The sequence below is a fragment of the Bradyrhizobium sp. SZCCT0231 genome (assembly GCF_018130245.1).
Lineage (GTDB): Bacteria > Pseudomonadota > Alphaproteobacteria > Rhizobiales > Xanthobacteraceae > Bradyrhizobium > Bradyrhizobium japonicum_F.
The window spans coordinates 1-57671 of sequence record NZ_JAFCKP010000026.1; the positions used below are offsets into that span (position 1 = coordinate 1).

General features: G+C 64.2%; 49 protein-coding genes and 1 pseudogene. 23 read left to right on the top strand and 27 right to left on the bottom strand.

Features of this window, described 5'->3' with window-relative positions:
- Positions 1–166: 166 nt before the first annotated feature.
- Positions 167–1792: a glycosyltransferase family 39 protein gene (locus JQ566_RS32410; protein ID WP_212379970.1), complete on the bottom strand. Its 1626-nt coding sequence runs from the start codon at positions 1790–1792 to the stop codon at positions 167–169.
- Between the two features lie 114 nt (positions 1793–1906).
- Between JQ566_RS32410 and lepA the strand changes: the two genes are divergently transcribed.
- From lepA to JQ566_RS32440, 6 genes are all read left to right on the top strand, one after another.
- On the top strand, positions 1907–3718 hold the full coding sequence (gene lepA, locus JQ566_RS32415; protein ID WP_212379971.1) for a translation elongation factor 4: 1812 nt from the start codon (positions 1907–1909) through the stop codon (positions 3716–3718).
- A 312-nt stretch (positions 3719–4030) separates the two neighbouring features.
- Positions 4031–4273, top strand: coding sequence for a hypothetical protein (locus tag JQ566_RS32420; RefSeq protein WP_212379972.1), 243 nt, complete (start codon positions 4031–4033; stop codon positions 4271–4273).
- 7 nt (positions 4274–4280) lie between these two features.
- A complete protein-coding gene (locus tag JQ566_RS32425; protein WP_212379974.1) occupies positions 4281–4751 on the top strand; it encodes a hypothetical protein in 471 nt (156 codons plus the stop codon).
- A 320-nt stretch (positions 4752–5071) separates the two neighbouring features.
- A complete protein-coding gene (locus JQ566_RS32430) occupies positions 5072–5572 on the top strand; it encodes a GrpB family protein (RefSeq protein ID WP_212379977.1) in 501 nt (166 codons plus the stop codon).
- Positions 5573–5709: 137 nt separating this feature from the next.
- Positions 5710–6174, top strand: coding sequence for a GNAT family N-acetyltransferase (locus JQ566_RS32435; protein WP_212379979.1), 465 nt, complete (start codon positions 5710–5712; stop codon positions 6172–6174).
- A gap of 121 nt (positions 6175–6295) precedes the next feature.
- Positions 6296–6757, top strand: coding sequence for a GNAT family N-acetyltransferase (locus tag JQ566_RS32440; RefSeq protein WP_212379981.1), 462 nt, complete (start codon positions 6296–6298; stop codon positions 6755–6757).
- A 169-nt stretch (positions 6758–6926) separates the two neighbouring features.
- Here the strand turns inward: JQ566_RS32440 and JQ566_RS32445 are convergent, their stop codons facing one another.
- The 7 genes from JQ566_RS32445 to JQ566_RS32475 all read right to left on the bottom strand — a co-directional run bounded on the left by JQ566_RS32445 (position 6927) and on the right by JQ566_RS32475 (position 17466).
- Positions 6927–8165, bottom strand: a complete 1239-nt coding sequence (locus JQ566_RS32445) for an efflux RND transporter periplasmic adaptor subunit (RefSeq protein ID WP_212379983.1) — start codon at positions 8163–8165, stop codon at positions 6927–6929.
- 2 nt (positions 8166–8167) lie between these two features.
- Positions 8168–10531 (bottom strand): ABC transporter permease, encoded by a 2364-nt coding sequence (locus JQ566_RS32450; protein ID WP_212379986.1) that lies wholly within the window; start codon positions 10529–10531, stop codon positions 8168–8170.
- A gap of 5 nt (positions 10532–10536) precedes the next feature.
- Positions 10537–11244, bottom strand: coding sequence for an ABC transporter ATP-binding protein (locus JQ566_RS32455; RefSeq protein ID WP_212379988.1), 708 nt, complete (start codon positions 11242–11244; stop codon positions 10537–10539).
- Between the two features lie 47 nt (positions 11245–11291).
- A complete protein-coding gene (locus JQ566_RS32460; protein WP_212379991.1) occupies positions 11292–11966 on the bottom strand; it encodes a methyltransferase family protein in 675 nt (224 codons plus the stop codon).
- A complete protein-coding gene (locus JQ566_RS32465; RefSeq protein WP_212379993.1) occupies positions 11966–12220 on the bottom strand; it encodes a DUF2933 domain-containing protein in 255 nt (84 codons plus the stop codon). The genes JQ566_RS32460 and JQ566_RS32465 overlap by 1 nt, the downstream gene beginning before the upstream one ends.
- Positions 12221–13763: 1543 nt before the next feature.
- Positions 13764–14897, bottom strand: a complete 1134-nt coding sequence (locus JQ566_RS32470; RefSeq protein ID WP_349643374.1) for an OpgC family protein — start codon at positions 14895–14897, stop codon at positions 13764–13766.
- 403 nt (positions 14898–15300) lie between these two features.
- Entirely contained in the window at positions 15301–17466 is a 2166-nt protein-coding gene (locus JQ566_RS32475; protein ID WP_212379995.1) for a putative bifunctional diguanylate cyclase/phosphodiesterase, read from the bottom strand.
- Between the two features lie 447 nt (positions 17467–17913).
- On the opposite strand from JQ566_RS32475, the gene mepA reads away from it, so the two are divergent.
- Positions 17914–18858: a penicillin-insensitive murein endopeptidase gene (gene mepA / locus JQ566_RS32480; protein WP_212379997.1), complete on the top strand. Its 945-nt coding sequence runs from the start codon at positions 17914–17916 to the stop codon at positions 18856–18858.
- 227 nt (positions 18859–19085) lie between these two features.
- Here mepA and JQ566_RS32485 read toward each other — a convergent pair whose 3' ends face one another.
- Positions 19086–20099: a helix-turn-helix domain-containing protein gene (locus JQ566_RS32485; protein ID WP_212379999.1), complete on the bottom strand. Its 1014-nt coding sequence runs from the start codon at positions 20097–20099 to the stop codon at positions 19086–19088.
- A 496-nt stretch (positions 20100–20595) separates the two neighbouring features.
- Here JQ566_RS32485 and JQ566_RS32490 point away from each other — a divergent pair, with 496 nt between their 5' ends.
- The 4 genes from JQ566_RS32490 to modC all read left to right on the top strand — a co-directional run bounded on the left by JQ566_RS32490 (position 20596) and on the right by modC (position 25127).
- Complete coding sequence (locus JQ566_RS32490) at positions 20596–22389, top strand: autotransporter domain-containing protein (RefSeq protein WP_212380001.1); 1794 nt, start codon at positions 20596–20598, stop codon at positions 22387–22389.
- 564 nt (positions 22390–22953) lie between these two features.
- Positions 22954–23739, top strand: a complete 786-nt coding sequence (gene modA / locus JQ566_RS32495) for a molybdate ABC transporter substrate-binding protein (RefSeq protein WP_212380003.1) — start codon at positions 22954–22956, stop codon at positions 23737–23739.
- 27 nt (positions 23740–23766) lie between these two features.
- Positions 23767–24462, top strand: a complete 696-nt coding sequence (gene modB, locus JQ566_RS32500) for a molybdate ABC transporter permease subunit (RefSeq protein WP_212380006.1) — start codon at positions 23767–23769, stop codon at positions 24460–24462.
- A 2-nt stretch (positions 24463–24464) separates the two neighbouring features.
- Positions 24465–25127: a molybdenum ABC transporter ATP-binding protein gene (modC, locus tag JQ566_RS32505; RefSeq protein WP_212380008.1), complete on the top strand. Its 663-nt coding sequence runs from the start codon at positions 24465–24467 to the stop codon at positions 25125–25127.
- Positions 25128–25275: 148 nt separating this feature from the next.
- On the opposite strand, the gene JQ566_RS32510 is transcribed toward modC, so the two are convergent.
- Together JQ566_RS32510 and JQ566_RS32515 are read right to left on the bottom strand one after the other, a co-directional pair.
- The gene (locus tag JQ566_RS32510; RefSeq protein ID WP_249139943.1) at positions 25276–25509 is read right to left on the bottom strand and encodes a PepSY domain-containing protein; all 234 of its coding nucleotides are present in this window, start codon (positions 25507–25509) and stop codon (positions 25276–25278) included.
- Positions 25510–25583: 74 nt separating this feature from the next.
- The gene (locus tag JQ566_RS32515) at positions 25584–27377 is read right to left on the bottom strand and encodes a potassium/proton antiporter (protein WP_212380010.1); all 1794 of its coding nucleotides are present in this window, start codon (positions 27375–27377) and stop codon (positions 25584–25586) included.
- A 209-nt stretch (positions 27378–27586) separates the two neighbouring features.
- Here JQ566_RS32515 and JQ566_RS32520 point away from each other — a divergent pair, with 209 nt between their 5' ends.
- Together JQ566_RS32520 and map are read left to right on the top strand one after the other, a co-directional pair.
- Positions 27587–28903 carry a mechanosensitive ion channel family protein gene (locus tag JQ566_RS32520; protein ID WP_212380012.1) on the top strand — a complete coding sequence of 439 codons (1317 nt, stop codon included), beginning with the start codon at positions 27587–27589 and terminating at the stop codon, positions 28901–28903.
- 185 nt (positions 28904–29088) lie between these two features.
- A complete protein-coding gene (gene map / locus JQ566_RS32525) occupies positions 29089–29910 on the top strand; it encodes a type I methionyl aminopeptidase (protein WP_212380014.1) in 822 nt (273 codons plus the stop codon).
- Between the two features lie 10 nt (positions 29911–29920).
- Here the strand turns inward: map and JQ566_RS32530 are convergent, their stop codons facing one another.
- Positions 29921–30517 (bottom strand): bifunctional transcriptional activator/DNA repair enzyme AdaA, encoded by a 597-nt coding sequence (locus tag JQ566_RS32530; protein ID WP_212380016.1) that lies wholly within the window; start codon positions 30515–30517, stop codon positions 29921–29923.
- Between the two features lie 131 nt (positions 30518–30648).
- Between JQ566_RS32530 and JQ566_RS32535 the strand changes: the two genes are divergently transcribed.
- Both JQ566_RS32535 and radC read left to right on the top strand, forming a co-directional pair.
- Entirely contained in the window at positions 30649–31569 is a 921-nt protein-coding gene (locus JQ566_RS32535; protein WP_212380019.1) for a DMT family transporter, read from the top strand.
- A 55-nt stretch (positions 31570–31624) separates the two neighbouring features.
- Positions 31625–32338 (top strand): RadC family protein, encoded by a 714-nt coding sequence (gene radC, locus JQ566_RS32540; RefSeq protein WP_212380020.1) that lies wholly within the window; start codon positions 31625–31627, stop codon positions 32336–32338.
- Between the two features lie 47 nt (positions 32339–32385).
- Here radC and JQ566_RS32545 read toward each other — a convergent pair whose 3' ends face one another.
- On the bottom strand, positions 32386–33684 hold the full coding sequence (locus JQ566_RS32545) for a hypothetical protein (RefSeq protein WP_212380023.1): 1299 nt from the start codon (positions 33682–33684) through the stop codon (positions 32386–32388).
- A 173-nt stretch (positions 33685–33857) separates the two neighbouring features.
- On the opposite strand from JQ566_RS32545, the gene JQ566_RS32550 reads away from it, so the two are divergent.
- A complete protein-coding gene (locus JQ566_RS32550) occupies positions 33858–34052 on the top strand; it encodes a hypothetical protein (RefSeq protein WP_212380078.1) in 195 nt (64 codons plus the stop codon).
- 10 nt (positions 34053–34062) lie between these two features.
- On the opposite strand, the gene JQ566_RS32555 is transcribed toward JQ566_RS32550, so the two are convergent.
- Positions 34063–34767, bottom strand: a complete 705-nt coding sequence (locus JQ566_RS32555; RefSeq protein WP_212380026.1) for a tetratricopeptide repeat protein — start codon at positions 34765–34767, stop codon at positions 34063–34065.
- Positions 34768–34885: 118 nt separating this feature from the next.
- Complete coding sequence (locus JQ566_RS32560) at positions 34886–35260, bottom strand: hypothetical protein (RefSeq protein WP_212380028.1); 375 nt, start codon at positions 35258–35260, stop codon at positions 34886–34888.
- Between the two features lie 256 nt (positions 35261–35516).
- On the opposite strand from JQ566_RS32560, the gene JQ566_RS32565 reads away from it, so the two are divergent.
- Positions 35517–36911 carry a peptidoglycan-binding protein gene (locus tag JQ566_RS32565; protein WP_212380030.1) on the top strand — a complete coding sequence of 465 codons (1395 nt, stop codon included), beginning with the start codon at positions 35517–35519 and terminating at the stop codon, positions 36909–36911.
- 143 nt (positions 36912–37054) lie between these two features.
- Here JQ566_RS32565 and JQ566_RS32570 read toward each other — a convergent pair whose 3' ends face one another.
- The 5 genes from JQ566_RS32570 to JQ566_RS32590 are packed head-to-tail and all read right to left on the bottom strand — an operon-like array spanning position 37055 to position 41422.
- Positions 37055–37777: an AprI/Inh family metalloprotease inhibitor gene (locus JQ566_RS32570; protein ID WP_212380032.1), complete on the bottom strand. Its 723-nt coding sequence runs from the start codon at positions 37775–37777 to the stop codon at positions 37055–37057.
- Complete coding sequence (locus JQ566_RS32575; RefSeq protein ID WP_212380034.1) at positions 37774–38766, bottom strand: 2-hydroxyacid dehydrogenase; 993 nt, start codon at positions 38764–38766, stop codon at positions 37774–37776. Before JQ566_RS32575 ends, JQ566_RS32570 begins: the two co-directional genes overlap by 4 nt.
- Positions 38766–39584 carry an ABC transporter permease gene (locus JQ566_RS32580; RefSeq protein ID WP_212380036.1) on the bottom strand — a complete coding sequence of 273 codons (819 nt, stop codon included), beginning with the start codon at positions 39582–39584 and terminating at the stop codon, positions 38766–38768. The genes JQ566_RS32575 and JQ566_RS32580 overlap by 1 nt, the downstream gene beginning before the upstream one ends.
- Entirely contained in the window at positions 39581–40396 is an 816-nt protein-coding gene (locus JQ566_RS32585; RefSeq protein ID WP_212380038.1) for an ABC transporter ATP-binding protein, read from the bottom strand. Before JQ566_RS32585 ends, JQ566_RS32580 begins: the two co-directional genes overlap by 4 nt.
- Before the next feature lie 3 nt (positions 40397–40399).
- Positions 40400–41422, bottom strand: coding sequence for an ABC transporter substrate-binding protein (locus tag JQ566_RS32590; protein WP_212380040.1), 1023 nt, complete (start codon positions 41420–41422; stop codon positions 40400–40402).
- A gap of 138 nt (positions 41423–41560) precedes the next feature.
- Between JQ566_RS32590 and JQ566_RS32595 the strand changes: the two genes are divergently transcribed.
- From JQ566_RS32595 to JQ566_RS32605, 3 genes are all read left to right on the top strand, one after another.
- A complete protein-coding gene (locus JQ566_RS32595; RefSeq protein WP_212380042.1) occupies positions 41561–42367 on the top strand; it encodes a creatininase family protein in 807 nt (268 codons plus the stop codon).
- A gap of 140 nt (positions 42368–42507) precedes the next feature.
- Complete coding sequence (locus JQ566_RS32600) at positions 42508–42771, top strand: hypothetical protein (protein ID WP_212380044.1); 264 nt, start codon at positions 42508–42510, stop codon at positions 42769–42771.
- A gap of 440 nt (positions 42772–43211) precedes the next feature.
- Positions 43212–45161, top strand: a complete 1950-nt coding sequence (locus tag JQ566_RS32605; RefSeq protein WP_249139945.1) for a carbohydrate porin — start codon at positions 43212–43214, stop codon at positions 45159–45161.
- A gap of 9 nt (positions 45162–45170) precedes the next feature.
- On the opposite strand, the gene JQ566_RS32610 is transcribed toward JQ566_RS32605, so the two are convergent.
- Together JQ566_RS32610 and JQ566_RS32615 are read right to left on the bottom strand one after the other, a co-directional pair.
- Positions 45171–45902, bottom strand: coding sequence for a sulfite exporter TauE/SafE family protein (locus JQ566_RS32610; RefSeq protein ID WP_212380048.1), 732 nt, complete (start codon positions 45900–45902; stop codon positions 45171–45173).
- 116 nt (positions 45903–46018) lie between these two features.
- Positions 46019–48094 (bottom strand): methyl-accepting chemotaxis protein, encoded by a 2076-nt coding sequence (locus JQ566_RS32615; RefSeq protein ID WP_212380051.1) that lies wholly within the window; start codon positions 48092–48094, stop codon positions 46019–46021.
- Positions 48095–48339: 245 nt separating this feature from the next.
- On the opposite strand from JQ566_RS32615, the gene JQ566_RS32620 reads away from it, so the two are divergent.
- The gene (locus JQ566_RS32620) at positions 48340–49635 is read left to right on the top strand and encodes a hemolysin family protein (protein WP_212380053.1); all 1296 of its coding nucleotides are present in this window, start codon (positions 48340–48342) and stop codon (positions 49633–49635) included.
- Positions 49636–49910: 275 nt separating this feature from the next.
- On the opposite strand, the pseudogene JQ566_RS32625 reads toward JQ566_RS32620, so the two are convergent.
- The 3 genes and pseudogenes from JQ566_RS32625 to JQ566_RS32635 form a co-directional block, all read right to left on the bottom strand.
- Positions 49911–50063: pseudogene (locus JQ566_RS32625) on the bottom strand (PilZ domain-containing protein); the annotation flags it as partial.
- Between the two features lie 21 nt (positions 50064–50084).
- Positions 50085–51788, bottom strand: a complete 1704-nt coding sequence (locus JQ566_RS32630) for an FMN-binding glutamate synthase family protein (RefSeq protein ID WP_212380055.1) — start codon at positions 51786–51788, stop codon at positions 50085–50087.
- Between the two features lie 383 nt (positions 51789–52171).
- The gene (locus JQ566_RS32635) at positions 52172–52945 is read right to left on the bottom strand and encodes a ferredoxin--NADP reductase (RefSeq protein ID WP_212380057.1); all 774 of its coding nucleotides are present in this window, start codon (positions 52943–52945) and stop codon (positions 52172–52174) included.
- A 373-nt stretch (positions 52946–53318) separates the two neighbouring features.
- Here JQ566_RS32635 and JQ566_RS32640 point away from each other — a divergent pair, with 373 nt between their 5' ends.
- A complete protein-coding gene (locus JQ566_RS32640; protein WP_212380059.1) occupies positions 53319–54131 on the top strand; it encodes an ATP-grasp domain-containing protein in 813 nt (270 codons plus the stop codon).
- 62 nt (positions 54132–54193) lie between these two features.
- On the opposite strand, the gene JQ566_RS32645 is transcribed toward JQ566_RS32640, so the two are convergent.
- Together JQ566_RS32645 and JQ566_RS32650 are read right to left on the bottom strand one after the other, a co-directional pair.
- Complete coding sequence (locus JQ566_RS32645; protein WP_212380061.1) at positions 54194–55126, bottom strand: amino acid ABC transporter substrate-binding protein; 933 nt, start codon at positions 55124–55126, stop codon at positions 54194–54196.
- 9 nt (positions 55127–55135) lie between these two features.
- Positions 55136–56434: a dicarboxylate/amino acid:cation symporter gene (locus JQ566_RS32650; protein WP_212380063.1), complete on the bottom strand. Its 1299-nt coding sequence runs from the start codon at positions 56432–56434 to the stop codon at positions 55136–55138.
- Positions 56435–56645: 211 nt separating this feature from the next.
- Here JQ566_RS32650 and JQ566_RS32655 point away from each other — a divergent pair, with 211 nt between their 5' ends.
- On the top strand, positions 56646–57647 hold the full coding sequence (locus JQ566_RS32655; RefSeq protein ID WP_212380065.1) for an NADP-dependent oxidoreductase: 1002 nt from the start codon (positions 56646–56648) through the stop codon (positions 57645–57647).
- The last annotated feature ends 24 nt before the right edge of the window (positions 57648–57671 follow it).

Sequence of the window (57671 nt, forward strand, 5' to 3'; positions counted from 1 at the left end):
CTGCTCCCGGCGGATCGGCCCGGACGGCCAGTCTACATCCAAAGGCCGCCACGACCCCCACAAGGGTACAGGGTGGGCAAAGCAAAGCGTGCCCACCACATCTCATGATTATTGAAAGTTCGTGGGCACGGCGCTTCGCGCCTTTGCCCACCCTACGGCAGCTCGGTCACTTCCCCGGCGGCGCGATGTAGACGTTCCAGCTCATCGACGGACCGGCCTTGCCGTGGGTGAAACGGCGCGTCGTCATCACGATGCGCTCGGCATTCGGCGCGGTCTCCGACACCCATTTCTCGAGCTTCGGCAGCCGTTCGTCGGTCGCATCGAACACGCCGATGAAGCCGTATCTCTTGACGTCATCGAGCGAGGTCAGCCCGGAAGCCCAGGCTTCGTTCGGCGTGAACGGGCTGGGGTGATCGGAACTGTAGAATACCATCGGCTGAATCGTTTCCATCGTCCCGACGACGACGGTCCAGCGCGAGGCAAAGCGCATGTGCCACTCCTGCGTCAGTTTGCGCGCCAGCTCCGAGCGCGCGCCATAGGTCGCGGTGTTGCCGGCATTGGCCGCCATCTCGCGCGCGGCGATGAGGGGCGAGGCGGCAAGGGTCGCGGCGCTGAGCACGAGCCAGATCGCGGCGATGTTGAACAGCGCAGCGCTCTGCACCCGCAACGCCGGGATCGCGACCAGCGCGAGCGGGACCAGGAAGAACAGCGAGATGCCCCAATCGGTCTTCATGTAGACGCTGAAGGCGAGCGCGCCGAGCGGCGGCCCGAATGCGACGATGACCTGGATAATCCAGACGTTGAGCGCCTGCGAAACATCGACGCCCGCATTGGCGCCGCGCGCCCAGGCGCGCGTGACGATGCGCGAGGGCGCGCGCAGCAGCAATTTGACCCAAGGCGGCACCAGCGCCATGGCCAGCGCCGCGAGCGCCACCGGCAATGCCAGCAGCGCGAAATTATGCAGCCCATAGCCGGCGACGAGCTGGTGCACCTGGCTCTTGTCCTGAAGGCTGTAGGTGTCGCCGGCATAGGTCAGCGGCACGAAATGCGCATCCGCTAGCCAGACGATGTGCGGGATCATCGCCGCGACCATCGTCGCGATCGCGACCCACGGCGCCGGCGACGACAGGAACCGCAGCCGGTCGGGATGGATCAGCGCGGCAAGGCCGATGGCGCCGATCATGGTCAGCACCCAATATTTGGTCATCAACGCCAGCGCGCCGGCAAGCCCGAGCAGGATTCCGGATTGCCAGCTCCGCTTCTCGAAGGCGTTGAGATAAGCGAGCACGAGCAGCGGCAGCGTGACGAGCTGGAGCAGGTCCGGATTGTACTTGAAGCCCTTGAAATTGAAGATCGGGTAGAGTGCGATCATCACCGCGACCAGGAACGCGCGCCGCGCGTCGACCACGCGCAGGGCCACCAGCCAGCAGATCACCATGCCGACGCTCACTGTCGCCATCGCCAGGGCATAGGTCGCCCAGTCCGCCGCCGGGAACACCTTGAACCAAAGGCCGGCCACCCAGCCCGACAGCGGCGGGTGCTTGCCGTAGCCCCAGAGGAATTTCTGGCCCCAGCCATAGGCTTCTGCGACGTCCATGTGAACGTCCTGCGCCGCCTTGAGATTGATCAGGATGAAGGTCCAGAGCACCGCGTGCAGGATGGCGAGCTGGATCACCAGCCACAGGCGCGCCTCGGGGCGGACCGCGCAGGCAACCAGCCAGGCCCGGAAGCGGTTGTAGCTCAAGCGGGTCTTCGCCCGCGGTCTGGCGGATGGGATCGAAGTCGTGGACATGGGCCGTTGCGTAGCGCGTTTTGGGCGATCGTGGAATCAGCTTGGCGTGAAGAAAGGCCCTGAAAATACAGCAATATGGTTGCCGCACGGGGATGTGAGTGGTATCCCGCGCCCATGACGACCGTCCCCATTTCCAACATCCGCAACTTCTCCATCGTCGCCCATATCGACCATGGCAAATCGACGCTGGCCGACCGCCTGATCCAGATGACCGGCGGCCTCTCCGACCGCGAGATGGCGGGCAAGGAGCAGGTGCTCGATTCCATGGACATCGAGCGCGAGCGCGGCATCACCATCAAGGCGCAGACGGTGCGCCTTTCGTACCGCGCCAAGGACGGCAAGGATTACATCTTCAACCTGATGGACACGCCCGGCCATGTCGACTTCGCCTACGAAGTCTCGCGGTCGCTGGCGGCCTGCGAGGGTTCCCTGCTGGTGGTCGACGCCAGCCAGGGCGTCGAGGCGCAGACGCTCGCCAACGTCTACCAGGCACTCGACAACAATCACGAGATCGTCCCGGTCCTGAACAAGGTCGACCTGCCCGCGGCCGAGCCCGAGAAGGTCAAGCAGCAGATCGAGGACGTCATCGGCATCGACGCTTCGGACGCGGTGATGATCTCGGCCAAGACCGGCCTCGGCGTTCCCGACGTGCTGGAAGCCATCGTCACCCGCCTGCCGCCGCCGAAGGGCGATCGCGACGCGACCTTGAAGGCGCTGCTGGTCGACAGCTGGTATGACGTCTATCTCGGCGTCGTCGTGCTGGTGCGCATCGTCGACGGCGTCATGAAGAAGGGCCAGCGCGTGCGCATGATGGGCACCGGCGCGGCCTACGACGTCGAGCGCGTCGGCTTCTTCACGCCGAAGATGCAGCAGGTCGAGGAGCTCGGCCCCGGCGAGATCGGCTTCATCACCGCCGCGATCAAGGAAGTCGCCGACACCCGCGTCGGTGACACCATCACCGACGACAGGAAGCCGGTCACCGAAATGCTGCCGGGCTTCAAGCCGGCGATCCCCGTGGTGTTCTGCGGCCTGTTCCCGGTCGATGCCGACGACTTCGAGACGCTGCGCGCCGCGATGGGCAAGCTGCGCCTGAACGACGCCAGCTTCTCCTTCGAGATGGAGACCTCGGCCGCACTCGGCTTCGGCTTCCGCTGCGGCTTCCTCGGCCTCTTGCATCTCGAGATCATCCAGGAGCGGCTGTCGCGCGAGTTCGATCTCAATTTGATCGCGACCGCGCCGAGCGTCATCTACAAGATGAAGCTGACCGACGGCACCGAGATCGAGATCCACAATCCCGTCGACATGCCCGACGTGGTCAAGATCGCCGAGATCCAGGAGCCCTGGATCGAGGCTACGATCATGACGCCCGACGAATATCTCGGCAGCGTCCTAAAACTGTGCCAGGACCGCCGCGGCTCGCAGAAGGAGCTCACCTATGTCGGCTCCCGTGCCATGGTGAAATACGACCTGCCGCTCAACGAGGTCGTGTTCGACTTCTACGACCGCCTGAAGTCGGTCTCCAAGGGCTACGCCTCGTTCGACTATCATCTCACCGACTACAAGCCGGCCGACCTCGTCAAGATGCAGATCCTGGTCAATGCCGAGCCGGTCGATGCGCTCTCGATGCTGGTGCACCGCACCCGCGCCGAAGGCCGCGGCCGCGCCATGGTCGAGAAGATGAAGGAGCTGATCCCGCCGCACATGTTCCAGATCCCGATCCAGGCGGCGATCGGCGGCAAGGTGATCGCCCGCGAGACGGTGCGCGCGCTGCGCAAGGACGTCACCGCAAAATGCTACGGCGGCGACATCACCCGTAAACGAAAACTTCTGGAGAAGCAGAAGGAAGGCAAGAAGAAGATGCGGCAGTTCGGCAAGGTCGACATCCCGCAGGAGGCTTTTATTGCCGCGCTGAAGGTGGATAGCTGAGGCGGGACGCGGGACGGGCCGGCCCCTCTCCGTGGCCGGCAAACAGCCGGTCTCCGGCCAGCAAATAAAAAAGCGCGAAAACAACCCCATGCACAGTAGCCGCCCCCTTGGCGGCACTACGTTTTTTTGATTTTACGAAATACGCTTGCTCCGTCGGGCAAAACAGGGGCAGAATGCCATCGTCGCAACGCGCGTCACCCGCAGGGCCTTGGCGGCCGTCAACCATAACAAGATTGGCGGCACCTTTAATGCGGCTGCAAGGCGGTTTATATAATCGGACGGATCCAGCCGCCCTTCCACCGGAAACCTGTCATGGCCGACATCACGGTACATCTGGACGATGAGCTTTACGACAAGGCTTCGCGCGTTGCCCGAATGGACAATGTGAGCGTGAAAGAACTTGTCGAGGAGGTCATGCGCCGCCACCTGGACTACGTCGAGGTGGTGCAGGATTTTTCGAAGATGCCACCGCTCTCGCTGGAGAACTATGAGCTTCATCGCGATCCCGACGAAAGCGATGAAGACTACGCATTCAGGCGCTCCCTTTTTCAGTGAGACCTGAATGGCCCCGCCTTTCCGACACGGCGACATGGTCTGGAGTTACTTCCCTTTTGCCGAGACTCCCGATCTGCCCGCGCGGACACGGCATGCGGCGATCATCATCGGCGCTTTTTCTGCAATCGACGCCAGCAAGATGCTGGGTCATCCCGCGCCTGCGTGCGGGGCCGCGGTCGCCGTTTATACCTCATCGCAGGTCAGGAAATTCGGCGACAACCTACCGATCGGAATTGTTCAGGTCCCATTGGACAGGGCGCGCCAGAACAAGAACAACTCCGCGTTCTTCATCGATACGCGTGTCCGGGCGTATCTTCCAATCCACAAGGATTACTTTCCCGACCTGGATGCGGCCGATCATGGCCTGATCGCATCCATAGATCCGGGATTGTTCAGGCGCATCATGCAGGAGTTTGCACGGGTAAACGAGCGGGCGAGAGAGCAAATCGTGACCGTAGGACCGCTGCGGCCCCGCTGAAGTGGGATAGCTGATCTCTCCCCTCATTCAGCCCGTAGGATGGGTTGAGCTCTTGCGAAGCCCATCGCCGGACGAGCGGCGCAGCATCCGGCAATCCTTGTTAGCTCGATCCGACTGTGGGGATAAAGTTTGATGGGTTTCGCTTCGCTCTACCCATCCTACGAGCTCTCGCATCGCCGCCGCCCGTGTACAACCCAACCTGCGGCCGCGGGAATGCCGCAGCCTTCTCATTTCGTGCGCGGTGCGCCGGCCCGGCCTCGGCGTAGCCCTACCCATCTCACGAACTAGGCGGAGCCCGTGTTTCGGCCTAATGTTTAGACGTGCCGCTCACAAGCCCTATCAAACCCTATGATCCGACCTGGCCGCAGCAATACGCGGCGGAAGAGGCGCGGTTGAAGCCCATTTTCAGTTCCGCGTTGATCGGCATTCATCACGTTGGAAGCACCGCTGTGCCCGAATTGGCGGCGAAGGCTGAAATTGACGTGCTTGCCGTGGTTCGGTCGGACAGCGGGCTGGAAGATTGGAGCCGTTCACTAGCGACCCTCGGCTATCGCCGTGGCGGCGACCTTTCCGCAGGCCACCATTTCTTCAAGCGGGACGTCAACGGCGCCCGAACGCACAAGCTTCATGTGTGCCTTGATGGTCATGGACAGATTGCGCGGATGCTGAAATTTCGGGATCACCTGCGTCAGCATGCCGGTGATCGCTCAAGATATCAGGATTTGAAGCTGAGGCTCGAGCGCGAGAATAGCTCGGGTATTCGGCAGTACCTGATCGCCAAAGATCCGTTCATCCAGGACATTCTCGCCAAACTTGATTGATTGCTCACCTGCTGGTGGTGCAGCATCTCGCAATTCTGGTTAGGTCGATCCTATTGTTAGGATGGTTTCGCTTCCGCTCTACCCATCCTACGGGCTTGATTGATTGCTCACCTTCCGGCCGCCGGGCGAACCGCGTCATGACGATCATTTCCCTTGAACGGACCGCCGACACTCTTCCCGCAGATTTTCCCGAGCTGGAGGCCGACGCCAAGGCAGATGGACACGCGCACATGACCCGTCTGGTTGCGGAATTCGCACAGGATCGAGCCATGTTTCATGCGATATTCACGTGCCGCCTGGATCGCAGATTGGTGGGCATCGGAGCGATCACCAACGAGCCAGCACCGGCGTCGGTACCTATACCCATGTGGCGGATGCGGCGGCTTTACGTGCACCAAGACTACAGGAGACGCAAAGTCGCCGGGGCCATCGCGAACGCCTTGCTGCGAGAAGCTGCGGGGATGGTCTCCACTGTCACTGTCCACGCAGGAAATGCTGGCGCTGCGCGGTTTTGGGAAGCGATGGGATTCACGCGGGTAGACGGCCAACCTTGGTCTCACGAAGCACGTCTGCCGATCCTTGGGCCTGCCGGCGGCTCGTGAGCGGCTCTGCCAAGCCCTTGCCTTGACGGCCGGATGCACTTTCTGACGCCGATCATATTGGTGTACCATTGCCCCTTGTGATCAGATCGTTCTGGGTTCGCGAGAGACCAAATGAGGTGTCATGGAAAGCAGCATCCGGCCCGCGCTCGACGATGACGCCGCGGCCATCAGCGCGGTCATCTTGCGTGCGCTGCGCGAGACGAATGCGAAGGACTATACGGCGGAGATCATCGCACGGATCGAGCGCAGCTTCGGCCCGGACGCCGTGCGCCGGCTGATCGGGCAACGCACCGTTTTCGTCGCCACCATTGGCGGCCGCCTCGTTGGAACGGCAAGCCTCGACGGCAGCGTCATCCGCACCGTCTTCGTTTCTCCCGACGTTCAGGCCCGCGGGATCGGCAAGCTGCTGATGGCCGAGATCGAGCGCACAGCGCGCGAGCGAAACATCCCGTCCTTGACAGTCCCTTCGTCGGTCACCGCGGAGACCTTCTATGCGCGGCTAGGGTTCAATGCCGTGCGCGACAGCTATTATGGCGACGAACGCACGATCATCATGGAGCGATTGCTCAGTGAGCGGTCCTAGCCCGTAGGATGGGTTGAGCTCCTGCGAAACCCACCGCTGGACGGCACCGCATCCGGCAATCCTTGTTCGCTCGATCCGATTGTGAGGATAAAGCTTGATGGGTTTCGCTTCCGCCTTCGCTCTTCGAGCTACGGTGGACAAGTCGCTCTACCCATCCTACGAGCTACGCCTACTCCACGCCCCGCTGCGCGATGCTGCCCCCGTCGGCGATCCGGTCGCTCGGGTGCAGCACGACGCGGTCGCCGGCGGCAAGGCCTGAGAGAACTTCGGCCGTGCGGTTGTTGCGGTGGCCGATCTGGACGAGGGTCGTCTTGGCGCGGCCGTTGTCGTCGGTGAAGACGGCCCACCGGTCGGCTTTCCGGAACAAGGCGCTCACCGGCACGGTCAAGGCGTCCGGGGCGCTCCAGGTGGTGACGTGGACGATGACGCGGTAGTCGTGTCCGAGCGGGGCCCACGCCTCCGGCGGGTCGGTGAAATCGATGGTGACGCGGACGCGCTGCTCCTCGATGCCGAGCGCGGAGACTTTCAGGAAGCCGGCCGGGTCCACGCGGACCACCTTGCCCCCGATGGACGGTCCGCCCCAGCCATCGATCCGCACCGGCGCGCCGACCTTGATCTGGACGGCGTCGGTCGAGAGCAGGTCGGCGACGACCTCGAGATCGAGCGGGTTGCCGATGTCGACCAGCGGCGTTCCGGGCAGGACTGTCGTCTCGCTGTCCTGGATGATCTTCAGCACCCGCCCGCTTGCAGGCGCCCGCACGCGGATGCAGCACGTCGGCTCCGCCGACGGCGCGGCATTGGCCGGATCCATCAGCCGCGCCGCAAGACTTGTGCGCACCGCGCGACGCATCTCGACCTGGGCCTTGGCGCTCGCCAGGGCGGCCTCGTTGGTGACGACGTCGAATTTCGCCTTGTCGAAGGCTTGGGCCGAAATGGACTGGGTCCGCAGCAAGGTCTGCGCCCGCTGGAACTCGGTCCTGGAAAAATCAAGCGCAGCTTCGATCCGCTTCACCTCGGCTTCCTGCTGCTGAATGGCGGCATCCGCGGCCAGGACCTCGGCCTGGAGCTGGTCGCGCGAGCGCACGTCGATGAAGCCCGGCAGCGTCGGCTGCATCAGCGCGACGACGGTTTGGTTCGCAACAACCTCGTCGCCGACATGGAGCGAGGGCCCCTGCTCGCCGAGTGGATGCGAAATCCTGAGGACCTTTCCTGCGATGGGCGCCGAGACGGTGTAGACGTGGCGGACGCGGGTTTTGCCGTCGTCATCCGCCGTGATTTCGATCGGTCCCTTTGCCACGGTCGCGAGATCGACCAGAACGGGGCGCGGCCAGGCGAACCAGACCAGCCCGCCTGCGATCGCGGCCAGAAGCGCGGCGCCGATGATACGTTTGGTCCAGTTGGCGGGCATGGCTAATCTCGCGTCTTGAGGACCGCGACGAGGTCCAGCTTGTCGATGCGTTCGCGGATGACAGCGGCAGAGGCGATGGCCGCGAGCACCACGACGGAGGTCGCGATGACATAGGTGGAATGCTCGACGACGAGGCGGATGCGCATCAATTCGCCGGCCAGATTCGTCTTCATCACCCATGCCAGCCCATAGCCCATCAGCCAGCCGGGCGGCTGGGCGATCGCGGTGAGGATGGCGAGCTCAACGAGGAGGATGCGCAGCACCTCGCCACGCGTGAAGCCGAGCACGCGCAGGCTCGCCAGTTCGCGCGCCCGTTCGGACAGCGAGATGCGGGCGTTGTTGTAGACCACGCCGAACGCGATCACGGCGGCGAGGCCGGTGTAGATGCTCGCCATCGTGGTGACGAGCAATGCGACCGTCTTGCGGAAGTTCGCCAGCGAGACGCGCTGCAGCGCCACGCCGCCGACCGTCGGCATCGACTTCACCGCCGCGTAGAAATCCTCCGTCCGGTTGCCGTCGAGGCTGAGGTTCACGCTGTTCACGACCGGCGCCTCGCGCATCAGCTTGCGCAGCGCCTCGATATCCATCATTCCCCTGATGCCGAAATAATCCTCGACCGTGGCCACGACCGGGATCGTCACGGTGCGACGGGCGCCCTCCAGCAGATCGAGCTCGACGGTGTCGCCGGGCCGGACGTGAAGGATATGGGCGAGCATGCCGGAGATCGCGAGGCCCGTTTGCGGCAGCGCGACCGGCCGGAGGTCAGCGTCGATGATGCGCCTGAGATCGGCGTCAGTGGGCCGGCCGCTGATGGCGATCCGCCGTTCGATGTTGCCACGGCGAATGCGGACGGGCACCTCGCGGAACGGCTCTGCGGCGAGAACGCCCGGAAGCCGGCTCACCTGCTCCACCACGTTCGCGATCCGCTTCTCGGCGAAGCCGATGGTCGCGTCCTGCCGGTCGGCCAGGAAATAGGTGACGTCGATCAGATGCTCCATCGAGTCCCGCGTGAACAGCGAAACGACCAGGATCGCCGTGGCGAGCGCCATGCCGAGCGCCGTGAACGCGGCGCGGACGGGGTGCCGCGCGATGTTGCGGATCATCATGAGCGTCGGCTGCGATACGAACTGATCGAGCTGGATGCTTGCCGGCAGCAGCCGCCGATAGACCGGCGGGGCTGGCGGCTGCATAGCGACAGCCGGCGGCAGCCTCACCACCTCGCGCAGCGCCCGCAGCGCGCCGATGGCGGCGGCCACAGCGCTGAGTGCGCCCGCGGTGACGTACAGATCCGGGGCCTTCGCGAACACCAGGAACGGGAAGTGGAAGAAGTCGCCGAACAGCGCCGTGACGCGCAATCCGAGCCAGGTGCCGGCAATGCCGCCCAGGACGATTCCGATCACCACGATCAGGGCGACGAACTTCAGATAGTGCAGCATGACGCTGCCATTGGCATAGCCCAGCGCCTTGAACAGGCCGATCTGCTCCCGCTCCAGTGCGACCATCCGGGTCAAGGTGAGATTGACCAGGAACGCGGCCACCAGCAGAAAGATCGGCGGCAGCGTGCGGCTCATGTTGTTGAGCATGTCGAGCTCATGATCGAGCCAGGCGTGCGAGGTCTGATCCTTCCGCCCGTGAGCCGCCTGACCGCCATACGGATCGAGCAAGGCGTCGAGCCGCGCGATCACCTCGCGCTCCGACGCGCCCGGCTGCAGCTTGATCGACACCGCCGAGAAGGCGCCGTCGAGATCGTAGACGCCGGCGAGCGCCTTCTCCGACATCCAGACGATGGCGTAGCGGCGATCATCCGGCATCAGGTCGCCCGGACCGACGGTGAAGACGAACTCGGGTGACAGCGCCGTGCCGACGATGACGAGCTCGCGCTTCCTGCCGTTCAGGATGGCCGAGAACCGCGCCCCTTCCGAGAAGCCGTGAGCGCGGGCGAACGGCTCGTTGACGACGACCTCTTCGGAACGCCCGGGCTCCGGAACGCGCCCGGACCGCATATAGAGCCGATTGAGATGCGGCTCGCCGTTGTCGGGCAGCGAAACGAAGTGCGCGCTGGCAGGCGCGGAGAAGCCGGGAATGTCGAGCAGCGCGGGCTTGGCGATGCGGGTGTCGACGGCGGCGACGCCGGCGATCTCGCCGATCCTGCCGGCGAGCGCCTTGGGGGCGCGCTTGGCCTGCGCAAACACATCGCCGAAGCCGTAACGCTCATAATACGCGATCCGGGTCTCCTCCAGCGATCGATGCGAGCCGACCGCGAGCACCAGCGTCGCAACCCCGCCGCCGACGACCAGCGCGACGGCAAGGACCTGCGCCCAGAGCCGCCTGACGTCGCGAAACAGCTTGATGTCGAGCGCCCTCATGGTCGTCACCAGGCGAGCGCGGCGGCTTCCCGCCGGGTCTCGTTGATCTGAATCCGGGAAATCCGCCCGTCGGCGAAGAACAGCACCCTGTCGGCGACCTCCCGGATGCTGGCATTGTGGGTGATGATGAGCGTGGTGGTTCCGAGCTGCCGGTTGACGCCGAGCAGCGCCTCGATGACGCGGATGCCGGTCTTCGAGTCCAGCGCACCGGTCGGCTCGTCGCAGAGCAGCACCGCGGGACGCTTTGCGATGGCGCGGGCGATGGCGACGCGCTGCTGCTCGCCGCCCGAGAGCTGGGCGGGAAAGTGATGCATGCGCTCCTCGAGCCCCACCAGCGCGAGTGCGTCGGCGGGCCGCATCGGGCTTCTGGCGACCTCGGTGACCAGCGCGACGTTTTCATACGCGGTGAGGCTCGGCACCAGATTGTAGAACTGGAAGACGAAGCCGACATGGTCGCGGCGATACTTCGTCAGCTCGCGGTCCTGAAGGTCCGTCAGGTCGAGATCGCGGAAATACAGCTTGCCGCTGCTCGGCCGGTCGAGACCGCCCATGATGTTGAGCAACGTCGTCTTGCCGCTGCCGGAGGGGCCGAGCAGCACGACCACTTCCTTCTCGGCGATGTCGAGGTCGACCTCGTTGAGGGCATGCACCATCACCTCGCCTGAGACGTAGGTCTTGGTCAGGCCCTTGGCGGTGAAGACAGGCCGGCTCATCACGTTCCTTTCGAGCCGGACCGCCCGAGGGCACATGCTGCGCGAAGTCAGCCGTGCCGATAATCGCGGGGCGCGTCCCGGCCCAGCAATCGGCCGGGACGAGGAATGAACGCCGGGACTTCCGCTGCGTACTTCGCGTAGGCCTCACCGAACTCCGCCCTGGCGTCCCGTTCCTCGTCACGAGCGAGCTTGACATACATGACCGTCAGCACCGGAAACATCGCCAGCGTGAGGATGGTCGGCCACTGCAACAAGAAGCCGAACATGACCAGGACGAAGCCGACATATTGCGGATGCCGAACGTAGCTGTAGGGGCCGGAGGTCGCGAGACTGCGGGTCTGCTGCGCGTCGAACAGCACCCTCCAGGCGGCCGCGATCAGAAGGAACCCTGCACCGATAAAGATGAAGCTCAGGACGTGGAACGGTCCGGCGTGCGGATTGGTCTTCCAACCGAACATCATCTCGAGCAGGTGGCCGGCGTCGTGCGAGAACCAGTCGACGTTCGGGTAGCGCGACTGCAGCCAGCCCGAAAGGAAATAGATGGTGAGCGGGAAGCCGTACATCTCGACGAACAGCGCCACCAGGAAGGCGCTGAAGGCGCCGAAGGAGCGCCAGTCGCGGGAGGTCTGCGGCTTGAAGAAGCTGTAGGCAAACAGGATGAACACCGCCGAGTTGACGATGACGAGGCTCCACAGGCCGTAGGCGGGCGCGGCGTCGTGCATCACGCACTCCTTTGATCGTCGGTCCGGCCGTCGCCGTGACGATGGCCATGTCCGCCATGCATGAAGAGGTGCATGAGTGGACAGGCAAGGAGCGGCAGCCAGACCAGGAGACCCAGCATGTGGGCCCGGTGTTCGGTGAACAGCAGCGCGCCGGCGATGACCAGAAATCCGATCAGGACCAGGCCAGCCTTGGCCTTTGTGGAGGTGCGCCCTTGCGGGCGCTGTCGATACCCGGAATGGTCTTGCACCGTCATGTCGCACTCCTACGGCCCTTGAGAGGCTAGCGGTGCGGTTGCCATCATTGTTGATTCACATCAAAGCCCCCACGCAAGCCCTCACGTGCCTTGCATCAGCGTGGAGCGCATCGCCCCTGCACGGGGCTATCGCGTTTGAGGGGCTTTTCCCCGCGGCCATCCTTCGAGACGCCCGCTTTAGGCGGGCTCCTCAGGATGAGGACGGAGTGCGTGGCTGCAGTTTCGCACTGACGCTGATTAGCCTCTCCTGAGGAGGCGCGTCAGCGCCGTCTCGAAGGACGAGGCGCGCGCGCAGCTCGTAGGATGGGTTGAGCTCTTGCGAAACCCATCGCCCAAGCGGGCGGGACGCAGGGTCGCGTTCTTGCCAGCTCTAATTCTTAAAGATGAAGCTTGATGGGTTTCGCTTCCGCCTTCGCTCTTCGAGCTACGGCGGACAAGTCGCTCGACCCATCCTACAAGTTGGATTGCACCGGCTGTGCTCGAAACGCGATCTAAAGCCGTAGCGGAGGCGAGTCGCGCTTCGAAAGGTGAAAATTAGTTTTGCTTCATAATCGTAATGACTCCGACGCAAAAAAAGAAAATAGGGTGATATCAACAAAATGAAATCAACAAAAATAATGGGAGGAGTAAATGGATACTGCGGGTCGCCTGCGCGCGATGGCGGTGTTGTGCCGTCAGACAGCTGCGCTTCATCCTGATCGAAGCTGGAAACTGCTCGCCGAAGCCGAGTATTGGGAGCATTTGGCCAATGATGCGCCGCTCGATGATTTCGAGCGTTGCCCGGTTCCCTCATCGCCCGATCGAGAGGCTGGTATCACGAAACCGACCGCGGCCCTCGCGGGGTGAGTGCAAAAAAACAGTTTGTTAGCTTCCGTGTGCCTAACCTGAAGGGTGCCGCCCGCCGCCGATTGCGGCACATTGGAATGGGAATGCCGGCCCCGGCTGTTACCCCATCCTGCGGCTGGGGCCGTTTTGAACTTTCACAGCATCGTTCAAACCCGGTCCACAACCATGCTTAGAGGCATCGCCATAGCGCTATTCGGAATGGGCATCTTGTCTCAATTCGATCGAGCGCTCTCCCATGGTCGCAATACTGAGGCTGCGCTCAGTCTCATGCGGGAGATCGGACGAGGCTTCGGGCTGTAGGGTCCCGCCCGCGCGCCTCGTCGATCAGGCAGCGCCCTGCCCGGCGGCTACTTCTTCAACAATATTCCCTTCGTTCGGGCCATTCGCCTGACTGATCCGGCGTGACGGCCCAATTCGGCGGCTATCTTCGATGCTCCAACGCCCCGCCGGGCCAGCGTGACCAGCCGTCGAACTTCCTGCTCGGCCCATTGCTTTGGCTTCGGTGTCTTCATGGTGCGGCCCCACGACCTGCACCACTTAACGACTGCGGACGGCGTTCAGCACTTGGGAAATTTACGGGTGGCGCGCCCGGGTCGATATCCGACAGGCCCCGGACATGGACCGAACTCCCGGCTTCGGATGGCGAGCGGCCAACCTCCACCGACATCGATCGCCCCCTTGCGCATTCACGTTCAAATTACAACGGCCGGAGATCGGGAAACACGCCGCGATCGATTGCGGCGAGCGACATCGCCAGGGCGCTCATCAGGCCGAGCCCTACGAAAGTGAGCAGCGTCTGCGCTGCCAGGCTGCTCCAGCCCATGCTGAGCAGCGCATGCGCTGCAAAGGACAGCAAGACACTGGCGCAATAGATCGCGAGCGAATATTCGCCGCATCGTATCAGCGGCCACAGTGCTCTGGCTTTCAGGATACTGGCATTGCTTGGAAGAAGGCGCCAACAGAGCAGCGCGAGCGCGGCAAAATGCAACAATCGCAAGATGTCGAGATTGGTCTTGTCGACCGGGTAGATCAGCTGCGACAGCCATCCCGGCACGTAGTCTTCGATGGCGTGGATCTGCCAGCCCAAGGTGATCACGAACGAGAACAGCACGTAGCCCGCCGCGAGAACAGCAAGAGCCCGGGAATTGAGAATGGCCAGCTGCCAATCGCCGCGGTTTGCCCCCCACCAGATGCCGATCACGAACAGCAACTGCCAGTTCAGCGGATTGAAATAGAGCTGTCCCCTTGGATAGGCCGGGATGTACCAGTCAAACAGATGGGCGAGAACATAGAGAGCTACGGATCCGGTCAGGACCAGCGGCCAGGCGCCTATCGTCAACGGCACAAGGAGGATGAGCGCGAAGTGGAGTATGACCATCAACAGCAGAGGGTCCAGATTGACCGGAGAATATCGCAACAGCGCCACCTGAAGCAGCGTTTCTGCAGGCTGTTGCAGCAGGATGGCCAGGTTGGCGTGATCGAACATGCCGGGCTGCCATGCCGCGATGTAGGACACTTCCGCCAGCAGCAGGACGACAGTCAGCATTTGCGCGATATAGATCTCGAACGAACGCCGCGCCATGCGCGAGCTCGCGACCGCAAAGCCGGACCGACGCAGGAGGTCGCCGTAGACGCAGCCGGACGCAAGGCCCGACAAGAATACGAGAATCTCTGCCGCATCGCTAAAGCCGAAATTCTTGGGCGTGAACCTGTTCAGATAGCTTTCCGGGATGTGATTGATATAGATCCACCACAGGGCAAGGCCCCGAAAGAGGTCGATCCGAAGATCGCGCTTCATCAAGGCTGGCGATATGGTCGCAATCGATTTCACGCCTGCGCGCTGCCTTTCCCGATTGGTGCGCCTCCCCGCATTGACAAGTGCCCGGCCGCTATCGAGAGCCTAGCGGCGCGGTGGCCATCATGATTGATTCACATCAAGCTCTCGTCGGAGTCCTCACTTGCCTCGCATCGGCATGGCGCCCATCCGCCCCTGCATGGGCTATCGCATATGAGAGCTTTTCCCTGCGGTCATCCTTCGAGACGCCCGCTTAAGGCGGGCTCCTCAGGATGAGGATGGAGTGCGCGGCAGCAGTTTCAACGCGCACTGACGCTGATCAGCCTCATCCTAAGGAGGTGCGTAAGCGCCGTCTCGAAGGACGAGGCGTGCGCGCAGGCCGCCGCAACAAGTCATATGCGATAGCCCTGCCGCAAGCGGGGAGAGGTAAAGCATCCGCTCACGCCACCAGCGCAGCGTCCTCGTCGCCGTCGATGCCGCGCTGCGCGGCGAGCAGGCTGATGATCTCCGCATTCGGCCGGGCCTTGCTGAACAGGAAGCCTTGGCCCTCATGGCAGCCTTCGGCGCGGAGGCAGCTCAGTTCGGCTTCGGTCTCGACGCCTTCGGCGGTGATGGTGACGCCAAGGCCTTTGCCGAGGCTGACGATGGAGCGGATGATCGCCTGGGCCTCGCGGTTGGCCCCTAAATCGCGCACGAAGGACTGGTCGATCTTGATCTTGTCGAAGGGGAAGCTGCGCAGATAGCTGAGGCTGGAATAGCCGGTGCCGAAATCGTCCATCGAGATGCGCACCCCGAGCGCGCGCAGCGCATGCAGCGTCGCCAGCACCTGCGCGCTCTTCTCCAGGAGCAGCGTCTCGGTGATCTCGAGCTCGAGCCGGCGCGGCGGCAGGCCGGAATGCTTCAGCGCGTCAGTCACCATCGAGAGCAGATTGCCGCTGCGGAACTGCAGCGGCGAGAGGTTGACGGCGACGCGGACGTCGTCGGGCCAGGCCGCGGCATCGAGGCAGGCCCGGCGCAGCATCAGCCCGCCGAGCGGATTGATCAGGCCGGTGTCCTCGGCGACCGGAATGAAATCGGCCGGCGAGACCATGCCGCGCTCGGCATGCGGCCAGCGCACCAGCGCCTCGAAGCCGGTGATGCGGCCGCTCTGGAGATCGATCAGCGGCTGGTAGTAGGGACGCAGCACGTCGTTCTGGATGGCGTCGCGCAGCTCGACCTCGATCTTGCGGCGGCTCTGCGCTTTTGCATCGAGCGCGGCCTCGAAGAAGGCGAAGGTGCCGCGCGCATCCGCTTTCGCGCGCGACAGCGCCATGTCGGCGCTCTTGAGCAGCTTCTCGGAATCTTCGCCATCGCCCGGCGCCATCGCGATGCCGATCGAGGCGCCGATCACGACGGAATGGCCGTCGAGAAGATAGGGATCGGCGATCGCCGCAAGCAGACGTTTTGCCAGCATCACCGCGTCCTCGGGGCGCGTCAGCCCGCTTTGCAGAACCGCGAACTCGTCGGAATTGAGCCGTGCCAGCGCGTCCTCTTCGCGCAAGGTGGAGCGCAGCCGCTTGGCGACGCCGCGCAGGAGCTTGTCGCCGACCGCATGCCCCAGCGTGTCGTTGACCGCCTTGAAATTGTCGAGCCCGAGTATCAGCAGCGCGACCTTCTCGGCGTTGCGCCGCGTGTGCAGCAGCATCTCGTCCATCTGCTGCCGCAGCAGGCTGCGATTGGGCAGGCCGGTCAGCCCGTCATGCTGGGCCATGAAGGCGAGCCGCGCCTCGGCGCGCTTGCGTTCGGTGATGTCCATCAGCGCGAGCAGCACCGCGGGCCGCTCGGCATAGGTCAATTCGCGGGAATAGATCGCAAGGTCGATCAGCGCGCCGTCGGCCTTGACGTGCTTCCAGGTGCGGCCGGCCTGCTCCTCGCCGAAGCGATCGGCGGTCCAGGGCGGCTCGTTGTCGAAGGCCTGCAAGGAGCGGATCTTCAGCCGTTCGAACTCGGCCCGGCTGTAGCCGTAATGCGCGACCGCGGCATCGTTGACGCCGATGATGCGCTCGTCGTCCAGCGCGCAGACGATCATGGGCACGGGATTGCCGTCGAACAGCAGGCGGAACGAGGCCTCGCGCTGCTTCAATTCGGTGATGTCGACGCGCAGGCCGACGACGCCGCCGTCGTCGGTCAAACGCTCGTCGATCAGGATGACGCGGCCGTCCGACAGCTTCTGCTCGTGGCGTGCGCCGGGCTGATAGAGCTTTTGCAGCCGCTCGGCGATCCACTCGTCCTCGTTGCCGATGGCCTCGGGATAGTCGCCGCGGGCAACGCCGATGCGCAGCGTGTCTTCGAGGCGCGCGCCTTCCTCGAACAGATCGGCGGTCTTGCTGTAGATCTCGGCGTATTTCTTGTTCCAGAGGACGTAGCGGCCTTCGGCATCGAGAAACACGATGCCCTGCGGCAGGATATCGATGGCCTGGCGCAGACGCTCATGGGATTTGCGCGCGTCCGCGATCGCGGCTTCCGCCTCGGCACGGCTGCGCAGGACTTCGTCGCGTTCGGAAAGGGCACGCGGCGCGCGCGCGAAGCGCGGCTTGCGCGCCTTTTGGCCGGCGCGGGCAAGCATGCCTTGCTTTCGCTTTTTTGTTTTTCGAGACCCCAAACTCAACTTCACTCGTCCAGTCGCGCCCAGCGGCCGCAAGTTTTGAGGCAAGTGTCTGAAAAAAAAGTAATCTTGCCCGGCGGCGGTCCGCGCGCGGCGGACCTTGCTGCCTGTTTGCGCGGCGCGGTCGCGGCGGCAGGCGCCGTCAGACCGAGTCCCGCACCGCAATCAATGATCGATCTGGCGCAAAATTGCGCGCGCGCCTGAATCAGTTCCGAAATCGCGCACAATTGCATGCGAGCTCCAGATTTTCCTCACGCCGCGCACGAATTTTGGTCAATGCAGGATACGGTTATTGCTCCGTTAAGAAACGGCGGCTCGAGACGCGATTTGGGCGAACTCTCACGCCGGTAGCCGGCTCGACGTCTCATCCTTAACCCTGATGCAGCATTGGGCTATAAGGACGTCAGCATGAGTCGCCGCGGCATCACCCTCCTCCTGCTCTCGTTCGCTCTCCTGGGCGCCAGCGGCGCGCCGGCCCAGGACAAGGGCAGCATCAATCCGAAGCCGTTGCCGCCGCTCGCCAATCCGAACGATCCCGATCTCGCCGCCAAGGAGCTGTTCGCGCGAAAGCTGCTGCCGTCGAAAGGGCCGGCCCATGTCATCGGCTCCTACACCAAGGGCTGCATCGGCGGCGCGGACCAGATGCCGGTCAACGGCGACCGTTGGCAGGTGATGCGGCTGTCGCGCAATCGCAACTTTGGCCATCCCGACCTGATCGCGCTGGTCAAGCGGCTCGCCGCGAAGGCGCACAAGGACGCGGGATGGCCCGGCATCCTGGTCGGCGATATCGCCCAGCCGCGCGGCGGCCCGGCGCTGTCTGGCCATGCCAGCCACCAGATCGGTCTCGATGCCGACATCTGGCTGACGCCGATGCCGGACCGCCGGCTCTCGCGCGAGGAGCGCGAGGACATGTCGGCAGTGATGATGGTGCGCCCGGACCGGCTCGACGTCGACCCCAGGGTGTTCACGCCAGGCCATGTGCTGGTGCTACGCGATGCGGCGCGGGAGCCCGCCGTGCAGCGCATCTTCGTCAACGCCGCGATCAAGAAGGCGCTGTGCCGCGAGGCCAAGGGCGACCGCGCGTGGCTGTCGAAGATCCGCCCCTGGTGGGGCCACGACTACCACTTCCACATCCGCATGCGCTGCCCGGCGGGCGCCGGCGAATGCGAGGGCCAGCCGTCACAGGCCGAGGACGAAGGCTGCAAGCCCGCCGATCTCGCCTACTGGTTCTCCGACGCAGTGCTGCACCCCAAGCCGCCGCCGGAGCCGCCAAAGCCGAAGCCGCCGATGACGCTGGCGCAGATGCCGGCGGCCTGCAAGGCGGTGCTGCACGCGGGCGATGCGAAACCGTAGTGTAAGCTGCCGCCTCACCTACCGCTGTCGTCCCGGGGCGCGAAGCGAACCCGGGACCCATAACCACAGGGAGTGGTTGGGGCGCGAGCTGGTAACTCCGAATCTCCGTTCCCACACCCGCCTGTGGCTATGGGTCCCGGATCGGCGCTCCGCTCCAGACAACGCTACGCGTTGTCCAGAGCTGCGCTTGTCCGGGACGACGAGGGGAGATTGACGCTGCCGCCTAATCACCGCCGGCCGAGAACATGGAGCGGACCGTCGGCCGCGCTTGTTTCACGGGACCATGCCTCGGCGCGGTCCCTGATTTCGCCCGGCGTCAAGCCGAACTGGCGGCGGAAGGCCCGGACAAAGGTGGAATCGCCGCTGAATTGCAGTTCGACCGCAAGATCGATCAAGCGTCTACTTCGCGCCGCCGGCGAAATGAGCAGAAGCAAAGCGCGATTGAGCCGCTGATCCTGCACGTAGTGCGCAAGTCCTCCATCGGCCTCGAACAGCCGGTAGAGGCTGGCGCGAGACAATCGAAAGCGGCTGCAGAGATCGTCCGCACTGAGCGCGCCGGTGTGGAGATTGGCGTCGATATGCTGCTTGATCGCTGCCAGGAGTAGTCGGCGTTCCGCCCGCCCGACATCGCCATGAGCGTCGGCCGCACGGCCGGCGACTTCTGCGATGACGTCGCATATGCCATCGACGATCACCGCGGTCACGGCGGCTGCGTCGACGGTTTCCGGTTGTTGCCAAAGCGCCGCAAACTGATCGGCGAGGAGACGCGCACGACGATCGCATCCCGGCAGAAGCGTCGCCGAAGACGAATCCGGGTGCGCCAGCCGCGGGGCGAGCACCGGACGCGGCAGGATCAGCGAGGTCTGCCGCGAACGTTCCCCGCCCGTCCCCGTCAGCCAGGTGCGGCTCGGCTGCGCCATGTCGATCAGGCAGACGTCACCGGGGCGCAGCGCTATTTCGCGGCGCCCCGAGGCAAACCGTATCTGTCCCTGGGAGCAAAGGGTGATGTGATAATGATCGAGACCGCCACGCGCGATATGCGCGGCCGTGCGATCATATTCGAGCGGCGAAGTCACACTCTCGACCAGCATGCCCTTGCCGGTCATCTTCGTCGCGGACAACAGGTAAAAGTCGTCCGGCGCGTCGAGCGGGATGACGTCGCAGATATCCGACGTCGCCGCGCGAAGTGCCGCCAGCGCCTGTCTGCCGATTCCGGGGGGCGCTACCGCCAGCTTGCTCATATGTCCTTTGTCCGCATCGCTGCTCAACGCGGCAAGGTCGCGTGGCCTTATCTGCTGGTGCCCCGGGCCGAGCGCCAACCTCGTTGTTCATCTGTACTCAGCCGAACAGCGACACGCAACCGACGAGGGGTTGGCAGCGGCCGTCCGCTGCCGGTGATTGTGTCGTTTCGGCACCAGCATTTGTCCGAGATGTGAGCATGAGATTCTGGGCACATTGCCCCACTGAGCTGCCTGCTATGCAGCGGCATCGGACTTGCGGCACGTCTGCCGCGCCTCTGGCGCGACAGACCGGGGGACTGGAATGCGGATCGTTCGGAAGGCGTTGGTGGCGCTGGCATCGCTGTGCGCGGCGTTTGGCTGGCTGGATGCCGCAATGGCTTCGCCGGGCTGTGATGCGATCAGCATTACACCCCTCGGCGTGGTCACGCCGGGGACAGGATTTGTCCGAGGCGACACGATCACGCTCACCCTTACGAACAATTCCGGGAACAGTTTCATGTCTCTGATAGATGGTACGGCGTTCGCGGTCTTGGCGGGTCCGACCACAACGGCTTTGACCTACGTCGTGCCGGCGGATACATCGGACGCGCTGCATTTTGGCGGCACACTCTATCCGGGGGATAGTGTCGCCGGCCTCTGCGTCAATGCGCCGGCGCCGACCGTCTCCTCGGTCAGCCCTAACACCGGCGCGGCGCTAGGCGGCACGTCAGTCGTCATCACCGGCACTGGCTTCGCTTTTGTCACGGCCGTGGCGTTCGGCAGCAGCGCAGCGACCTCCTTCACCGTCAACAACGGCACGCAAATCACCGCCGTCGTCCCGGCGCATGCCGCGGGGGCGGTCGATGTGGTCGTCACGAACAATGTCGGCAGCAGCACGCTCTCCGGCGGCTTCACCTATACCAACGCCAGCACGTCGGTGACCCTGACGTCGTCGCCGAACCCGAGCCAGTCCGGGCAGGCCGTGGCATTCAGTGCATCGGTGGCAAGCAGCGGCGGTTCTCCGTCCGGCACGATGACCTTCAGCGACGGCGGCGTCGTGTTCGGTACCGTTGCCCTGAGCGGGGGCGTTGCCACCCTGACAACGGCATCGCTCTCGGTCGGGACGCACAACATCACGGCGACATATAATGCCGGCCCCGGGTTCTCCGGGTCTGCGTCCGCAGCGCTTGCCCAGATGGTGAATGTGCCGGCCGACAGCAGCAGGCTGCGCTCGATGCAGATCGTCGCGACCAGGACCGTGGCGCAGATTTCGGGCCAAGCCATCTCCGGCGCCATCGATGGCGCGATCGCGGATGGCTTCTCCGACAATCCGTCGCCGGTGATGTCGAACGGTGACGGCATGCGGTTCAACTTCGCCGCGGCCGACGATGACGGTGGCAGACGAGGACCGTTCGGGGCCATGCGGTCGCCGACCAACGACCGAGTCGACGATGCCTTCTCGGCGCTCGCTTACGCGGGTAGCGCCCGGCCGGCGACGAAAGCGTCGCCGCGCGTCGCGCAGCGCGACTGGCAGGCCTGGATCGATGTGCGCGGAGGCGGCATTCGCAACAACTCCGGCACCGCGAACGATCTCTCCGGCGGTCAGATCAATGTGGCGGCCGGCCTGACCCGCAAGCTGACGCCCGACGTCTTGATCGGCATGCTCGTTGGTTACGAGAACTTCCGATATGACTCGGCCTTTCTCACCGCCCGGCTCCGCGGCGACGGCTGGACTGGCGGCGCCTATCTCGGCTGGCGGCTCTGGAATCGTCTCCGCCTCGATGCCGCCGTGGCCTATACCGGACTCGACTATTCGCTGACGGCCGGGACGGCCGCGGCTTCGTTGCCCGGCCGGCGCGTGCTCGTGTCGGCGGGCCTGACCGGCAACTACCGGCTTGCCGATGTCGACCTCGAACCGTCGGCGCGCGTCTACGCGCTGTGGGAGCATCAGGATGGCTATACGGACAGCCTTGGTACCTTGCAGACCGACCGAAATTTCTCCTCCGGCCGCGCCAGCACCGGCCTGAAGGCCGCGCGGTCCTGGATGATCGGGTCCGATTTCACCATCGCGCCCTATGTCGGCATCTACGCCGACTACTATTTCAGCAAGGACGGGACCGATACCAGCGGGCTTTCCGCGATCGCCACGGTTCCGTTCATCGTCCTCCAGTCCTGGTCGGCACGCGTCACCTCGGGCGCGGCGATGACATTCGCAGGAGGACCGCGGGTCTCGCTCGGCGGTGAAGTCGGCGGGCTGGGCCGCGATTACACGCTCTGGAGTGCCAAGGCGCAGGCCGCCTTTCCCTTCTAGGACAAATCTCCATTCAACGGAGCTAGATGCAGATTGCGGCGCGGAAGCCGGCGGCGCAGCGCATCTTCGTCAACGCCGCCGCCCCGCCGCTGTCGTCCCGGACAAGCGCGCCCCAAGCCAGCGCCGATCCGGGACCCATACCCCCAGGGAGAATTTGTTGCGCGAAGCAGGTCAGTCCGAATCCCCGTAACCACACCCGCCTGTGGCTATGGGTCCCGGATCGGCGCTTCGCTCCGGACAACGCTGCGCGTTGTCTAGAGCTACGCTTGTCCGGGACGAGAGCGGTGATTGCGGCGCCTGTCCGCGATGGCAAACGAGGTGATTGGTGCTCAAGCCGGCGCCCTCAGCGGTGGTCGCGACCGCGACCCTGCCGGCGCAATAGGGGACAATCGGTAGCCCTTTGACCTCGGGCGCCAGCCTGCTATCTTCGCAATTGCGATATCCCTGCCGGCCGTAAGCCGCAGCCGGGCCCGTGGAGCAGCGCTTCCACCCGTCGCGACCTACCCACCAACGCCAGTCCTGCGCATGCATCCTGCGTGCGGGACTCGCACGGAGCGCTCTCCCATGTTTCGCCTATCAGGACTTCTCACTGCCTTCGTCATCCTCGCCGGCACGGCCCTCTCGCCCGCCGCGGCCGAGGACAAGACCATCACCGTGTTCGCCGCGGCCTCGATGAAGAACGCGCTGGACGAGATCGACGCCGCCTACACCGCCAAGACCGGCGTCAAGTTCAGCGTCAGCTATGCGGCAAGCTCGGCGCTGGCCAAGCAGATCGAGCAGGGCGCGCCGGCCGATGTGTTCGTCTCGGCCGACACCGACTGGATGGACTACGCGATCGCCAAGAAGACCATCAACGAGCCTTCCAGGGTCAACCTGCTCGGCAACAGCATCGTGCTGATCGCGCCGAAGGATTCCAGGATCGACAACGTGACGATCGCGCAAGGCTTCGATCTCGCCAAGCTCGCCGGCGACGGCAGGATCGCGACCGGCGACGTCAAATCGGTACCAGCAGGCAAATATGCCAAGGCGGCGCTGGAAAAGCTCGGCGCCTGGCGGGCCGCGGAGCCGAAATTCGCGATGGCCGAGAGCGTGCGCGCGGCGCTGACGCTGGTCGCCCGCGGCGAGGCCAATCTCGGCATCGTTTATTCCACCGACGCCAAGGTCGAGCCGGGCGTGAAGATCGTCGGCACCTTCCCGGCGGATTCGCATCCCGCGATCATCTATCCGGTCGCGGCGACCACCATCGCCAAGCCGGAGACGAATGACTATCTCGCCTTCCTGCGCTCGACGGCGGCCAAGACCATTCTGGAAAAATACGGCTTCAAGTTCCTGATCAGTCCCACAACTTAAGTCTTGCGACGTGATATCTGCGGCTTGATGTCTGAGATTTCCCCCGCCGAATGGACGGCGATCCTGCTCTCGCTCAGGGTCGCCGTCATCGCAACGCTGGTGGCGACGCCATTCGGCATCGCGCTGGCATGGCTGCTCGCGCGGCGTGACTTCTGGGGCAAGTCGCTGCTCGACGCCGTCGTGCATCTGCCTCTCGTGTTGCCGCCTGTCGTCACCGGCTATCTGCTCCTGCTGACGTTCGGCCGGCGCGGCCTCGTCGGCGGCTTTCTCGCCGACCATCTCGGCATCGTCTTCGCATTCCGCTGGACTGGCGCGGCGCTCGCCTGCGGCGTGATGTCGTTTCCGCTGCTGGTGCGCCCGATGCGGCTGTCGATCGAGGCGATCGACCGCCGGCTCGAGCAGGCCGCGGAGACGCTCGGCGCGGCGCCGTGGAAAGTGTTCTTCACGGTGACGTTGCCGCTGGCGCTGCCCGGCGTGCTCGCCGGCATGGTGCTGGGCTTTGCCAAGGCGATCGGCGAGTTCGGCGCCACCATCACCTTCGTCTCCAACATTCCCGGCGAGACCCAGACGATTTCCTCGGCGATCTATTCGCTGATCCAGACGCCGGACGGCGATGCCGCGGCGGGACGGCTGGTGATCGTCTCGACCGTGCTGGCGCTGGGCGCATTGATTGCCGCCGAGTGGTTCGCCCGCCGCGCCACCGCGCGGCTGCACGGAAACTGACCATGCTGCGCGTCGACATCGAAAAACAGCTCGGCGAATTCTCGCTGCATGCAGCGTTCAGCAGCGAAGGCCGTGCCATCGGCCTGTTCGGCGCCTCGGGCGCCGGCAAGACGTCACTGGTCAACATGATCGCAGGGCTGCTGCGGCCGGACCGCGGCACCATCGTGATCGACGGCGAAACCGTCGACGACACCGCAGCCGGCATCCATGTCCCGGCCTGGCGCCGCCGCATCGGCTACGTGTTCCAGGACGCGCGGCTGTTTCCGCATCTCAACGTCGCGCAGAATCTCGACTACGGACGGCGGATGAACCGCCTGCCGTCCGATCCTGTCCAGCAGAAGCGCATCATCGACCTGCTCGACATCGGCGCGCTGCTCGATCGCCGTCCCGGAAAGCTCTCCGGCGGCGAGCGCCAGCGCGTCGCGCTCGGACGCGCGCTGTTGTCGAAGCCGCGCCTCTTGCTGCTCGACGAGCCGCTCGGCGCGCTCGACGAGGGCCGCAAGCTCGAGATCCTGCCTTATCTGGTGCGGCTGCGGGACGAAGCCAACGTACCCATGGTCTATGTCAGCCACGACGCCGCCGAGCTGCGCCAGCTCGCGACGCAGATCGTGATGCTGAAGCAGGGCCGCGTGACGAGTTTCGGCGGGGTGAAGGTGCTGACGTGAGGCGTCGGCCGGATGAAGGTGCCGTAGCCCGGATGGAGCGCAGCGCAATCCGGGACTTTCCGCCGGGAGACTTCCCCGGATTACGCGGAGCCTGTCATCGGGCGGCGCTTCGCGCCGACCCGTTGGCTCCATCCGGGCTACGAAATAGCTACCAGCCGCGCTCGACGTTGCGCACCTTGCCCGTTCTCGCGTCGACATAGACCTCCATCCAGCGGCCGGCACGGTCGCGTCCGTCGACCTCCCATTCGTCGCCGAGGAAGTTCGTGTGCGAGACCGTCACAACGCCAAGATCGCTCGCGACATCGAGCGCGACCTGCATCGAGATCCGATCACCGGTGTCATAGCCTTCGGGTGGGCAAAGGCGCTCTTGCGCCGTGCCCACCGTCTTTTCTGTTGGTGGGCACGGCGCAAGGGCGCCTTTGCCCACCCTACGGCAGCTGCAGAACGACGGAGAGACTAGACCCCCGCCACCGAGGTCCACAGCTCCGCAAGCTTCTTGCGCAGCGCCTGCGCGCGCGTCAGTGGCGCGGGCGTCTCGTCTTCTTCGGGCAGGCGGAGGCCGACGACGTTGACGCGGCCGCCGGAGATCGAGCGCGCGACAAGCACGATCTCGTCCAGCGCGAGCTCGGCGCCCTCCTTCGGCGCGCGGTCGAGATGGACGTCGAAATAGTCGGCGAGCGTGAGCTTGCTCTCGTCGTCGCTCACCTTCACGCCGTAGATCTCCGCGAGCTCGGCGAGCGTGTGCTCGCCGGAGACCATGAAGTCGCCGAGCAGGTGCGGATCGGGCTCCGTGCTCGGCTGCATGTCGACGAAGAAGCGGTCGAGCGACTCGGCCTTTTCCGGCGGCGCCAGCAGGTAGATGTAGTCCCCGGGCGCGATCGGGTCGGCTTCCACCGGCGTCAGGATGTTCTCGTTGCGGATGACGAGCGTCGGCTTGGACCAGGACGGGATCAGGCCGCGGCGGAAATACAGGCTCTTGGGCCGCACCGGATAGCCGACCAGCTGCTGCTCGAGCTGGCCGGGCAGATCCAATTCGACGCGGCGCGGGCCGCGCTCGGCGCGCGGCAGCGCCACGTGCAGCTTGCGCGCGGCGGGCGCCAGGGTCCAGCCTTGCAGCAGCAGCGAGATGATGACGACGACGAAGGCAACATCGAAATAGAGATAGGCCTTCGACAGCCCGACCAGCATCGGGATCGAGGCCAGGAAGATCGCGACCGCGCCGCGCAAGCCCGTCCAGGCGATGAAGATCTTTTCGCGCCAGTTGAAGCGGAACGGCGCAAGGCACACGAACACCGCGAGCGGCCGCGCCACCAGCATCAGCACGAGCGCGACGGCGACCGCCGGCAGCACGCTGGCCCCTAACCGGCTCGGCGAGACCAGCAGGCCGAGCAGCACGAACATCACGATCTGCGCCAGCCAGGTCGCGGCATCGAGGAACGTCACCACCGAATTATGCGCGCGCGTCGGCCGGTTGCCGATGATGATGCCGGCGAGATAGACCGCGAGGAAGCCGGAGGCGTGCATGATCTGCGAGCCGCCGAAGATCACGAGCGCACCCGTGGTCACGAACGGCGCATGCAGGCCCTGCGGCAGCGCCACCTGATTGAGGGCGATCACGACGAGGCGCCCGCCGATCACGCCGACGACGGCGCCCAGCGCCGCCTCGAGCACGAACTCCATCAGCACATGGCCGGGCGAGCTCGAGCCGACCGAGATGTATTCCACCAGCATCAAGGTGAGGAAGATCGCGAAGGGATCGTTGGTGCCGGACTCCGCCTCCAGCGTCGCACCGACGCGCGGACGCAGACGCAGGCCCTGGGTGTGCACCAGGAGGAACACGGCGGCCGCGTCGGTCGAGGCCACCACGGCACCGACCAGCAGCGACTCCGACCAGTTGAGGTCGAGCGCGTATTTCGCGAACGGCGCCGTGACCACTGCGGTCAACAGCACGCCGACGGTCGCGAGCACCACGGAGGGCGCGAGCACGGTGCGGATGCTGGCAAAGCGCGTGCGCAAGCCGCCGTCGAACAGGATCAAGGCGAGCGCCACCGAGCCGACCAGATAGGTGGTGCGGACGTCGTCGAATTGGAGCTGCCCGGGGCCGGAATCGCCGGCGAGCATGCCGATGACAAGGAAGACGAGCAGCAGGGGCGCGCCGAAGCGCAGCGCGAGCAGGCTCGAGAGGATGCCGGCCATGACGAGGACGGCGCCGAGCAATATGGCGAGACTGACGGAGTCGAGGGAGGCCATCCACCTTCCGGGTACAAATCGCTGGAATTTCATCCTTATCGTCGGCGGACTCGCGCGCCAACCCATTTTCTTCCGCTCGCGGCAATCTGCCTGTATTTTACGGCCTTAACGCGCTTCACTTACCGGTGTATCGATGGCCCCGCCGTGCCCTTTGTGGGATTCTGCGGCTCCCTCGAATCAATTCCTCCCCGCGCTTGCCGACGAGACCGATGGACATGGACCTCAAAGACTTCATGGAGTTCGTGCAGACGACCGCACGCAGCGTCGGGGCGGAAATCTCCTCACCCTGGTTCTACCTGCAATTCGGTCTCATCCTGGCCGCGGCCGGCATCGCCTATGCCGCGGAAGCCGCCATTCGCAGCCGCGTCGACATGACGTCACTGGCGATGCGCTGGCCGCTGCCGCTCCGGCACTTCGCCCGGGTGATGGTCTCCAGCGCCTCGACGGCGGTGTTCACGCTGCTCGTGATCGTCTCGCGCGTGGTGATGTACCACGCGACCTGGCCGAGCCGCAGCTATCTGCTGATGGTCGCAGCCAAGCTGGGCTTCGCCTGGCTCGTGATCCGGCTCGTGACCTCGGTGCTGCGCAACGCCTTCATCGTCAGGCTGGTGTCGATCGCGGCGTGGTTCGTCGCCGCGCTCTCCATCGTCGGCCAGCTCGACGCGACGGTCGACCTGCTGGATTCCTTCGCGATCGTGCTCGGCGGTCTCCGGCTGACCCCGCTCTTGGCGCTCAAGGCCGGCGCGCTGCTGCTGATCGCGCTCTGGCTCACCAACATCGCGAGCAATTTCGCCGAGAGCCGGATCAACGCGACCACGGATCTGACGCCGTCGGTGCAGGTGCTGCTGGTGAAGATCATCCGCATCGGGCTTCTTGCCGTCGCAATCGTCATTGCGCTCGGCGCCGTCGGCATCGACCTGTCGGCGCTCGCGGTGTTCTCCGGCGCGGTCGGCGTCGGCATCGGTATCGGCCTGCAGAAGATCGTCGCCAATTTCATCTCGGGCATCATCCTGCTCGCCGACAAATCGGTGAAGCCGGGCGATCTCGTCACCATCGGCGACAATACCGGTCGCATCAGCGCGATGAAGACGCGCTATATTTCCGTCGCCGCCGGCGACGGCCGCGAATTCCTGGTTCCGAACGAGGATCTGGTGACGCAGAAGGTCGTCAACTGGACCTATACCGACAAGAACACGCTGGTGAAGATCGCCTTCGGCACCAATTACGACGCCGATCCCCGCCTGGTCTGCACGCACGCCGCCGAGACCGCCGCCGCCCATCCGCGCGCGCAGAAGGGCAAGCCGCCGACCTGCATCCTGACCGAGTTCGCCGAAGCCGGGATGAAGTTCTCGCTGACCTTCTGGATCGCCGATCCCGACGGCATGGACAAGGTCAAGAGCGACGTGATGCTGGAGCTGTGGGACGCCTTCAAGCGCGAGGGCATCCGGGTTCCCTACCCCGTCCGCGAAATCCGCATCCGCGGCGGCGCCCTGCCGGTGGAAACCACCGTAGAAGTCCCGAATTAGGTCACTTTCGCCCCCAAGGCTGGCAAGGCTCTTGTTTTGACGCGTTTTCTTCACGCGAACCGGTAGCCACTTCGCTCGAAAACGCTCTGCTTCGGCTTGCATGAAGGCCGCCAATCATTAAATTAGAGCGTGAAATCAAGCCTTTCCGCCGATATCGAGATCAGCCCCGAGAAGATTTGACACGCATGAGCTACGTCGAAGCCACCGATACCTCCCTGCGCAAGACCGGACAGATCAAGCTGCATGGGCCGAGCGCCTTTGCCGGCATGCGCAAGGCAGGCGCGCTGGTGGCGAAATGCCTCGACGAGCTCACCGACATCGTCGGTCCGGGCGTGCCGACCTCGAAGATCGACGAATTCGTCCGCGACTTCGCCTTCAGTAACAGTGCCTATCCGGCGACGCTGATGTATCGCGGCTACCGCTACTCGACCTGCACCTCGCTCAACCACGTGGTCTGCCACGGCATGCCGGGCGACCGTCCGCTGAAGGAAGGCGACATCGTCAACATCGACGTCACCTTCATCGTCGACGGCTGGTACGGCGATTCCAGCCGGATGTATGCGATCGGCCCGATCGCCCGCAAGGCCGAGCGGCTGATCGAGGTGACGTATGAGGCGATGATGCGCGGCATCGCCGCGGTGAAGCCCGGCGCCACCACCGGCGACATCGGCCACGCCATCCAGAGCTTCGTCGAGCCGCAGGGCATGAGCGTGGTACGCGACTTCTGCGGCCATGGCCTCGGGCGCATGTTCCACGACGAGCCGAACATCATCCATATCGGCCGGCCCGGCGAGGGCGTTCAGCTCAAGCCCGGCATGTTCTTCACCATCGAGCCGATGATCAATCTCGGCAAGCCGCATGTGAAGATCCTCTCCGACGGCTGGACCGCGGTGACCCGCGACCGGTCGCTGTCGGCGCAGTTCGAGCACTCCGTCGGCGTGACGGCGACGGGCGTCGAGATTTTCACGCTGTCGGAGCGGCACGGCGAGAAGCAGATCGGGACCTGATCGCGTTGTTCTAGCGCCGCCGGCGGAATGACGATGGCGGCCGCTTATAGGTCGCGGCAAAGGCGTCGTTGAATCTGCGAATACTGCCGAAGCCGGCCGCGAACGCGATCTCCGCCAATGTCATCTCAGTCTGATCAATCAGCCGCTTGGCCTCCTGCACGCGGCGGGTCGCCGCGATCTCGCTCGGGCTTGCGCCGGCGTGGCGCATGAACAGGCGGAGCAGGTGACGCGGCCCGACGCCCAGGGCGTCCGCAAGCTCCGTCATGGTCGCGCGATCGAGAAAGCCGTCATTGATCAGGCGCATGCCGCGCGCGACGGTGGTCGCCGTTCCCATCCAGGCGGGAGAGCCCGGCGCAGCTTCCGGCCGGCAGCGCAGGCATGGGCGAAAGCCGGCCCGCTCGGCGGCCGCCGCGGTCGCATAGAAGGTGACGTTCTCCGAGCGGGCCGGACGCACCGGACACACCGGCCGGCAATAGATGCGCGTCGAGCGAACGCCGGAGAAGAACAGGCCGTCGAAAGCGCGCGCACGCGAAAGGCGCGCCCGATCGCAGGTTGCCCAGTCGAGATGCGGTGGCAGCGTCTGCCGATGCGCCGAGCCTGTCGTCATGGCGAAATCATAGTTTCAGGGCGTCCCGCCGAGTAGCTGAAATCGGACTCGACCGGGCGATGAGGTCCGAATTCAGCCAGCCTGCAGCGCCGCTCCGGATCATGGTGTCGATGGATCCCGGAGCAGATCGCATGAGCACACAGGCGCAACAGACGGCATCAGGGCAAACGCGTCTCGCGTTCGAGATCGGGCTCCTGCTGCTTCTCTCCCTGATCTGGGGCAGCTCATTCACGCTCATCAAGGTCGCGCTTCCGACGATCCCGCCCTTCACGATGGTCGCGGCGCGGGTGACGATCGCGGCTGTTCTCTTGATCATGATCGCTCTCGCGCAGGGACACGCCCTGCCGCGCCGAGGGCCGGTGTGGGCGGCATTCGTCGTGCAGGGGCTGCTGCAAAGCGCGCTGCCCTTCACCCTGATCAGCTGGGGCGAAACGCATATCACCAGCGGTCTCGCCGGCGTGCTCAATGCGACCCCGCCGATGTTCGTGCTGGCGATCGCGATGTCGACCGGACGCGGGCGAGAGACGATCAGCGGCCGCAAGATCATCGGTGTTGCGCTGGGCCTGGCGGGCGTCGCCCTGACCATGCGAGTTGGCGCGCGCTCGGGGATCGGCACCGCCGCGCCGCTGGCGCAGGCCGCCGTGCTGGCTGCGAGCTTCTGCTATGCGCTCGCACCGATCTGGGGGCAGCGGTTCGCGGGCCTTCCCGCGATCGTCACGGCAGCCGGCGCGATGAGCTGCGCCGCGGTCCTGATGCTGCCCATCGCCGCTGTCCTCGATCGGTCCTGGACACTGGCGCCGACGACGCAGGCGATCACGGCGGTGCTCGGCCTTGCCATCGTCTGCACCGCGCTCGCCATGGTGATCTACTTCCGCCTGATCCATACGCTTGGCCCGCTCGGCACGACGAGCGGCAGCTACCTGCGCGCCGGCTTCGCCGTGGCGCTTGGGACCACGCTCCTTGGCGAAAGCTTCACCTGGTCGATGCTGGCCGGCATGATGCTTATCGTCATCGGCGTCATGGCCGTAACCGCCCCCATGCGGAAGCCATGAGAGCAGTGCAATTGTCGGTTGAAAAATTTCGTCGACAAGGCAATGCTGGCGGCCGATGCCCGCCAAGTCAGACCACGACAAGAGCAAGCCTGAGGACGCGCCGCACTATCTCGGCCATCGCGAGCGGCTGCGCGAGCGCTTCTACAGTGCAGGCGCGGATGCGCTCAGCGACTACGAGCTGCTCGAGATGGCGCTGTTTCCGGCGCTGCCGCGGCGCGATACCAAGCCGCTGGCGAAAACGCTGATCAAGACGTTCGGCTCGTTCGCCGAGGTCGTGCATGCGCCGGTGGCGCGGCTGCGCGAGGTCGACGGAGTCGGCGAGTCCGCGATCAACCAGCTCAAGCTGATCGCCGCGGCGGCGCATCGCGTCGCCAAGGGCGGGGTCAATAGCCGCAACGCGCTGTCGTCCTGGAACGAGGTGATCGACTATTGCCGGACCAGCATGGCGTTTTCAGACAAGGAGCAGTTTCGCCTGCTCTTCCTCGACAAGCGCAACCAGCTGATCGCCGACGAGGTGCAGCAGACCGGCACGGTCGACCACACCCCGGTCTATCCGCGCGAGGTGATCAAGCGCGCGCTGGAATTATCGGCGACCGCGCTGATCCTGGTGCACAACCACCCCAGCGGCGATCCCTCGCCCTCGCAGGCCGACATCCAGATGACGAAAGCGATCATCGACATCGCAAAGCCGCTGGGGATTGCCGTGCACGACCACATCATCGTCGGCAGAAGCGGGCATGCGAGCTTGAAGGGGATGAAGCTGATTTGACGTGCGTCTAGAGCATGCATCTGAATGCCAACATTCAGATACCTAGCTTATTTCAATATTTTGAAGCCACTGACCATAGACATGGCTGTCTTGACATCGTCCAAATTGTCAATTGAGGGAATCAAGTAGCCTGCATAGTAGAGTCGATCGTTGCGGCGGACACAAATTCTCAAGAAATATACTCGCACGCTTGTGCTGCCGGCATCACCTAGATCAGCACTTCCTTTCACAACGAAATAGTCTTTGTTCAATCCGATTTCAGATACCGAAACTTTTTCTCCAAACTCTAACAGCGCCGCGTATGTCCCCGAAAATAGTGTCGCGTAATAAAAGTCCATGTCTTTGGTTATAGGAACCATATCGGATTCTGTCTTTGACTTCACAGCCTCCTTCGACGCGTCGTCTATCTTCTCCTTGGCACATATTTCGTACGCCATTCTTGCAGAGGTCGATTTGTCAGACGAAACCTTGGTCGCGATTACAGCCAGCACTTCGTCGACCTGCTCCGGCTTAGCTGCATCGCACAGAATTTTGCCTAACGTTTCCGCGTCGACGACCGTCGCAACTGATTTTGGAGCCAACGGTTTATCGAGCGGAAACAACTCGTTCATTAAGCGAACGTAGAACGATTGGTAATCGCTACTCAACATAGCTTTGAGAGTCTTGTTAAAACTATCTAGAGAAGCGAATAGACTGTTCACCTTCATTTGGTTGGCGATTGTGGAAACATAATCTAAATCTGCCTTTGAGACGCTTCCGAATATCGAACGCGCTCTTAGATTCAGAGGAGCGCCAGCAATCTTAACGTCGATTGCGATTGGCCCTTCATACGATTGCACCTTTGTACGCTGAAGAATGTCTTGGAGCTGCTTGCCTGCACCACCGTCAGAAAACAGGCTTGATGATGTAGCTTGATCCAAACTAGCCGAAACTATCTCGAATTCCGTGGTCTCCTTCCAGCTCCAAGCCGAGCTCGATTGCACAGAAACGGGGACAGCAATACCCAAGGGACGAAATCTTCTGTAGTTCAAACCCAATTGCTCTTCGTCTACTACTAGCGACTTCAAATCAAGAAACGACGTTAGATCATTGACCGTGAAACGTATGCGGGACCGTTCCTGCTCAAGCTCTCCAACTTTGTCTTGATATTGCCTCTTTAGCTCAGTCTCCACTCTCTGAGATACGGCTCTCATTCTTTCTATTTCGACTTCGTGCTTCGAAGCATACATCCAGTTGATCGCGCCATAAATTGTAGACCCAACCGCGATAGCAACGGTACAGAACGTGACAAGTGGGCTCTTCTCAATGAGTTCCTTCAACCAATTATCAGAAGAACGCTTGGCCATGACCGTCGTCCTCATCCAAATCTTTAAAAACTTTAGAATTGTATTGCAGTGAGCCTCATTGGTCCAGCGAGCAATTCAACCATGCCTCAATTTAACGGTGTAAGCTACCTCGACGGAAACATGCTCGATTCCTCCGGTCCATCCGCGCGAGGTGATCAAGCGCGGGATGCGGGATGCGGTTGATCCAGAGCCGCAAATTAGATGACAAGGACAGCATGAGCGACTGGCTGCACAATCTGCCGGTGCCCTTGATGGCGCCGGCGATCTTCGAATTCACCTATCTCCTTGCCGCGGTCATCTTCGCGGGCGTGGCGCTGGCCGCGACCGAGGAGCGCGCGAAGTCGCTGAAGGCGATCTCGAACGGCTGAACAGCGCCGATCAGATCGCCGGCTTTCGGGCCGCTTTCAGATGATCTTCCGCGGCTGTGATACCGGCGAATGCCTTGAGCGTCAGAGCGGTCGGTTGCGGCTTCCATGCAGCGACCAGCCTTTCTGCATTCTCGAGTTCCGGCTTAGACAACAGGCTGGCCATCTCGTTGACATTCTTGGCCGGCGCCACCTTCGAGAGTTTGAAATAGGCATACGACAGGGACAGATCCCTCGGCGTGCCCTTTCCGGCAGAATACGCACGGGACAGGCTGAAGAGGGCGGCAGGAAGTCCCTGATCGCCTGCCAGCTTCCACCATTTCAGCGCTTCTTCTGAATTTCCTTGTCGGTCATACATGAGAGCGACGTCGTGCTGGGCGCGCGCATATCCCGCTTTGGCAGAAACGAGCTTGTATTTCAGTGCTTGATCCGAGTCAGTTGCGACGATGCTCGCGCCTTGCCCGTCATAATAACAACCGAGCTTGTAGGCCCCCAACGGATCGTTGGCCGCGGCCGATTTCTGAAACCACTCGAATGCCTGGCTGCGATCCTGCTGCGTGCCGATACCGTTATTATGCATCATGCCGACATGATATTGGGCCTCGGCATCTCCGCGATTGGCCAGTGTCACCATCGTATTGAAGGTGCCCGCGTCGTTCGCACTGGCAGGCATCGCAAAAAATAGAAGACAGGAGAAAGCCAGGGCAACGAATTTCATATCAAAGCTCGATCGAGTTTGAACCGTTCCGTCTTGGTCGCTCAAGACGCAAGAAAAGTTCGAAGTTCGGGAAGAATTCCGAAATCAGCGGATTTTTGGCCTGCACGAGCCCGTCAGCTCACGGCTCGACCCAGCGCTGCACGGCCTCGACAGTGTCCGCAGGCGTGGTGTTGAAGCAGATCGCGGCGTCAGGCGCCAGGCGATGGACCAGGTTCAGCACCTTCTCGAACAGCAGCAGACGCTCCTTCTGCTCGCGCAGGCCGGCGCCGATCACGATGCAGTCGAAGCGCTCGTCGCGCAGTGCCGCCGTGACTCCGGCTTCCGCCGTGGCATCGAGATCGATCAGGCAGCTCGTGACCTCGAAGCCGAGGCCGCGCAAACGCAGCAGTTGCGCCTCGATATAGCTGCGGACATGTTCGGGCGTCAGCTGCGGAAATGCGCTGTCGTCCGCATTGCCGGGTTCGATGCCGATCGCGAGGACGCGCTTGGCCATGCGGGGGCTCCTTGCCGGACCGTCTCGCCTCGCTAACGGATGGACGGCCGTGCCGGTTCCCTGACGGTGGCCGCCCCGCGCTTCCAGTTCTACCAATGATTTCACGCCAGCGCTGTAAGCCATTTCACATGCGCCGGGCCGGCGGATTGCCGGATTTTCCGGAGATCACGCTGAACTCACGCGTCGATCACGGCAGCCGGTTCACTTTGGCTTGCACGGAGACTCGATAATTCATTCAATTTGCGGGAGCGGAAAAATGATCTCATTCGAGCGCTTGAAGAGCGAATATGAGCGGAATTGGGCCAATCTCGAAATCCGGCCCGGACGCCTCGCCGAGGCGAATGCCGTCGCCCGCAAGGCCCTCAACGGCAAGGCGACCTATCAGCAGATCGAGCGGTTGACGGGCGTCCCCTGGCCTTTTGCCGCGCTCTGCCACTACCGCGAGTCCAACTTCGATTTCGACACTTACCTCGGCAACGGCGAGTCGCTGCATCGCGTGACCACCATCGTTCCGAAGGGGCGCGGCCCGTTTGCCACGTTCGTGGACGGCGCCGTGGATGCGTTCAGGATCCAGAACTTCATCGGCGCGCACGATTGGTGTATCGCGCGGATGCTGTTCCGGCTCGAGGCGTTCAACGGCTTCGGCTATCACGCCAAGGGCGTCAATTCGCCCTATCTCTATGGCGGCTCGACACTGTACGGCCCGCCGGAGGCAAGGGCAGGAAAATTCGTCCGCGACCATGTGTTCGACACCAATCACGTGGATTCCCAGCTCGGCACGGCCGTGATCCTGCATGCGATGATGGCGCTCGATTCCTCGATCACCCTCGACGGCAGCCCGCAATTCGCCGGCCGCACCGAGCCCGAGGACGATGCGGCCTCGACGGTCATTCTCATGCAGCAGGCGCTCAACAGGCTCGGCGCCAATCCGCCGCTCGCCGAGGACGGCATCAGCGGACCGAAGACCAGGGCCGCCGTCTCGCTGTTTCAGCAACAGAACGGCCTGAGGGATACCGGGCTGCTCGATGCCGCCACGGTCGCCGCGATCACGCGCGCGATGCAGCAGCCGGGCCCCGCCGGGCAGACCGGCGATCTGTCGCAGATCCTGAAGCGGCTGGAGGACCTCGCACAGGTGCTGCGACCGCCGGCAAGCGGCGCAATGCTGCCGGCAATTGTGCCGAGCAACACATTGCCTGCCACCAACGACCCGGTCAGCCTGTTCGAACGGCTTTTCGCCCTCATCAACAAGACGGCGCCCGTGCCAGGACCAGTCGCCCCGACGAGCCCCGCCCCGGTCGATCAGCTGAAGCAGGTCGTCGACCTGCTCAGCACCCTGCTCAACAACGGCGGCGGCAAGCCCATGCTCGGCCAGGTCAACGGCGCGCTCGGCGAGACCATCGGCAAGCTGCTCGACGGCAAGAAGACCGCGCTCGGTATCGGCGGCTCGGTGCTCACCGCGCTGCTCTCGTCGGTGCCGGCAACCCCCAATGCGAGCGGCATTGCCGGGCTGCTCGGGACGATCGTGTCGGCCGTGCCCGGCCTTGGCCAGTTCGCGATGCCGATCTCGCTCGCACTCGCCGTCTGGGGCGTGCTCGGCAAGATGGAGAAATGGGCGCAAGGCACCGCGCCGCCGCCGAGGGTGACGACGTAGTCTGCCGCCATCCTTCGAGACGCCCGCCTACGGCGGGCCCTCAGGATGAGGTCCCGTTTCGCGGCGGGATCTCAGACCCTCATGGTGAGGAGCCCGCCAAAGCGGGCGTCGCGAACCATGAAGGCCGAGCACGTCGGCGACGCCTACTGACGCAGCATGATCAGGGGATCGGCGGTGTCGGGGACGCGGCGCCACTGCGCGTTGTCGTCGGCCTCGAACTGCCAGGCTTCGCCTGATTTCGACATCAGGATGATCTGGCCGCGCTCGAGCCGCCACTGCGTCGGGTTGAACTGCGCGATCGTCGCGTCGCATCTCGGCTTGAGGAAGACCTGGAAATTGTCGCCCCCCGCTTCGGTGTTGGTCAGCGTCAGCCCGCACACCGGCTGGCCGTTGCCGCGCACCATCGACCAGTCGCCGATCATCTGGTCCATTGACTTCGCCATGGAGCGGGCGGCGGCGAGGTCCTGCAGGATGTAGACGCCCTCGCCCTGGCGCAGGCCCTCGAAGATGCCGGCCTCGACCTCGGTGAAGTCGATCACGGCTTCGCCGGTCGCATCCTGCAAGCGGACGATGTCGAGGCCCTTCACGCTCCAGGCGACGATGTCCTTGGTGAAGGGCAGCGCGGTCTTGCAGGCCGGCTCCAGCTCCAGCTTGAAACCCTGGCCTGCGGCATCAGCCTTGAGCGTGACGACACAGGTCTTGCTGCGCTCGGTGGTCGAGAGCTCCCACTGTCCGGGCATCGACTTCTTCAGGGTCGTCGCATCCTGCGCATGCGCGATGCCGATCGCGGCCAGATAGGCCGCGACGGCGCCGATCGCGGCCAAGTAGGCCGCGACGGCGAATGCAGCGGCCCGAAGAACTCTCATCCGCGCCCCTTGACCGGCGTTTCCGCAACCGGCGTCAGCGGCGCCTTGCCGGCGAACCAGGCCTTGAGGTTGTCGACGACGAGCTGGTCCATCGCGTTGCGCGTCACCACCGAGGCCGAGCCGATATGCGGCAGCAGCACGACGTTCTGCATGGACTTGAGCTCGTCGGGCACGTTCGGCTCGGCCGCGAACACGTCGAGGCCGGCGGCGAGGATGGTGCCGGATTTCAGCGCCTGGATCAGCGCCGGCTCGTCGACCACGGAGCCGCGGGCCACGTTGACCAGCACGCCGCGCGGACCGAGCGCCTTCAGCACCTCGGCATTGATCATCTTGTTCGTGCTGGCGCCGCCCGGCACGATCACCATCAGCGTGTCCACCGCCTTCGCCATCTCGATCAGGTCGGGGTAGTGCTTGTAGGAGACGTCCTTGGACGGATTGCGCGAGTGGTAGACCACCGGCACCAGCGAGGCATCGAGCCGGCGCGCGATGGCCTGGCCGATCCGACCCATGCCGACGATGCCGACCTTGCGGTCGCGCAGCGAGCCGACGCTGAGCGGATAGTTCTGGGTCTGCCAGAGCCCGGAGCGCACATAGCGGTCGGCCTTGATGAACTCGCGCAAGGTAGCGATCAGAAGGCCCATCGCGACGTCGGCGACCTCCTCGGTCAGCACGTCGGGCGTGTTGGTGACGACGATATTGTGCTCGGCGGCGTATTTGGCGTCGACATGGTCGTAGCCGACGCCGAAGCTCGCCACCATCTCCAGCTTCGGCAGCTGCGCCAGCGAATCCCTGTCCGCACGCACGGTGTGATAGGTCACGGCGACGCCGCGGATCCTGTCGCGGATCGCCGGCGTCAATCGCTCGAGGTCGCCTCGCGTCTCGGCCTTGTGCACGACGAAATGATCGGAAAACCCGTTCTCGAGGATCGGCCGGACCGGTCCATAAATCAAAAGATCGATCTTTTCGGACGAAATCGAACCGGTAGACATCAGTTTTCCTTTCCAAGCGCGCTCTCGTGCCAGCGCCGTAAAACGAGGTGGGAAACTACCGCCAGCACCCCATAGATGACAATCCCGGCCAGCGACAACAAAAGCAGCGCGGCGAACATGCGGGGTATGTTCAATCGATAGCCCGACTCGGCGATCCTGTAGGCGAGCCCGGAGCCGGCGCCGGCTGTTCCCGCCGCGATCTCGGCAACGACCGCGCCGATCAGCGACAGGCCGCCGGCGATGCGCAGGCCTCCGAGAATATAGGGCAGTGCCGCGGGCAGTTTCAGGAAGCGCAGGGTCTGTGGCGGCGAGGCGCCGTAGAGCTGGAACAGGCCGGCGAGATTGCGGTCCACCGAATTCAGCCCGAGCGTGGTGTTGGACAGCACCGGAAAAAAGGCGACGATGAAGGCGCAGACGACCACCGCAGTCTGCTGCTCCAGATAGATCAGGAGCAGCGGCGCGATCGCGATGACAGGCGTCACCTGCAGCACGACGGCATAGGGGAACAGCGAATATTCCACCCATTTCGACTGGTTGAACAGCAGCGCCAGCGCAATGCCGCCGATGCTGGCGGCGACAAAACCTTCGAGCGTCGTCAGCAGCGTGGTGGCGAGCGATTGTGACAGCACCGCCCAGTCCTTGATCAGCGTCAGGACGATGATCGACGGCGCCGGCAGCACGTAAGGCGGGATCTCCTTGATGCGGACCACGAGTTCCCAGGCAAGGAGGCCGGCTGCGAACACGATGACGGGCGGCACGAAGCGCATCGCACGCTGCGCATGGGGCGAGCTTGCGGGCACGGGAGCTTGCGCGCTCATAGCGTCGACTGCCCCGAATAAGACGGCGCCAGCGCCGCCGACACTCTTCGGCAATAATCGGAATAGGCGGCCGAGGTGCGAAACTCCTCCCCGCGCGGCTCGACCGTCTCGATGCGGATGTCGGCCTGGATACGGCCGGGCCGCGCCGTCATGACGACGACGCGCTGCGACAGGTAGACGGATTCGAACACCGAATGGGTGACGAAGATGACGGTCTTGCGCAAGGACCGCCACAGCGCGAGCAGATCGTTGTTGAGGCGGAAGCGCGTGATCTCGTCGAGCGCCGCGAACGGCTCATCCATCAGGAGGATATCGGGATCGGTGACGAGCGCGCGCGCCAGCGACACCCGCATCTTCATGCCGCCGGAGAGCTCGCGCGGATAGGCGTCGGCGAAATCGGCAAGGCCGACACTGGCCAGCGCCGCGTCGGCACGCGCGCGCCCTTCCGCTTTCGGCACGCCTGCGAGCTTCAAGGGTAGCCGCACGTTCTCGCGGACGTTGGTCCAGGGCATCAGGGTCGGCTCCTGGAACACGAAGCCGATGCCGTGCCCCGGCAGCACATCGCCCTCGTGCCGAGCCACCCGCACGGTGCCTGACGACGGCGCGCTGAGCTCCGCGATCAGTCGCAACACCGTCGACTTGCCGCAGCCGGACGGTCCGAGCAGCGAGATGAACTCGCCCTTGCGGACAGCGAGGTCGAACGGGCCGAGCGCCATCACGCCGTTGTCGTAGACCTTCGTCACGCCGCGCAGGCTGACGGCGAGAGCCGTCAGGCTGGCCTCGACGGCGGATGAGGTTTTGCTCGCTACCATTCCCTACGGCTTGTTCGGGCGGAGCTCGACGCCGACGCCCTTGTTGACGAAGCGCAGCGTGTAGGACTTGCGGAAATCGAGATCCGCCTTCACGACGCCGGCCTTGACCATCTTGTTGAAGAAGGAGGCATAGCGCTCGTCGCTCATCGCGCCGATGCCGTTCTTCAAGGAGTCCCCGGAATCGACGATGCCGTGCTCCTTCATCTTGGCGACGGAATAGGCTAAGAGATCGTCGGTCATCTCCGGGTTAAGCTGCTTGATCAGGGCGTTGCCGGCGGAATTGTCGCGGTAGATGTAATTGTACCAGCCGATCGTGGAGGCATCGACGAAGCGCTGCACGAGGTCGGGCTTCTTCTCGACGATGTCGCGGCGGGTCTCGATCAGCGTCGAATAGGTGTTGAAGCCGTAATCGGCGAGCAGCAGCACGCTGGGCTTGAAGCCGGCGGCCTTCTCGACCGCAAACGGCTCGGAGGTGACGTAACCCTGCATGGCGCTCTTGGGGTTGGCGATAAAGGGCTGCGGATTGAAATTGTAGGGACGGACGTTCTTCTCGCTGAAGCCGTATTCGGACTTCAGCCATTGGAAGTAGCTGGTCATCCCCTCCTTGGAGACGAACAGCGTCAGCGGCTTGAGGTCCTCGATCCTGGCGACCTTGGCGTCTGACTGCGTCAGCATCACCTGCGGATCCTTCTGGAAGATCGCGGCGATGGTCACGACGGGAACGTTGTTGGCGACCGCATCGAACGACATCAGCGTGTTGGCGGCCATGAAGAAATCGATCTTGCCGGCGATCAGCAGCATCCGGTTGTTCTCGTTGGGACCGCCGGGAACGATGGTGACGTCGAGGCCGTATTTCTTGTAGGTGCCGTCGGCGACCGCCTGGAAGAAGCCGCCATGCTCGGCCTCGGCGACCCAGTTGGTGCCGAAGGTGACCTTGTCGAGCGTTTCAGCGCGCGCCGGTGCAAGGGAGGCGAAAGCGGCCAACAAGCCCGCCGTTAACGCTCGCCGCAGATGAGAGGGGGTCATGATGGCACTCCGTCGATCGTGGCTGGCCGATATGAAGGCAACGCGATAAAACCGCATGACATTCGGGGACGCGAGCCGGCCAGGCCCGCGTCCCCTGATACCCCAAATTACGTGACAAATTCGGGCAAGGAAACCTTGATGACGCCGTCCCGCGACTGGACCGAAATCCGCTGGGCCGATGCGCACCCCGCGGAGACGTCGCGCTGGATCGCGGTGCTGCCGCTGGCGGCAACCGAGCAGCATGGCCCGCATCTGCCGCTCACCACCGACGTGCTGATCGCGGACGCTTATCTGGCTCGTGTGCGCGAGCTGTTGCCCGAGCGCGTTCCAGCCAGCTTCCTCCCCGTTGAGCCGATCGGGATTTCCACCGAACATATCGACTATCCGGGCACGCAGACGCTGCCGACCGAAATTGCGCTGAAAAAATGGACAGGGATCGGCGAGGAGGTTGCGCGCCGCGGCGTGAGGAAGCTCGTCATCGTCACCAGCCATGGCGGCAACAGCGCGGCGATGATGCTGGTGGCGCAGGACCTTCGCGCGCATCAAAAACTGTTCGTGGTGACGACGTCGTGGTCGCGGCTCTCAGGCGCGGACAAATTGTTCCCGGCCGATGAAGTGCGCCACGGCATTCACGGCGGCGCGGTCGAGACCTCGATCATGCTGGCGCGCTATCCTGATCAGGTGCGCATGAATGCGATCGCGGATTTTCCCGCGAGCAGCATCGCGATGGAGAAGCAGTACCGCTGGCTGTCGACGCAGCGCCCCGCGCCGTTCGCCTGGCAGGCGCAGGATCTCAATGCCAGCGGCGCGGTCGGCAATGCGACGCTGGCCGTGGCCGAGAAGGGCGAGCAACTGCTCGATCAGGGCGCGCGCGCCTTCTGCGAGCTGCTGGCCGAGGTCGATAACTTCGACGTGAACAGGCTCGCCAAGGGCCCCCTCGGTTAGCTTCCATCCTCCTGGATTCATTCAGGAAAGGTCGAGTCTCCGCGACCCCATTTGCGGTGTTCGAACCGGATGCGAGGAGCCTCCGTCCAACTGGGCACGCGGACCACAACGGACCGCCTCAACCCCGGATGGAGTTTCACATGTCGATCAAGACCAAGATTGCCGCTGCAGCTCTCGCTGCCCTCGCCGTGACCGGCAGCATCGTGTCCACCACCTCCGCGGCCGAAGCCAAGCAGCCCGGCTGGGTCTGGGGTGTGGGTGCCGGCATCGCCACCGCCGCCGTCGTCGGCTCCGCGATCGCCGCCAGCAACGACCCCTATTACCACGGCTATCACCGCTGCGGCTGGGTCGCCCAGTACAACGCCTTCGGCCAGTACGTCGGCCGCGTTCGTACCTGCTACTGATCTAGGTATCTGAGGCCGATCTCCCACGTGGATCCTGCGTCCGACACGGGCGCCTCATCCACCCCGTGTCGTGCCCCCGACCCGCCCGGCTGTCCCCCCGGGCGGGTCATTCGTTTTGGGGCCGCGAACTTGTTACAGCCCCGTCACACAGCGGTGCGAACCATGCTCCGCGGCACGGGGTCCAGTTGCTATTGCAAATTAATCGCAATAAATTTGTCGTAGATTCAGGAACGTGGGGCAACTTGGGACGAAGCCGGGTCGAATCGAGATCATCTCCGCCCGCTCGCGTGCGTAACGAGGCCTGATGACAGAATCGCCGCGACCCGGCAGGGATATCGCGGCGGGTGGGACAGATTCGCGTTTTGGGGGCGTACGTTTTGGCGTTGAGAGGTCACAGACACCGGTGCTTGCGAACGGCCGCGGCGATTGCCACGGGCGTGATGATTTTTCCCGCTGTCAGCCGCGCGGCCGATCTGCCGCTGAAAGCACCGGCCCTAAGAGCGGTCTATGACTGGACCGGCCTCTATATCGGCGCGCATGCCGGCTATAGCCGCGGCTCGTCGCACTTCGCGCTGAACGACGGCACCGCACTCAGCGACAGCGGCGTCTTCAGCGGCATGATCGGCGGCGTGCAGGCCGGCTACAATTATCGGCTCAACTCCGGCTGGCTGGTCGGCCTCGAAGGCGATTTCTCGTTTCCCAACTACATCACCTCGAATTCGATCGTCTCGTTCCTGGCAACGCCCGCCGACACCGTCACGCAGCAATGGGACTACACCGCGAGCCTGCGCGGCCGCGTCGGCTACACCAGCGGTCCATGGCTCGTCTATGCCACCGGCGGCTTTGCCTGGATGGGCGAACGCTATTTCGACACGCCGGCCTCCGGCGCCGAAATCCCGAAGATCCTGAACACGCGGCCCGGCTGGGTCGCAGGCGCCGGCGTGGAATACGGTTTCGCGCCGCATTGGAGCGCGCGGCTCGAATATCTCTATAGCCGCTTCGACGGCGCCAATGTCGCGTTCTCCACGGGCGCCCAATACGCGTCCTCGTCGCTCGACTTCCAGACGATCAGGCTCGGCCTCAACCGCAAGGTCGATTGGCCGGGCGTGCCGAGCTATGGCCCCAAGAACTTGCCGAACAGCTCGCTGATCGACACGGAATCCGATCGCTGGGAGATTCACGGCCAGAGCACCTATCTGCCGCAAGGCTATCCGTCGTTCCCCGCCCTCTACACTGGACCGAACTCGCTGTCGCCGGCGCGGCAGGCCAAGGCGACGTGGAGCAACAGCCTGTTCCTGAACGCGCGGCTGTGGGACGGCGGCGAGGTCTACTACAACCCCGAGCTGCTCCAGGGGTTTGGATTGAACGACACGGTCGGTGCTGCCGGCTTCCCGAACGGCGAAGCGCAGAAGTCGAACTTCCCCTACCCGCACTACAACACCTCGCGCCTGTTCGTGCGCCAGACCTTCGGCTTCGGCGGCGAGCAGGAAGAGCTTGCGAGCAGCCAGTTGCAGCTCGGCCAGAAGGTCGACGTCTCGCGCCTCACCCTGCAGGCCGGCAAGTTCCCGGTGGTCGACGTGTTCGATGGCAATGCCTACGCCAAGGACACGCGCCGGGATTTCATGAACTGGTCGATCTGGGCGCCGGGCGCCTTCGACTATTCCGCCGACAAGGTCGGCCTCACCTACGGCATCACCGCCGAGCTCAACCAGAAGCAATGGGCGCTACGCGGCGGCTATTTCCTGATGGTCTCCGAGTCCAACGCCAATCATTTCGACACCAGGGTCGGCGAACGCGGTCAATATTTGCTCGAGCTCGAGACGCGCTTCTCGCTGCTCGGCCGGCCCGGTAAGCTCAGGACCATCGGCTGGGTCGACAGCGCCAACATGGGCAGCTTCCGCGAGACGCTGGACAATCCCGCGCTCAATCTCGACATCGCGCAGACCCGCCGCGGCCGCGTGAAGTACGGCTACGTGCTCAATCTCGAGCAGGCCATCACTGATGACGTCGGGCTGTTCGGCCGCTGGAGCTGGAACGACGGCAAGACAGAAACGCTGGCCTTCACCGACATTCATCGCAGCCTGTCCGCGGGCTTGTCGATCAAGGGCACGACATGGGGCCGGCCCGATGACGTGATCGGCATCGGCGGCGCCATCAACGCGATTTCGCAGGACTATCGCGACTTCCTCGCCGCCGGCGGCCTCGGCGTGCTCGTCGGCGACGGCGCGCTCAACTACCGCAAGGAGCGCATCCTCGAAACCTATTACGCCTACGCGGTGAACAAGAACATCACCCTCACCGCCGACTACCAGCTCATCGTCAATCCCGCCTACAACGCCGACCGCGGACCGGTGTCGGTGTTTTCGGGCCGGCTGCACGGGGAGTTCTGAGCCCGCGACTCAGAACAGGAGCGCGACACCCGAGACGAACAGCAGCACGAGCACGATCTTGCGGAACGCGGCCTCGTCGATCCGGCCGAACAGTTTCAGTCCCAGCCACGTTCCAGCGAACAGGAACGGCAGGCCGAGCGCGAACAGCTTCGCCGTGTCGAGCGTGAGCGATCCCTTGGCACCGAGCCACAGCGCCGCCATGGCGAACACCACGACCGCGACCGGCTGAAACGTGGCACGCTGCGCGTCCTTGGGCAGGCCGCGCAGATTGCACCAGATGGTGACGACGATGCCGGCAAGGCCGGTCAGCCCGCCGAGCAGCCCGTTGACGAAACCAACCGTCACATCGGCGGCCGGCGGCACGACGGCCGCGACCTTGAGCTGCGGCCGGAAGAATGCATACAGGCTATAGGCGATCAGGATAGCACCGACCGCGATGCGGACACTCTTCGGATCGGCCCAGGTCAGCAGCGACACCCCGGCCGGCACGCCGATGATGGCACCGACGATGAAAGGCCACAGCCGACGCCAGTCGAGCGCAGCGCGCAGCTTCCAGACCGAATAGCCCTGCACGAGAAGGCCGAAGCCGACGATCAGGCTGGCGCTCTGCAGCGGCGTCAGCACGTAGAGCCACAGCGACGCCGCGACGAGGCCGAAGGCGAAGCCGGAGAGGCCGGCGACGAACGCGCCGGCGAAAGTGGCCAGCAGAAAAAGCGGAAGTTCGATTGCGATCCCGTCCATTGCTCGCTCCATAAATCAGCGAGCAGCGCTTGCGTGGGATCACCACTTCACGGGGAGGCTGCGACACCCCCGGGATGCAAGTCTAGGTGAAGCGGCCTCCTTGCACAATGACCTTGTTACGCCGCGCGGATCGCGTCGAGGAATTTTCCGACCTCGGTCTTGAGACGGCTGCTCTCGCCGGACAGCGATTTGGCCGACGCGAGCACGTTGGAGGAGGCCGATCCGGTCTGGCTGGCGCCGCGCTGGACGTCGACGATGCTGGCGGAGACCTGCTGGGTGCCGCGCGCGGCCTGCTGCACGTTGCGTGAGATCTCGCGCGTCGCCGCGCCCTGCTCCTCGACCGCCGCGGCGATTGCGGACGCGATCTCGGACATACGGGAGATGGTGTCGCCGATCGACTTGATGGCGCCGACGGAGTCTTCGGTCGCGGCCTGGATGCCCGAGATCTGCTGGCTGATCTCGCCGGTGGCCTTGGCGGTCTGCTCGGCCAGTGCCTTGACCTCGGACGCGACGACGGCGAAGCCGCGTCCGGCCTCGCCGGCGCGCGCCGCCTCGATGGTGGCATTGAGGGCCAGAAGATTGGTCTGGCCTGCGATCTGGCTGATGAGCTCGACGACGTCCCCGATCCGGCCCGCGGCCCTGGCGAGCTCGCCGACATGGTCGTTGGTCCGGCCCGCCTGCTGCACCGCCTCGCCGGCGATGCGCGCGGAATCCTGGACCTGACGGCTGATCTCGTCGACCGACGAAGCCATCTCCTCGGCGGCCGCGGCGACGGTCTGCACGTTGGTGGAAGCTTGTTCGGAGGCGGCCGCGACGGTCGCGGTGACCTTTTCCGATTGGTCGGCCGTGCTCGTCAGCGTTCCCGCAGACGCCTCCAGCTCGGAGGAGGCCGACGAGACGGTGTTGACGACATCGCCGATCATGGCTTCGAACTCGCGCGCGATCTGGTCCATGCGCTGGCTGCGCCGGAGCTTCGCGGCGGCCTCGACCGCGGCGGCCTCGTCGGCGGCCTTCTTGGCGAGCAGCGAATCCTTGAAGTGCTGGAGCGAGCCCATGACCTGGCCGATCTCGTCGTTGCGGCCCGTCGCGGGGATCTCGACCTCATGCTGTCCGGCGGCGAGCGTTGCGATCACGTCTGCGAGCTTCGCAAGCGGCGTCACGACGCGGCTGCGCAGCATCATGGTCACGCCACCGAGCGTTCCGAGCAGCGCCAGCACCGCAACACCCGCAAGCGCCAGCATTGCCAGCGCGCCATCGCGTGCGGCCGAAGCGCGCTCGGCTGCCTCGGCCAGCGCAGCGTCGCGCACGCCGTAGAACATCTGGATGGCCGGCACGATCACCTTCGCCAGCTCCTCGGCGGTGCCACCGTACTTGCCGTCACTCCGGGCTGCAGGAAGCTCCCTGTCCACGGCAACCGCGGCCTGTCCGAAATAGGATTCCGTTGCCGCCTTGAGCGCGGCGGCGATGCGGGAGGGATTTCCGAGCTGCTCGAGACCGGCCTCGATGCGCTCGCGATCGGCCTCCACGCGTCCCTGCATGCGGTCCATCAGCGACAGTTCAGCCGCGCCGAGCGGGCGGCGTGCGGAGAGCGCCGGGGACAGCGTGGCCGCGCGGCTGCCGGCCGAAACACGCAGATCCTGCGCCGTTCGCGCCAGGCTCAACAGCGCCGCAAGCGAGGAATCGGCATTGATGACCTTGGCCTCGAGCCGGTTCATGACCGGTTCGATGTGGCCGATGACCTCGGCAACGCCGGGCAGGAAGCCCTTTGTCGCGGCGCTGTCGCGCGCCGCCAGGGGAACGCTCATCGCGCGATCGGCCGCGATGGTGATCTCCTTCAGCCGCCGCGCGGCACGGTCGAGATTCTCGGCAATCGCGCCGCCGCCATCCAGCACCATGACGGCGCGCCTTGCGGCCTCGAAGCCCGCCTCGGCAGTTTTCGCAGCCTTCGTGGCAGCTTCGAGCTGTGCCTGCGTTGAGGCGCCTTCCTGGAAGATCGGTCCGATATAGGGCGCGCGAAGGCTCGCGACATGCTGGCTGGCCAGCAGCGTTGCGCCAAAGGCATCGACGGTCTTGATCGCGTCGGAGCGGTTCGTGAAGATGCGCGTCTGGGGTATCAGCACCTCGGCGCCAAGGATGACTGCAAATACCGTCACCGTCAGCATCGACAGCGCGAAAAGCTTTCCGATCCGCATTCCTCAGGTCCCCCGAATACATTTCTGCAATGTCGAAAACCTAGCCGACGGCCACTAAGGGCTCGTTAAGCAACGATCCGTAGTTCCGCGGAGTGTCAGGTCGTCGCGGAGAGCCTTGAAAACGCTGTCCCGCGCGGGTTCCCTTGGGTACGAATGCGCAGAGTTGCCAGCACTTCCTCACCGAATACCTATATCAATGGCGTGCGCCGCCGCCCGCGCCACACTTGCTTACCTCTGGAACGTCAATGCTTTCGCTGGAGCTCGTTATCGTCGTCGTCCTGATCGTCATCAACGGCCTGCTCTCGATGTCCGAGCTGGCCGTGGTCTCGTCGCGCCCGGCGCGGCTGTCGCTGCTCGCGGCCAAGGGCGTGCGCGGCGCCGAGCGGGCGCTGACGCTGGCGGCCGATCCCGGCAAGTTCCTGTCGACGGTGCAGATCGGCATCACGCTGGTCGGCGTGCTCTCCGGCGCGTTCTCGGGCGCGACACTCGGGCAGCGGCTGACGCAATGGCTGCTCGAGCTCGGCCTCTCCTCAGGGCTTGCCGAGATCGTCGGGGTCGGCATCGTCGTCACGCTGATCACCTACGCCACCTTGATCGTCGGCGAGCTGGTGCCGAAGCAGGTCGCGCTGCGCGATCCCGAAAGCATCGCAGTCCGGGTCGCGCCGGCGATGCACGCGCTTGCGAAGATATCGCTGCCGCTCGTCTTTCTGCTCGACGTCTCCGGCAAGCTGATCCTCACGCTGCTCGGCCGCGGCGGCAAGGCCGAGGAGAAGGTCTCGGAGGACGAGATCCATCACCTCGTCAGCGAGGCCGAGAGCGCCGGCGTGCTCGAGCCCGGCGAGAAGGAGATGATCGCCGGCGTGATGCGGCTCGGCGACCGGCCGGTCGGCGCCGTCATGACGCCGCGCACGGATGTCGACGAGATCGACCTGAACGACGAGCCGGCCGCCATCCAGGAGATCATCGCCAAGAGCCCGCATTCGCGATTTCCCGTCTCCGACGGCGACCGCGACAAGCCGATCGGCGTGCTTCAGGCCAAGGATTTGCTGGTTGCTTATATGAACGAACGCAACCCGGACCTGCGCGCGCTCGTGCGCGAGGCGCCCGGCATCCCGGTGTCGGCAGATGCGCGCGACGTGCTGACGATCCTGAAAGCTGCTCCGGTTCACGTCGGCTTCGTCTATGACGAATACGGCGCCTTCGAAGGCATGGTGACGGCCTCCGACATCCTCGAATCGATCGTCGGCGCCTTCCATTCCGAGGCGGGACCGCCCGAGCCGGCCTTCATCAGGCGCGACGACGACTCGCTCCTGATCTCCGGCTGGATGCCGGTCGACGAGTTCGGCGAACTGCTCGGCATCGAGCTGCCGCCGCATCGCTACAACACGGTCGCAGGGCTGGTGCTGCAACAGTTCAACGCGCTCCCCAACGCCGGCGACGCCTTCGATTTCGGCGGCTGGCACATCGAGGTGATCGATCTCGACGGGCGGAGGATCGACAAGATTTTGGCGAGCCGGCGGGACGAGCAGGCTGCGGCGTGAGGATGGGCACCTGCGTGTGAGAACGCAGAACGGCATACCAACCTCCGCTCGTCGTCCCGGACAAGCGCGCCCCAAGCGCGCGCTGATCCGGGACCCATACTCCCAGTAAGCGGTCTGGCGAAGACAGGGCGTTCGGTACTGCGACCAACCGCAACGATAGATCACGCGGTATGGGTCCCGGATCGGCGCTCCGCTCTAGACAACGCTACGCGTTGTCGAGAGCTGCGCTTGTCCGGGACGACAGCTGAATGTGCTGAGAGCTCAAGCCAAGCCACCTACCCGAACCTCACCCCGATCCGCTTTTCCTTGCGCCAGACCACGGTGCAGGACAGATGCGTGCCGTCGGCCTGGACGAGCAGGGTGAAATGCTCGGGGATGCCGACGGGGCTGGTGACGTCGAGTGCGGCGCCGGTATCCGAGAGATTGCGCTGCCTGCCGCGGCCGGCATCTCACGGCGACGGCTGGAACGTCTCGGAGCGCGCCATCTTCCAGGCATCGCGGAAGCGCGGATCTTCCGTGCCTTCGAGCAGCTCGCCCGGACGCAGCGCCGGATAGAGCTGCGCGAAGGACTTCACCTGGGTCGTCGACGTCCGTTGGCTGAAATGGATCGGGCGCAGCTGCTGCGGATGTTCGAGGCCGGCCGCGGCGATCAGCTCGGTCAGCGAGTGCAGCGTCGCATGATGATAATTGTGCACGCGGTCGATCTTGAGCGGCACGTAGAGCGCGCGCGCCCGCGTCGGGTCCTGCGTTGCGACGCCCGTTGGGCAGCGGTCGGTGTGGCAGCTCAGCGACTGGATGCAGCCGAGCGAGAACATGAAGCCGCGCGCCGAATTGCACCAGTCGGCACCGATCGCCATCGCGCGCGCCATGTCGAAGGCGGTGGCGATCTTGCCGGAGGCGCCGATCTTGATGCGGTCGCGCGCATTGATGCCGACCAGCGCGTTGTGGACGAAATTGACGCCCTCGCGCATCGGCATGCCGAGATGATCCATGAACTCCAGCGGCGCGGCACCGGTGCCGCCCTCATTGCCGTCGACGACGATGAAATCGGGATAGATTCCGGTCTCCAGCATCGCCTTGCAGATCGCCAGGAATTCCCAGGGATGGCCGATGCACAGCTTGAAGCCGGCCGGCTTGCCGCCGGAGAGGCGGCGCATCTCCGCGATGAACTGCATCATGCCAACCGGCGTGGAGAAGGCGCGGTGCGAGGCCGGCGAGATGCAGTCCTCGCCCATCGCCACGCCGCGGATCTTCGAAATCTCCTCCGAGACCTTGGCCGCCGGCAGCACGCCGCCATGGCCCGGCTTGGCGCCCTGGCTGACCTTGAGCTCGACCATCTTGATCTGGTCCTCGCCGGCGACGCGCGCGAACGCCTCAGGGTCGAAGGAGCCGTCGAGATGACGGCAGCCGAAATAGCCGGAGCCGACCTCCCAGATGATGTCGCCGCCCATCTCGCGGTGATAAGGGCTGACGCCGCCCTCGCCGGTGTCGTGCGCGAAGCCGCCCTTCCTGGCGCCGGCATTCAGCGCCCGCACTGCGTTCGGGCTGAGCGCGCCGAAGCTCATCGCCGAGATGTTGAACACCGAGGCCGAATAGGGTTTTGCGCAATCCGGCCCACCGATCACGACACGGAATTTTTCCCTGGCATGCGCCTTCGGCGAGACCGAGTGATGCATCCACTCGTAACCCTCGCGATAGACGTCCTCCTGGGTGCCGAACGGCCGCTTGTCGAGCTCCATCTTGGCGCGCTGATAGACCACCGCCCGGGTGTCGCGCGAGAACGGCATGCCGTCCTTCTCGCTCTCGAAGAAGTACTGCCGCATCTCGGGCCGGATCTCTTCGAGCAGGAAGCGGATATGCGCGGAGATCGGGTAGTTGCGCAGCACCGCATGGCTCTTCTGCAGGAGATCGCGGACGCCGAGCAGCGTCAGCGCGGCGAAGATCAGGATCGGGACCAGCAGGATGTCGAAGATCTTGCGGTCGGCGATGCCGATGCCGATCAGGAGCGCGGTGACCACCGCGCAGATCGTCAGCACGATGAAGCGCGGCGAGAAGGGCAGCAGCAGGGTTTCCATGATCCCCTCTTCCGCCAGCGGCAGGCGTTTGGGGGATGAGTGTTGAGGCGATTCCTGCGTATTGTTGTCGTCGGCCACGATCCGATCCTCTCGCCAGCATGAGGCGGTACGATACGCCCCCGCCTGTCATACGGATATGACGCGGCCCTTGTTTCAGGCTAGCGAATTCGGCTGGCGCAGATCAATCCGCCGAGAGGATAGGCTGCTGCAGCGCAACAGAGAGGATGTGGGTGGAGGAGCCTACAGTCGCCATAAACTGAGCTGTCGTCCCGGGCAAGCGTAAGCGCAGACCCGGGACCCATACCCACAGGGAGGAGTTTGGCGACGGCTGGTAACCACCAGCTTTGCACAACATCTTTCCCTGTGGTTATGGGTCCCGGATCGGCGCGCGCTTTGGGCGCGCTTGTCCGGGACGACAGCTGAGTGGATAATTAGGCGTTCGGCACGATGGCGAACGGCGCTCACCGCTCGACGAAGGCCTTTTCGATCACGAAATGGCCGGGCTTGTTACCGCTTCCTTCGACGAAGTCGCGGCTCTCGAACATCGCCTTCAGCTCTTCGAGCATCGCCGGGCTGCCGCACATCATGATGCGGTCGGTTGCGATGTCGAGCGGGCCTTGACCGATGTCGTTGAAGATCTGCTCGGAGTTGATGAGGTCGGTGATGCGGCCGCGATTCCTGAACGGCTCGCGGGTCACGGTCGGATAATAGATGAGCTTGTCCGCGAGCAGCTCGCCGAACAGCTCATCCTCGCGCAAGGTCGCCACCAGCTTCTCGCCGTAGGCGAGCTCGGAGACCTGGCGGCAGCCATGCACCAGCACGATCGACTCGAACTGGTCGTAGACCTCGGGGTCCTTGATCAGGCTCGCGAACGGCGCAAGGCCGGTGCCGGTCGAAAGCAGCATCAGCCGCTTGCCGGGGATGAGGTTGTCGGTGATCAGCGTGCCGGTCGCCTTGCGGCCGACCAGGATGGTGTCGCCTTCCTTGATCTTCTGCAGGCGCGAGGTCAGCGGACCGTCCTGCACCTTGATCGAGAAGAACTCGAGCTGTTCCTCGTGATTGGCGCTCGCCATGCTGTAGGCGCGCAGCAGCGGGCGGCCGTCAACCTCGAGACCGATCATGGCGAACTGGCCGTTCTGGAACCGGAAGCCGGTGTCGCGGGTGGCACGGAAGCTGAACAGCGTGTCGGTCCAGTGGTGGACGGAAAGAACCTTCTCTCGGTAAAACGCGCTCATGATTTTCGATATTCCGAATAACTGCGGTTTTAGGCCAAAGCGTTGCCCGGCCCTGAAATCGGGGCGGTCACCATTTGCCATGGCGGAGGATTTCGCGTGTGTGATCTACGCCATTGAGACCAATAATCAACCTCGTTTCGGATGCAATTGATGCCGGTCAAACCGGCATTTGCGGCAGAACTGGTCAGATCATTAATGAATCTGCTGCCAGGCCGGCGCGGAGGGCAATTTCTTTCCTCCCCGATGCCTGGTTGGAGCACTTAATTTCCGTCGCCCTCGCGAGAATTTCATTAAGAATAGCTCTGATTTTCATCCCGATTGGCGCCGATTCCCGCATTTTTGCGGCTTTTGGCGACAGGAGCGACGAAGAACCATGGCAAGCGGCGAGCGAATCTTCGTTCAGGCGATCAGGCGCTATTGCGCGGACCACGGTATCGCGGTCGAGGTCCGCTCCGGTGGCTGGCTGATCGCGATGCGCCGGGGACCGAGGCGCCACTTCGCCTTCGGCTACGACATCGGCCTCAACAGCGCCATCGCCCACCGCCTCGCCAACGACAAATCGGCCACCGCCGAGGCGCTGGCGCTGGCCGGCGTGCCCTGCGTTCCCCATCGGCTCTTCCTCAACCCGAGGCTGGGCCAGAATGTTGTTGGCACCGCCTGGCGAGAGGCGATGCTCGTGCTGCTTCACGACCATCCGCAAGGCGTGGTGGTGAAGCCGAACGAGGGGACATCGGGGCGATCGGTGTTCAAGGTGACGACGGAGGCGGAGCTCGACCACGCGGCCAGCGAGGTCTTTTCCATGAGCACAGGGCTCGTGATCTCGCCTTATGTCGCGATCGAGCAGGAGGTCCGCGTGGTGCTGCTCGATGACGTGCCCCTCGTCGTCTACAGCAAGCAGCGTGGCTCGGACTGGCGGCACAATCTCGATGCCGGCGCGAAGCCGGTGCTACTGAAGGACGGCGAGGTTCGCACAGCTTGCGTCAAGCTCGCGATCGACGCCGCACGCGCCATCGGCATCGTCTTTGCTTCGATCGACGTGGTTCGTGTCGATGGCTCTTGGCGCGTGCTCGAGATCAACTCCGGCGTGATGATGGAGGCGCTGGCGAAGCTGCATCCGGAGCTGGTGCAGGCGACGTATGACGCGGCGCTGGACCGGGTGTTTGGGGAGAGCGGCAAAGAATATTAGCCACGGCACAGGTGCCCACCCTCCCCTGGAGGGCCCTCCAGGGGAGGGTAAGAGAGACCGCGCTAATTGTTCGCGCTGGGGGAATCGTCCATCGCCCTGAACGCTTCCTCCAGTTGCAGCGAGATCGGCACGTTCAGGCGCTCGCCTGTGGGCAGCCGCGCGGTGAACCATTTGTTGTAGAGCGGGACGAGGTCGCGGTTGGAGCCGAGCTTGCGGAAGGCGCGCTCGACCAATGCGGCGAGCTGCGGCTCGCCCTTGCGGAACATGATGCCGTAGGGGTCATAGGACAGATAGTCACCAACCACGCGAAAATATTCCTGCGCCTTATGGCGCGCGATCAGGCCGTAGAGCAGGATATCGTCGGTCGCGAATGCATCGGCCTTGCCGTCGTTCACCATCCGGAACGACTGCTCGTGATCCGGCGCAGTCACGATGTTGAGGCCGAGCGAGAGCTTCTTGTCGACGGCGTGCATCGCCTGCTCGTTCGTTGTGCCCTTGGTCACCACGACGGTCCGGCCCTTCAGGTCCGCAACACCGGAAATTGGCGCTCCCTTCGGCACCATCAGCTTGGTGCCGGCGACGAACATCAGCGGCGAGAATGCGACGCGCTTGCCGCGCTCGGCATTGGCCGTGGTCGAGCCGCATTCCAGGTCGATCTTGTTCTGGAGCACGGCGTCGATGCGGTCGTCCGAGGTGACCTTGACGTAGTCGGTCCTGAGGTTGGGATCGTCGACCTCGACACCGATCTCCTCGACGATGGCCTCGCAGAGCTCGAGGCTATAGCCGATCGGGCGGCCCGACTGGTCGAGGAAGGAGAACGGCGGCGAGCTCTCGCGATAGCCGAGCCGCACGGTGTGCGCTGTCTTGATCGCCGACAGCGTCGGGCTGAGCCCTTCGCTGCCGACAGTCTGGGCGAACGCCGTGGTCGCGAGCAGCGATGCTGCCGCGAGCCACAGGAACCCGCCGATCACTGACCTCGCCAGTGTCTGGCCCATGGTTCGCTCCTACCCATGGCCGGCCATCGCGGGCACTTCGCCCGGGACCATGTCCTCGGGCACGACGTCGCCGGGTCCGAGCGCGTGCTCGGGCCCGAGCTCACCTTCCCATTTGGCCACGACCGAGGTCGCAAGCGTATTGCCGATCACATTGGTGGCGCTGCGGCCCATGTCGAGGAAGGTGTCGATGCCCATGATCATCAAGAGGCCCGCCTCGGGGATGTTGAACTGCGCCAGCGTCGAGGCGATCACCACGAGGGAAGCACGCGGCACGCCGGCGACGCCCTTCGAGGTGATCATCAGCGTCGCCAGCATCGCGAGCTGGGTGCCGAGCGGCATGTCGATATGATAGCTCTGCGCGATGAAGACGGCCGCGAAAGTGCAGTACATCATCGTGCCGTCGAGATTGAAGGAATAACCGAGCGGCAGCACGAAGCTCGAGATTCGCGATGAGGCGCCGAAGCGGTTGAGCGCCTCGAGCGTCTTCGGATAGGCCGCCTCGGAGCTCGCGGTCGAGAACGCGATCATCAGCGGCTCGCGGACCAGCTTGAGCAGATGGCCGTAGCGCGGCCCGATCACGGCGAAGCCGACAACGACCAGGATGGCCCACAGGATCATCAGCGAGAGATAGAAGCCGCCCATGAAGACGACGAGCTTCCACAGCACGGCAAGCCCGTTCTTGGCGACCGTCGCGGTGATCGCCGCCCACACTGCGAGCGGCGCGAACAGCATCACATAGCCCGTCACCTTCAGCATGATGTGGCCGACGTCGTCGATCAGGGCCAGGATCGACTTGGAGCGCTCGGGCATTGCGCCCATCGCCACCGAGAAGAACACGGCGAAGATCACGATCTGGAGAATCTCGTTCTGCGCCATCGCGTCCGCGATCGAGGTCGGGATCAGATGGGTCAGGAATTTCTCGATCGAGAAGGCCGAGACCGGCAGGCCGGTCGATTGGCTCGCCGCGGGCAGCGTGCCGGGGAAATTCGCGCCGGGCTGCAGCAGATTGACCATGATCAGGCCGAGCAGCAGCGAGACGAAGGAGGCGCTGACGAACCAGCCCATGGTCTTGGCAAAGATGCGGCCGAGCTTGGAGCCCGAGCCCATATGGGCGATGCCGCCGACCAGGGTCGCGAACACCAAGGGCGCGATGATCATCTTGATCAGGCGCAGGAACATCATGGCGATCAGGTTGATGGAGGACGCCCAGTCGGCGCGCGTGTCGGGCAGGAAATTGTAGATCGCCGACCCCATGACGATGCCGAGCACCATCGCCGCCAGAATGTATTGCGTGAACCTGTTGGACATCGCTTACCCCACATACACCGGCGCTTCATGATGTCGCAGATACGGCGACGACGCAACACGCTTTGCGTGTGGTCGCGTTTTCAGGATGTTCCCGTTGTGAAATGGAACGCAGCGATCTAGCCTTCATGCGACGCACAACACATGCGGCCTGCACGTTTTGTTTGCGGCGGCTGCATCAATAATCGTCAACACGATCAAAGAGGGAAACGCCATGAGCGGACATGTCAATCGCCAGATTCTGCTGGTGGAAAAGCCCAGCGGCAAGCTCGGCCCCGAGCATTTCAAGATGGTGGAGAGCACAGTGCCGGAACCAAAGGACGGCGAGGCCCTGCTGCGGGTACGATACATCTCGCTCGATGCCGCCAACCGCGCCTGGATGCACGGCGCGACCTATCGTTCGGCCATCGAGGCCAACAGCGTGATGGCCGGCGGCGCCATTGCCGAGGTCGTGAGCTCGAAGGCCGAGGGGCTTGCGCCCGGCGACATCGTGTTCGGTGACACCGGCTGGCAGGAATTTGCCGCGGTGCCGGCGAAGCATCTCACCAAAATGCCGAAGCTCGAGCCGATGACGCATCTGCTCAGCGTGTTCGGCATCGCCGGCCTCACCGCCTATTTCGGCTTGCTGGAGATCGGCAGGCCCAGGGAGGGCGAGACGGTCGTGGTCTCGGCGGCCGCGGGCTCGGTCGGCTCGATCGTCGGACAGATCGCGAAGATCAAGGGATGTCGGGTCATCGGCATCGCCGGCGGCACTGATAAGTGCAACTGGCTGACCTCCGAGCTCGGCTTCGATGCCGCCGTAGACTACAAGGACGGCGCGGTGTTCAAGGCGCTACGTGCAGCCGCACCTGACGGCATCGACGTCTATTTCGACAATGTCGGCGGCGACATTCTGGAAGCCTGCCTGCCGCAGATGAACAATTACGGCCGCATCGCCTGCTGCGGCGCGATCTCGCAATATGACGGCGCGCCCGCCGCGCACGGCCCGCGCGGCGTGCCCGGACTGATCGTGGTGAAGCGGCTGACCATGCAGGGCTTCATCGTGATGGATTACATGAAGGAGAGCCAGCGCGCGCTCGCCGACCTGCAGGCCTGGGTCAAATCCGGCAAGCTGAAAGTGCAGGAGGACATCATCGACGGCCTCGAGAATACGCCGAAGGCGCTGATCGGATTGCTCGCGGGCGAGAACCGCGGCAAGCGCATGGTGAAACTCTAGCGCCGCCCTCACTGCGTCGTCCTT

Bases quoted from the DNA above. Each gene is read 5' to 3' on its own strand.
- JQ566_RS32465 (WP_212379993.1), bottom strand. From the start codon at position 12,220: ATGACGGTGCAAGACCATTCCGGGTATCGACAGCGCCCGCAAGGGCGC.
- JQ566_RS32515 (WP_212380010.1), bottom strand. From the start codon at position 27,377: ATGGCCTCCCTCGACTCCGTCAGTCTCGCCATATTGCTCGGCGCCGTC.
- JQ566_RS32410 (WP_212379970.1), bottom strand. From the start codon at position 1,792: ATGTCCACGACTTCGATCCCATCCGCCAGACCGCGGGCGAAGACCCGC.
- JQ566_RS32420 (WP_212379972.1), top strand. From the start codon at position 4,031: ATGGCCGACATCACGGTACATCTGGACGATGAGCTTTACGACAAGGCT.
- JQ566_RS32520 (WP_212380012.1), top strand. From the start codon at position 27,587: ATGGACATGGACCTCAAAGACTTCATGGAGTTCGTGCAGACGACCGCA.
- JQ566_RS32645 (WP_212380061.1), bottom strand. From the start codon at position 55,126: ATGGGCCAGACACTGGCGAGGTCAGTGATCGGCGGGTTCCTGTGGCTC.
- JQ566_RS32650 (WP_212380063.1), bottom strand. From the start codon at position 56,434: ATGTCCAACAGGTTCACGCAATACATTCTGGCGGCGATGGTGCTCGGC.
- JQ566_RS32440 (WP_212379981.1), top strand. From the start codon at position 6,296: ATGGAAAGCAGCATCCGGCCCGCGCTCGACGATGACGCCGCGGCCATC.
- JQ566_RS32530 (WP_212380016.1), bottom strand. From the start codon at position 30,517: ATGACGACAGGCTCGGCGCATCGGCAGACGCTGCCACCGCATCTCGAC.
- JQ566_RS32575 (WP_212380034.1), bottom strand. From the start codon at position 38,766: ATGTCTACCGGTTCGATTTCGTCCGAAAAGATCGATCTTTTGATTTAT.
- mepA (WP_212379997.1), top strand. From the start codon at position 17,914: ATGAGTCGCCGCGGCATCACCCTCCTCCTGCTCTCGTTCGCTCTCCTG.
- JQ566_RS32475 (WP_212379995.1), bottom strand. From the start codon at position 17,466: ATGCTTGCCCGCGCCGGCCAAAAGGCGCGCAAGCCGCGCTTCGCGCGC.
- JQ566_RS32450 (WP_212379986.1), bottom strand. From the start codon at position 10,531: ATGAGGGCGCTCGACATCAAGCTGTTTCGCGACGTCAGGCGGCTCTGG.
- JQ566_RS32555 (WP_212380026.1), bottom strand. From the start codon at position 34,767: ATGAAATTCGTTGCCCTGGCTTTCTCCTGTCTTCTATTTTTTGCGATG.
- JQ566_RS32640 (WP_212380059.1), top strand. From the start codon at position 53,319: ATGGCAAGCGGCGAGCGAATCTTCGTTCAGGCGATCAGGCGCTATTGC.
- JQ566_RS32600 (WP_212380044.1), top strand. From the start codon at position 42,508: ATGTCGATCAAGACCAAGATTGCCGCTGCAGCTCTCGCTGCCCTCGCC.
- JQ566_RS32490 (WP_212380001.1), top strand. From the start codon at position 20,596: ATGTCTCTGATAGATGGTACGGCGTTCGCGGTCTTGGCGGGTCCGACC.
- JQ566_RS32585 (WP_212380038.1), bottom strand. From the start codon at position 40,396: ATGGTAGCGAGCAAAACCTCATCCGCCGTCGAGGCCAGCCTGACGGCT.
- modC (WP_212380008.1), top strand. From the start codon at position 24,465: ATGCTGCGCGTCGACATCGAAAAACAGCTCGGCGAATTCTCGCTGCAT.
- radC (WP_212380020.1), top strand. From the start codon at position 31,625: ATGCCCGCCAAGTCAGACCACGACAAGAGCAAGCCTGAGGACGCGCCG.
- modA (WP_212380003.1), top strand. From the start codon at position 22,954: ATGTTTCGCCTATCAGGACTTCTCACTGCCTTCGTCATCCTCGCCGGC.
- JQ566_RS32655 (WP_212380065.1), top strand. From the start codon at position 56,646: ATGAGCGGACATGTCAATCGCCAGATTCTGCTGGTGGAAAAGCCCAGC.
- JQ566_RS32565 (WP_212380030.1), top strand. From the start codon at position 35,517: ATGATCTCATTCGAGCGCTTGAAGAGCGAATATGAGCGGAATTGGGCC.
- JQ566_RS32455 (WP_212379988.1), bottom strand. From the start codon at position 11,244: ATGAGCCGGCCTGTCTTCACCGCCAAGGGCCTGACCAAGACCTACGTC.
- JQ566_RS32550 (WP_212380078.1), top strand. From the start codon at position 33,858: ATGCGGTTGATCCAGAGCCGCAAATTAGATGACAAGGACAGCATGAGC.
- JQ566_RS32435 (WP_212379979.1), top strand. From the start codon at position 5,710: ATGACGATCATTTCCCTTGAACGGACCGCCGACACTCTTCCCGCAGAT.
- JQ566_RS32615 (WP_212380051.1), bottom strand. From the start codon at position 48,094: ATGCGGATCGGAAAGCTTTTCGCGCTGTCGATGCTGACGGTGACGGTA.
- JQ566_RS32545 (WP_212380023.1), bottom strand. From the start codon at position 33,684: ATGGCCAAGCGTTCTTCTGATAATTGGTTGAAGGAACTCATTGAGAAG.
- JQ566_RS32610 (WP_212380048.1), bottom strand. From the start codon at position 45,902: ATGGACGGGATCGCAATCGAACTTCCGCTTTTTCTGCTGGCCACTTTC.
- JQ566_RS32425 (WP_212379974.1), top strand. From the start codon at position 4,281: ATGGCCCCGCCTTTCCGACACGGCGACATGGTCTGGAGTTACTTCCCT.
- JQ566_RS32595 (WP_212380042.1), top strand. From the start codon at position 41,561: ATGACGCCGTCCCGCGACTGGACCGAAATCCGCTGGGCCGATGCGCAC.
- JQ566_RS32620 (WP_212380053.1), top strand. From the start codon at position 48,340: ATGCTTTCGCTGGAGCTCGTTATCGTCGTCGTCCTGATCGTCATCAAC.
- JQ566_RS32460 (WP_212379991.1), bottom strand. From the start codon at position 11,966: ATGCACGACGCCGCGCCCGCCTACGGCCTGTGGAGCCTCGTCATCGTC.
- JQ566_RS32605 (WP_249139945.1), top strand. From the start codon at position 43,212: ATGATTTTTCCCGCTGTCAGCCGCGCGGCCGATCTGCCGCTGAAAGCA.
- JQ566_RS32445 (WP_212379983.1), bottom strand. From the start codon at position 8,165: ATGCCCGCCAACTGGACCAAACGTATCATCGGCGCCGCGCTTCTGGCC.
- JQ566_RS32560 (WP_212380028.1), bottom strand. From the start codon at position 35,260: ATGGCCAAGCGCGTCCTCGCGATCGGCATCGAACCCGGCAATGCGGAC.
- JQ566_RS32590 (WP_212380040.1), bottom strand. From the start codon at position 41,422: ATGACCCCCTCTCATCTGCGGCGAGCGTTAACGGCGGGCTTGTTGGCC.
- modB (WP_212380006.1), top strand. From the start codon at position 23,767: ATGTCTGAGATTTCCCCCGCCGAATGGACGGCGATCCTGCTCTCGCTC.
- lepA (WP_212379971.1), top strand. From the start codon at position 1,907: ATGACGACCGTCCCCATTTCCAACATCCGCAACTTCTCCATCGTCGCC.
- JQ566_RS32570 (WP_212380032.1), bottom strand. From the start codon at position 37,777: ATGAGAGTTCTTCGGGCCGCTGCATTCGCCGTCGCGGCCTACTTGGCC.
- JQ566_RS32485 (WP_212379999.1), bottom strand. From the start codon at position 20,099: ATGAGCAAGCTGGCGGTAGCGCCCCCCGGAATCGGCAGACAGGCGCTG.
- JQ566_RS32535 (WP_212380019.1), top strand. From the start codon at position 30,649: ATGAGCACACAGGCGCAACAGACGGCATCAGGGCAAACGCGTCTCGCG.
- JQ566_RS32580 (WP_212380036.1), bottom strand. From the start codon at position 39,584: ATGAGCGCGCAAGCTCCCGTGCCCGCAAGCTCGCCCCATGCGCAGCGT.
- JQ566_RS32635 (WP_212380057.1), bottom strand. From the start codon at position 52,945: ATGAGCGCGTTTTACCGAGAGAAGGTTCTTTCCGTCCACCACTGGACC.
- map (WP_212380014.1), top strand. From the start codon at position 29,089: ATGAGCTACGTCGAAGCCACCGATACCTCCCTGCGCAAGACCGGACAG.